53 protein-coding genes, 1 pseudogene and 1 riboswitch (2 of these 55 only partly in view) are annotated in these 57151 nt (G+C 72.8%); of the genes and pseudogenes, 47 read left to right on the top strand and 7 right to left on the bottom strand.

All coding sequences use genetic code 11. The features are described from left to right. The 15 genes from rpsD to nusB all read left to right on the top strand — a co-directional run. On the top strand, positions 1-36 hold the 3' end of the coding sequence (gene rpsD, locus ACZ6X9_RS17895; RefSeq protein WP_004942368.1) for a 30S ribosomal protein S4. It extends 579 nt beyond the left edge of the window; the window shows 36 of its 615 coding nt (coding positions 580-615); its start codon lies beyond the left edge, outside the window; its stop codon occupies positions 34-36. Between the two features lie 231 nt (positions 37-267). Next, the gene (locus tag ACZ6X9_RS17900) at positions 268-714 is read left to right on the top strand and encodes a DUF948 domain-containing protein (protein WP_469778938.1); all 447 of its coding nucleotides are present in this window, start codon (positions 268-270) and stop codon (positions 712-714) included. A gap of 7 nt (positions 715-721) precedes the next feature. Then, on the top strand, positions 722-1054 hold the full coding sequence (locus ACZ6X9_RS17905) for a DUF6167 family protein (protein WP_185946177.1): 333 nt from the start codon (positions 722-724) through the stop codon (positions 1052-1054). After that, positions 1054-3723: an alanine--tRNA ligase gene (gene alaS / locus ACZ6X9_RS17910; RefSeq protein WP_469778939.1), complete on the top strand. Its 2670-nt coding sequence runs from the start codon at positions 1054-1056 to the stop codon at positions 3721-3723. Before ACZ6X9_RS17905 ends, alaS begins: the two co-directional genes overlap by 1 nt. Before the next feature lie 2 nt (positions 3724-3725). Beyond that, on the top strand, positions 3726-4190 hold the full coding sequence (gene ruvX / locus ACZ6X9_RS17915; RefSeq protein ID WP_436780554.1) for a Holliday junction resolvase RuvX: 465 nt from the start codon (positions 3726-3728) through the stop codon (positions 4188-4190). A 123-nt stretch (positions 4191-4313) separates the two neighbouring features. Beyond that, positions 4314-6254 (top strand): endolytic transglycosylase MltG, encoded by a 1941-nt coding sequence (mltG, locus tag ACZ6X9_RS17920; protein WP_469778940.1) that lies wholly within the window; start codon positions 4314-4316, stop codon positions 6252-6254. Beyond that, complete coding sequence (locus ACZ6X9_RS17925; protein ID WP_469778941.1) at positions 6251-7078, top strand: shikimate dehydrogenase; 828 nt, start codon at positions 6251-6253, stop codon at positions 7076-7078. Before mltG ends, ACZ6X9_RS17925 begins: the two co-directional genes overlap by 4 nt. 145 nt (positions 7079-7223) lie before the next feature. Next, positions 7224-8408 carry a chorismate synthase gene (aroC, locus tag ACZ6X9_RS17930; RefSeq protein ID WP_469778942.1) on the top strand — a complete coding sequence of 395 codons (1185 nt, stop codon included), beginning with the start codon at positions 7224-7226 and terminating at the stop codon, positions 8406-8408. After that, positions 8405-8950 carry a shikimate kinase gene (locus ACZ6X9_RS17935; RefSeq protein ID WP_469778943.1) on the top strand — a complete coding sequence of 182 codons (546 nt, stop codon included), beginning with the start codon at positions 8405-8407 and terminating at the stop codon, positions 8948-8950. The genes aroC and ACZ6X9_RS17935 overlap by 4 nt, the downstream gene beginning before the upstream one ends. Before the next feature lie 7 nt (positions 8951-8957). Then, entirely contained in the window at positions 8958-10049 is a 1092-nt protein-coding gene (gene aroB / locus ACZ6X9_RS17940; protein ID WP_469778944.1) for a 3-dehydroquinate synthase, read from the top strand. A 5-nt stretch (positions 10050-10054) separates the two neighbouring features. After that, positions 10055-10501, top strand: a complete 447-nt coding sequence (aroQ, locus tag ACZ6X9_RS17945) for a type II 3-dehydroquinate dehydratase (RefSeq protein WP_469779182.1) — start codon at positions 10055-10057, stop codon at positions 10499-10501. Between the two features lie 171 nt (positions 10502-10672). Next, positions 10673-11395 carry an AAA family ATPase gene (locus ACZ6X9_RS17950; protein WP_469779183.1) on the top strand — a complete coding sequence of 241 codons (723 nt, stop codon included), beginning with the start codon at positions 10673-10675 and terminating at the stop codon, positions 11393-11395. Between the two features lie 74 nt (positions 11396-11469). Next, positions 11470-12576 (top strand): M24 family metallopeptidase, encoded by a 1107-nt coding sequence (locus tag ACZ6X9_RS17955; protein ID WP_469778945.1) that lies wholly within the window; start codon positions 11470-11472, stop codon positions 12574-12576. 48 nt (positions 12577-12624) lie between these two features. Next, entirely contained in the window at positions 12625-13191 is a 567-nt protein-coding gene (gene efp / locus ACZ6X9_RS17960) for an elongation factor P (RefSeq protein ID WP_469778946.1), read from the top strand. 2 nt (positions 13192-13193) lie between these two features. Beyond that, a complete protein-coding gene (nusB, locus tag ACZ6X9_RS17965) occupies positions 13194-13622 on the top strand; it encodes a transcription antitermination factor NusB (RefSeq protein WP_185946187.1) in 429 nt (142 codons plus the stop codon). Positions 13623-13719: 97 nt separating this feature from the next. On the opposite strand, the gene bldD is transcribed toward nusB, so the two are convergent. Further along, positions 13720-14220 (bottom strand): transcriptional regulator BldD, encoded by a 501-nt coding sequence (gene bldD / locus ACZ6X9_RS17970; protein ID WP_004948690.1) that lies wholly within the window; start codon positions 14218-14220, stop codon positions 13720-13722. 222 nt (positions 14221-14442) lie between these two features. Here bldD and pyrR point away from each other — a divergent pair, with 222 nt between their 5' ends. From pyrR to ACZ6X9_RS18040, 14 genes are all read left to right on the top strand, one after another. Continuing rightward, positions 14443-15024, top strand: coding sequence for a bifunctional pyr operon transcriptional regulator/uracil phosphoribosyltransferase PyrR (pyrR, locus tag ACZ6X9_RS17975; protein WP_469778947.1), 582 nt, complete (start codon positions 14443-14445; stop codon positions 15022-15024). Positions 15025-15113: 89 nt separating this feature from the next. Next, complete coding sequence (locus ACZ6X9_RS17980) at positions 15114-16148, top strand: aspartate carbamoyltransferase catalytic subunit (protein WP_469778948.1); 1035 nt, start codon at positions 15114-15116, stop codon at positions 16146-16148. Next, positions 16148-17440, top strand: coding sequence for a dihydroorotase (locus ACZ6X9_RS17985; protein WP_398269467.1), 1293 nt, complete (start codon positions 16148-16150; stop codon positions 17438-17440). The genes ACZ6X9_RS17980 and ACZ6X9_RS17985 overlap by 1 nt, the downstream gene beginning before the upstream one ends. Before the next feature lies 1 nt (position 17441). Further along, positions 17442-18029, top strand: a complete 588-nt coding sequence (locus tag ACZ6X9_RS17990; RefSeq protein ID WP_469778949.1) for a PH-like domain-containing protein — start codon at positions 17442-17444, stop codon at positions 18027-18029. Next, the gene (carA, locus tag ACZ6X9_RS17995; protein ID WP_469778950.1) at positions 18026-19183 is read left to right on the top strand and encodes a glutamine-hydrolyzing carbamoyl-phosphate synthase small subunit; all 1158 of its coding nucleotides are present in this window, start codon (positions 18026-18028) and stop codon (positions 19181-19183) included. Before ACZ6X9_RS17990 ends, carA begins: the two co-directional genes overlap by 4 nt. Beyond that, positions 19176-22487 carry a carbamoyl-phosphate synthase large subunit gene (carB, locus tag ACZ6X9_RS18000; RefSeq protein WP_469778951.1) on the top strand — a complete coding sequence of 1104 codons (3312 nt, stop codon included), beginning with the start codon at positions 19176-19178 and terminating at the stop codon, positions 22485-22487. The genes carA and carB overlap by 8 nt, the downstream gene beginning before the upstream one ends. 79 nt (positions 22488-22566) lie before the next feature. Further along, entirely contained in the window at positions 22567-23682 is a 1116-nt protein-coding gene (locus ACZ6X9_RS18005; RefSeq protein ID WP_469778952.1) for a quinone-dependent dihydroorotate dehydrogenase, read from the top strand. A gap of 5 nt (positions 23683-23687) precedes the next feature. Further along, positions 23688-24536, top strand: coding sequence for an orotidine-5'-phosphate decarboxylase (gene pyrF, locus ACZ6X9_RS18010; RefSeq protein WP_469779184.1), 849 nt, complete (start codon positions 23688-23690; stop codon positions 24534-24536). Positions 24537-24773: 237 nt separating this feature from the next. After that, positions 24774-25097, top strand: coding sequence for an integration host factor, actinobacterial type (locus ACZ6X9_RS18015; protein ID WP_223771230.1), 324 nt, complete (start codon positions 24774-24776; stop codon positions 25095-25097). A 38-nt stretch (positions 25098-25135) separates the two neighbouring features. After that, a complete protein-coding gene (gene gmk / locus ACZ6X9_RS18020) occupies positions 25136-25726 on the top strand; it encodes a guanylate kinase (RefSeq protein WP_469778953.1) in 591 nt (196 codons plus the stop codon). 87 nt (positions 25727-25813) lie between these two features. Further along, complete coding sequence (rpoZ, locus tag ACZ6X9_RS18025) at positions 25814-26086, top strand: DNA-directed RNA polymerase subunit omega (protein ID WP_004948662.1); 273 nt, start codon at positions 25814-25816, stop codon at positions 26084-26086. A 114-nt stretch (positions 26087-26200) separates the two neighbouring features. After that, positions 26201-27403 carry a bifunctional phosphopantothenoylcysteine decarboxylase/phosphopantothenate--cysteine ligase CoaBC gene (gene coaBC / locus ACZ6X9_RS18030; RefSeq protein WP_469778954.1) on the top strand — a complete coding sequence of 401 codons (1203 nt, stop codon included), beginning with the start codon at positions 26201-26203 and terminating at the stop codon, positions 27401-27403. A 216-nt stretch (positions 27404-27619) separates the two neighbouring features. Continuing rightward, positions 27620-28828, top strand: a complete 1209-nt coding sequence (metK, locus tag ACZ6X9_RS18035) for a methionine adenosyltransferase (RefSeq protein WP_469778955.1) — start codon at positions 27620-27622, stop codon at positions 28826-28828. A 240-nt stretch (positions 28829-29068) separates the two neighbouring features. Beyond that, positions 29069-31213 (top strand): primosomal protein N', encoded by a 2145-nt coding sequence (locus ACZ6X9_RS18040; RefSeq protein WP_469778956.1) that lies wholly within the window; start codon positions 29069-29071, stop codon positions 31211-31213. Positions 31214-31327: 114 nt separating this feature from the next. Here the strand turns inward: ACZ6X9_RS18040 and ACZ6X9_RS18045 are convergent, their stop codons facing one another. After that, positions 31328-31843 carry a hypothetical protein gene (locus ACZ6X9_RS18045; RefSeq protein WP_436781573.1) on the bottom strand — a complete coding sequence of 172 codons (516 nt, stop codon included), beginning with the start codon at positions 31841-31843 and terminating at the stop codon, positions 31328-31330. A gap of 284 nt (positions 31844-32127) precedes the next feature. Here ACZ6X9_RS18045 and fmt point away from each other — a divergent pair, with 284 nt between their 5' ends. The 7 genes from fmt to ACZ6X9_RS18080 all read left to right on the top strand — a co-directional run bounded on the left by fmt (position 32128) and on the right by ACZ6X9_RS18080 (position 41444). After that, a complete protein-coding gene (fmt, locus tag ACZ6X9_RS18050; protein WP_469778957.1) occupies positions 32128-33072 on the top strand; it encodes a methionyl-tRNA formyltransferase in 945 nt (314 codons plus the stop codon). 40 nt (positions 33073-33112) lie between these two features. Then, complete coding sequence (locus ACZ6X9_RS18055) at positions 33113-34555, top strand: RsmB/NOP family class I SAM-dependent RNA methyltransferase (protein ID WP_469778958.1); 1443 nt, start codon at positions 33113-33115, stop codon at positions 34553-34555. A gap of 808 nt (positions 34556-35363) precedes the next feature. Continuing rightward, positions 35364-36050, top strand: a complete 687-nt coding sequence (gene rpe, locus ACZ6X9_RS18060) for a ribulose-phosphate 3-epimerase (RefSeq protein WP_469778959.1) — start codon at positions 35364-35366, stop codon at positions 36048-36050. 149 nt (positions 36051-36199) lie between these two features. Then, positions 36200-37186, top strand: coding sequence for a sugar-binding transcriptional regulator (locus ACZ6X9_RS18065; protein ID WP_469778960.1), 987 nt, complete (start codon positions 36200-36202; stop codon positions 37184-37186). A gap of 349 nt (positions 37187-37535) precedes the next feature. Next, the gene (locus ACZ6X9_RS18070) at positions 37536-38978 is read left to right on the top strand and encodes a GuaB1 family IMP dehydrogenase-related protein (protein ID WP_469778961.1); all 1443 of its coding nucleotides are present in this window, start codon (positions 37536-37538) and stop codon (positions 38976-38978) included. A 355-nt stretch (positions 38979-39333) separates the two neighbouring features. Beyond that, entirely contained in the window at positions 39334-40899 is a 1566-nt protein-coding gene (locus ACZ6X9_RS18075; RefSeq protein WP_469778962.1) for an amino acid permease, read from the top strand. 89 nt (positions 40900-40988) lie between these two features. After that, a complete protein-coding gene (locus ACZ6X9_RS18080; RefSeq protein ID WP_199893994.1) occupies positions 40989-41444 on the top strand; it encodes an Lrp/AsnC family transcriptional regulator in 456 nt (151 codons plus the stop codon). A 172-nt stretch (positions 41445-41616) separates the two neighbouring features. Here the strand turns inward: ACZ6X9_RS18080 and ACZ6X9_RS18085 are convergent, their stop codons facing one another. Both ACZ6X9_RS18085 and ACZ6X9_RS18090 read right to left on the bottom strand, forming a co-directional pair. After that, complete coding sequence (locus ACZ6X9_RS18085) at positions 41617-42456, bottom strand: alpha/beta fold hydrolase (RefSeq protein ID WP_469778963.1); 840 nt, start codon at positions 42454-42456, stop codon at positions 41617-41619. A gap of 51 nt (positions 42457-42507) precedes the next feature. After that, positions 42508-42993 carry a DUF2269 family protein gene (locus ACZ6X9_RS18090; protein ID WP_469778964.1) on the bottom strand — a complete coding sequence of 162 codons (486 nt, stop codon included), beginning with the start codon at positions 42991-42993 and terminating at the stop codon, positions 42508-42510. Positions 42994-43162: 169 nt separating this feature from the next. Here ACZ6X9_RS18090 and ACZ6X9_RS18095 point away from each other — a divergent pair, with 169 nt between their 5' ends. The 3 genes from ACZ6X9_RS18095 to ACZ6X9_RS18105 all read left to right on the top strand — a co-directional run bounded on the left by ACZ6X9_RS18095 (position 43163) and on the right by ACZ6X9_RS18105 (position 46881). Further along, positions 43163-43732, top strand: coding sequence for a MarR family winged helix-turn-helix transcriptional regulator (locus ACZ6X9_RS18095; protein WP_469778965.1), 570 nt, complete (start codon positions 43163-43165; stop codon positions 43730-43732). Between the two features lie 584 nt (positions 43733-44316). Continuing rightward, a complete protein-coding gene (locus ACZ6X9_RS18100; RefSeq protein WP_469778966.1) occupies positions 44317-45117 on the top strand; it encodes a carbon-nitrogen hydrolase family protein in 801 nt (266 codons plus the stop codon). Between the two features lie 54 nt (positions 45118-45171). Continuing rightward, the gene (locus ACZ6X9_RS18105; protein WP_469778967.1) at positions 45172-46881 is read left to right on the top strand and encodes a flavin monoamine oxidase family protein; all 1710 of its coding nucleotides are present in this window, start codon (positions 45172-45174) and stop codon (positions 46879-46881) included. A 175-nt stretch (positions 46882-47056) separates the two neighbouring features. Here the strand turns inward: ACZ6X9_RS18105 and ACZ6X9_RS18110 are convergent. Further along, positions 47057-47713 (bottom strand): annotated as a pseudogene (locus ACZ6X9_RS18110) (DUF5995 family protein); the annotation flags it as partial. A gap of 189 nt (positions 47714-47902) precedes the next feature. After that, the gene (locus ACZ6X9_RS18115) at positions 47903-49357 is read right to left on the bottom strand and encodes a uracil-xanthine permease family protein (RefSeq protein WP_469778968.1); all 1455 of its coding nucleotides are present in this window, start codon (positions 49355-49357) and stop codon (positions 47903-47905) included. Positions 49358-49601: 244 nt separating this feature from the next. Here ACZ6X9_RS18115 and ACZ6X9_RS18120 point away from each other — a divergent pair, with 244 nt between their 5' ends. Continuing rightward, positions 49602-50300 (top strand): hypothetical protein, encoded by a 699-nt coding sequence (locus ACZ6X9_RS18120; RefSeq protein ID WP_469778969.1) that lies wholly within the window; start codon positions 49602-49604, stop codon positions 50298-50300. A 319-nt stretch (positions 50301-50619) separates the two neighbouring features. On the opposite strand, the gene ACZ6X9_RS18125 is transcribed toward ACZ6X9_RS18120, so the two are convergent. Further along, positions 50620-51864: an MFS transporter gene (locus ACZ6X9_RS18125; RefSeq protein ID WP_469779185.1), complete on the bottom strand. Its 1245-nt coding sequence runs from the start codon at positions 51862-51864 to the stop codon at positions 50620-50622. Positions 51865-52053: 189 nt separating this feature from the next. After that, positions 52054-52184, top strand: a riboswitch (FMN riboswitch). 156 nt (positions 52185-52340) lie between these two features. Between ACZ6X9_RS18125 and ribD the strand changes: the two genes are divergently transcribed. The 7 genes in view from ribD to hisG are tightly spaced (at most 49 nt apart) and all read left to right on the top strand, a layout consistent with a single transcriptional unit that may run on beyond the window. Beyond that, positions 52341-53453, top strand: coding sequence for a bifunctional diaminohydroxyphosphoribosylaminopyrimidine deaminase/5-amino-6-(5-phosphoribosylamino)uracil reductase RibD (ribD, locus tag ACZ6X9_RS18130; protein ID WP_469778970.1), 1113 nt, complete (start codon positions 52341-52343; stop codon positions 53451-53453). 3 nt (positions 53454-53456) lie between these two features. After that, positions 53457-54128, top strand: coding sequence for a riboflavin synthase (locus ACZ6X9_RS18135; RefSeq protein ID WP_469778971.1), 672 nt, complete (start codon positions 53457-53459; stop codon positions 54126-54128). After that, on the top strand, positions 54125-54790 hold the full coding sequence (locus ACZ6X9_RS18140) for a nicotinamide mononucleotide transporter family protein (protein ID WP_469778972.1): 666 nt from the start codon (positions 54125-54127) through the stop codon (positions 54788-54790). The genes ACZ6X9_RS18135 and ACZ6X9_RS18140 overlap by 4 nt, the downstream gene beginning before the upstream one ends. 47 nt (positions 54791-54837) lie before the next feature. Next, positions 54838-56112, top strand: a complete 1275-nt coding sequence (locus ACZ6X9_RS18145; protein WP_469778973.1) for a bifunctional 3,4-dihydroxy-2-butanone-4-phosphate synthase/GTP cyclohydrolase II — start codon at positions 54838-54840, stop codon at positions 56110-56112. A gap of 46 nt (positions 56113-56158) precedes the next feature. Further along, on the top strand, positions 56159-56644 hold the full coding sequence (gene ribH / locus ACZ6X9_RS18150) for a 6,7-dimethyl-8-ribityllumazine synthase (protein ID WP_469778974.1): 486 nt from the start codon (positions 56159-56161) through the stop codon (positions 56642-56644). A 34-nt stretch (positions 56645-56678) separates the two neighbouring features. After that, on the top strand, positions 56679-56948 hold the full coding sequence (locus ACZ6X9_RS18155; RefSeq protein WP_004952249.1) for a phosphoribosyl-ATP diphosphatase: 270 nt from the start codon (positions 56679-56681) through the stop codon (positions 56946-56948). Between the two features lie 49 nt (positions 56949-56997). Then, a protein-coding gene (gene hisG / locus ACZ6X9_RS18160) for an ATP phosphoribosyltransferase (protein ID WP_469778975.1) crosses the window boundary here: on the top strand, positions 56998-57151 show its 5' end (the start). 695 nt of this gene lie beyond the right edge of the window; 154 of the gene's 849 nt are visible here — the first part of the coding sequence; it begins with the start codon at positions 56998-57000; its stop codon lies beyond the right edge, outside the window.

The raw sequence follows: 57151 nt of genomic DNA on the forward strand, positions 1-57151 counted from the left end.
GACGAGCAGCTCGTCGTCGAGTACTACGCCCGCTGATCCGGCCGTAGGACCCGTAAGACCTGTAGGACTCTCCTGCACGCCCGGCCCGCCGTACCTCCGCCCCTGTGGCGGCGGGCGGCGGGCCGCCGCGTTTTCCGGCCCCGGCGAGGCCCCCGCGGACCCGCGGTCGCCGGGCCGAAACGGAGTACGGGCCGCCTCCCACGGCGCGATAAGGTCGGTACCCGACGTTTCTATGTGTGACCAGCGACGACAGCAGGGAGCGGTGCAGTGTCCGGTGGAGAGGTGGCCGGCATCCTCGTGGCCGTCTTCTGGGCGATCCTGGTGTCCTTCATCGCCCTCGTCCTGGTACGGCTCGCGCAGACGCTGAAGGCGGCCACCAAACTGGTCGCCGACGTCACCGAGCAGGCCGTGCCGCTGCTGGCCGACGCCTCGGCGACCGTCCGGTCCGCCCACACCCAGCTCGCCCGCGTCGACTCGATCGCCGCGGACGTCCAGGAGGTCACGGCCAACGCCTCCGCGCTGTCCTCCACCGTCTCCTCCGCCTTCGGCGGACCGCTGGTGAAGGTCGCCGCCTTCGGCTACGGGGTGCGGCGCGCCATCGGGCGCAAGGGCGCCCCCGCCGAACCCGAGCGCGCCGTGTTCACCGGCCGGAGCGTCGGGAAGAAGCTGCCGTCCGCCCGGCGCGGCGGCCGTCGTACCCGTGGGAAGGGCTGATCCGGAAATGTTCCGCCGTGCTTTTTGGTTCACCACCGGGGTGGCCGCCGGAGTGTGGGCCACCACCAAGGTGAACCGCACCCTGGACAAGCTCACCCCCGAGAGCCTCGCGCTCCAGGCGGCCGACCGCGCCGTGCTCGCGGGCCGCCGCGTCAAGCACTTCGCCCTCGACGTGCGCGACGGCATGGCGCACCGCGAGGCGGCACTCAAGGACGCGCTCGGCCTCACCGCCGGACCCGAGCCGGAGGAGGCGCGGGCGCTGCCCGCCGGACGCCCGCACCTCGTCGTCGTCGAACCCACCCACCCCCACCACTCGCTGACCCGGAAAGAGGACCACTGATGGAGTCCGCTGAAATCCGCCGCCGCTGGCTGCGCTTCTTCGAAGAGCGTGGGCACACCGTCGTGCCGTCGGCGTCGCTCATCGCGGACGACCCGACGCTGCTCCTCGTGCCCGCGGGCATGGTGCCCTTCAAGCCCTACTTCCTGGGTGAGGTCAAGCCGCCCTTCGCCCGTGCCACCAGCGTGCAGAAGTGCGTCCGCACGCCGGACATCGAGGAGGTCGGCAAGACCACCCGGCACGGCACGTTCTTCCAGATGTGCGGCAACTTCTCCTTCGGCGACTACTTCAAGGAAGGCGCCATCAAGTACGCCTGGGAGCTGCTGACGGCTTCCGTGGCGGACGGCGGCTTCGGCCTGGAGCCCGAGAAGCTCTGGATCACCGTCTACGAGGAGGACGACGAGGCGGAGCGCATCTGGCGCGACGTCGTCGGCGTGCCCGCCGAGCGGATCCAGCGGCTGGGCAAGGGCCCCAACTTCTGGTCCATGGGCGTCCCCGGACCCTGCGGTCCCTGCTCCGAGATCAACTACGACCGCGGCCCCGAGTTCGGCGTCGAGGGCGGCCCGGCCGTCAACGACGAGCGGTACGTGGAGATCTGGAACCTGGTCTTCATGCAGTACGAGCGGGGTGCCGGCGACGGCAAGGAGGACTTCCCGATCCTCGGCGACCTCCCCGCCCAGAACATCGACACCGGCCTCGGTCTCGAGCGCCTCGCGATGATCCTGCAGGGCGTCCGGAACATGTACGAGACCGACACCCTGCGCGTCGTCATCGACAAGGCCACCGAGCTCACCGGCGTCGCCTACGGCAAGGCCGACGGCTCCGACGTCTCGCTGCGCGTGGTCGCCGACCACATGCGCACCTCCGTGATGCTCATCGGCGACGGCGTCACCCCCGGCAACGAGGGCCGCGGCTACGTCCTGCGCCGCATCATGCGCCGCGCCATCCGCAACATGCGGATGCTGGGCGCCACCGGCCCGGTCGTCGCCGACCTGCTCGACGTGATCATCAACACGATGGGGCAGCAGTACCCGGAGCTCATCGAGGACCGCAAGCGCATCGAGACGGTCGCGCTCGCCGAGGAGGCCGCCTTCCTCAAGGCCCTCAAGGGCGGCACCAACATCCTCGACACCGCCGTGACCGAGACCAAGGCCGCAGGCGGCACGGTCCTCTCCGGCGACAAGGCGTTCCTGCTCCACGACACCTGGGGCTTCCCGATCGACCTCACCCTGGAGATGGCCGCCGAGCAGGGCCTCTCCGTGGACGAGGACGGCTTCCGCCGCCTGATGAAGGAGCAGCGGGAGCGCGCCAAGGCCGACGCCAAGGCCAAGAAGACCGGTCACGCCGACCTGTCCGCCTACCGCGAGGTCGCCGACACCGCCGGCGCCACCGACTTCACCGGCTACACCCTCACCGAGAACGAGGCCACCGTCGTCGGCCTGCTCGTCGACGGCGTGCCGTCGCCGGCCGCCTCCGAGGGCGACGAGGTCGAGATCGTCCTCGACCGTACGCCGTTCTACGCCGAGGGCGGCGGCCAGCTTGCCGACCAGGGGCGTATCAAGCTCGACAACGGTGCCGTGGTCGAGGTCCGCGACGTGCAGAAGCCCGTCCCGGGGGTCAACGTCCACAAGGGCGTCGTCCAGGTCGGCGAGGTGACGGTCGGCGCCTCGGCGTACGCCGTCATCGACGTCAAGCGCCGGCGGGCCATCGCCCGCGCCCACAGCGCCACCCACCTCACCCACCAGGCGCTGCGCGACGCGCTCGGCCCGACGGCCGCCCAGGCCGGTTCGGAGAACTCGCCGGGCCGCTTCCGCTTCGACTTCGGCTCCCCGACCGCCGTGCCCGGCACCGTCCTCACCGACGTCGAGCAGCGGATCAACGAGGTCCTCTCCCATGAACTCGACGTCCACGCCGAGGTCATGAGCCTGGAGGAGGCCAAGAAGTCCGGCGCCATCGCCGAGTTCGGCGAGAAGTACGGCGAGCGGGTACGCGTCGTGACCATCGGCGACTTCTCCAAGGAGCTGTGCGGCGGTACGCATGTCGCCAACACCGCCCAGCTCGGCTTGGTGAAGCTGCTCGGCGAGTCCTCGATCGGCTCCGGCGTGCGCCGTGTCGAGGCCCTGGTCGGCGCCGACGCGTACGACTTCCTGGCCAGGGAGCACACGGTCGTCGCCCAGCTCACCGAGCTGGTCAAGGGTCGTCCCGAGGAGCTCCCGGAGAAGATCTCGGGCATGCTCGCCAAGCTCCGGGAGGCCGAGAAGGAGATCGAGCGCTACCGCGCCGAGAAGGTCCTCCAGGCCGCCGCCGGGCTGGCCCAGGGCGCCAAGGACGTCCACGGTGTCGCCCTGGTCACCGGTGCGGTGCCGGACGGCACCGGCGCCGACGACCTGCGCAAGCTGGTCCTCGACGTCCGCGGCCGGATCACCGGCGGCCGCCCGGCCGTCGTCGCGCTGTTCACCGTGGCCAACGGCCGCCCGCTGACCGTCATCGCCACCAACGAGGCCGCCCGCGAGCGCGGTCTCAAGGCCGGCGACCTGGTCCGCACGGCCGCCAAGACGCTGGGCGGCGGCGGTGGCGGCAAGCCGGACGTCGCCCAGGGCGGCGGCCAGAACCCGGAGGCCGTGGCCGACGCCATCGCCGCCGTGGAGCGCCTCGTGGCGGAGGCGGCCTGACCGTGCGACGTGGCAGACGCATCGCCGTCGACGTCGGGGACGCCCGGATCGGGGTCGCCTCGTGCGACCCCGACGGGATCCTCGCCACACCGGTCGAGACCGTCCCCGGACGTGACATCCCGCAGGCCCACAAGCGGCTCGCGGCGATCGTCGCGGAGTACGAGCCCATCGAGGTCGTCGTCGGCCTGCCCCGCTCCCTCAAGGGGGGAGAGGGGCCGGCCGCGGCCAAGGTGCGCACGTTCGCCAAGGAGATGGCCCGGCGCGTCGCGCCGGTGCCCGTCCGGCTGGTGGACGAGCGGATGACCACGGTCACCGCGGCCCAGGGGCTGCGCGCGTCCGGGGTCAACAGCAAGAAGGGCCGGTCCGTCGTGGACCAGGCGGCAGCCGTGATCATCCTGCAGAACGCACTGGAGACCGAACGGACGTCGGGGCGCCCTCCGGGCGAACCCGTCGAAGTGGTCATCTGATCGCGATACGGTAACCTTCCGCGCGACATGGCAGCTAGTTCGAACGCCATCCCTACAGGACCAGACGATCGGACCCGCGCCCTCCCAGGCGCCCGGCTGCCGCTGTGCGGCTCTAGGGGATAGATGACTGAGTACGGCCGGGGTTCCGGCTCCCAACCGTGGAATCCCGGCGACCCCCACCACGGGGACCCGGGGTACGAGGGTCAGCAGCATCCGCCGGAGCGACAGCAGCCGCACTACGGTCAGCAGCAGTACCCGGACCAGCAGTTTCCCGAACAGCAGCAGTACGGCTGGGAGCAGCCGGGGCAGGGCGGTGGGGGCCACTACGGTGACCCCCACTCGCAGGCCGGGCAGCAGAACCACGGCTCGTACGGCCAGGCGGGCGGCGGTTACGCCGGCGGTTCCGACGGCGCGGGCGCCTACTACGGGACGGGGGGCGGTTACCCGGGCCAGGACGGGCAGTCCTACGACACCGGGCAGCACCCCCACGTACAGCAGCAGACGTACGACACCGGTCAGCACCCGCAGCCGGGCGGTCATCAGGGATACGACACCGGGCAGCACCACCAGCCGTCCTACGACACGGGTCAGCACCCGCATCAGGCGTATGACACCGGGCAGCACCCTCAGCAGACGTACGACACGGGTCAGCACCCGCGGCAGTCCTACGACACGGGTCAGCACCCGCATCCGTCGTACGACACCGGGCAGCACCCGCAGCAGGCGTACGACACCGGGCAGCACCCGCGGCCGGGCGAGCAGCGGGTGCCGCGGCAGGCGCCCGCCAAGGAGCCGCACGAGGAGTGGTCGGAGGAGCCTTCCGGCGAGCACTCCCCGCTCTCCGAGTCCGCCGCCGCCCCGGCCCCCCGGTCGTCGCCGGCCATAGACCTGCTGCCGGGCGGCGTCACGGACGCCGACGAGGACGACGAGAACGCCGACGACGGGCCGCGGCGCGGCCGGCGCGGTGGAGCGGGCGGCAAGGGCAAGAAGCAGCCCAAGCGCCGCAGCGGCACGGCCTGCCTGGTCGTCGCGGTGGTGCTGGTCGGTGCCGTGGGCGGCCTCGGCTACCTCGGCTACGACTACTGGGAGACCAACTACGGCCCCGCCCCCGACTACGACGGCGAGGGCACCGGCTCCGTCCAGGTGGAGATCCCCAAGGGCGCCGGCCTCACCCAGATGGGTGACCTTCTTCAGAAGAGCGGCGTGGTCAAGAGCGCCCGGGCGTTCACCGAGGCGGCGGGCACCAAGCTCATCCAGCCCGGTACGTACACCCTGCACAAGGAGATGTCGGCCGAGTCCGCCGTCACGATGATGACGGACACCAAGAACCTGCTGACCATCCGCGAGGGCATCCGGGCCGCCGAGGTCTACACCTCCATCGACAAGAAGCTGGAGCTCAAGCCGGGCACCACCAAGGAGGTCGCCAAGGCGCAGGCGAAGAACCTCGGGCTGCCCGACTGGGCGAACGGCGACCCGGACGTCAAGGACCCGCTGGAGGGCTTCCTCTTCCCCTCGCAGTACAACGCGGGCAAGGGCACGAAGCCGGAGGAGATCCTCCGGCAGATGGTCAAGCGCGCGCGGGCCAACTACGAGCAGCAGGACCTCGAGGGCAAGGCCAAGGAGCTGGGCCTGAAGTCCCCGCTCCAGGTGATCACCGTGGCCAGCCTCGTCCAGGTCGAGGGCAAGTACAAGCACGACTTCGACAAGATCGCGCGGGTCGTCTACAACCGGCTCAAGCCGGACAACAAGGAGACGTACGGCCTCCTGGACTTCGACTCCACGGTCAACTACGCCAAGAGCCAGTCCACCCTGGACACCGGCTCCGTCAACGACCTGCGCAAGTTCAAGGACCCGTACAACACCTACAGCATCAAGGGGCTGCCGCCCGGGCCCATCAGCAACCCCGGCATGGACGCCCTGAAGTCGGCGCTCGAACCCGCGTCCGGCCCCTGGTACTACTTCGTGTCGATCAACGAGGACAAGACGCTGTTCGCGGTGACCAACGCGGAGCACAACAGGAACCGGGAGCAGTACCGGCAGGAACACGGGAAGACCGGCCGATGACCCCACGCCACCGCGCGGCCGTGCTCGGCTCGCCCATCGCCCACTCGCTCTCCCCGGTCCTGCACCGGGCGGCCTACGCCGAGCTGGGCCTGGGGGAGTGGACGTACGACCGGTTCGAGATCGACGAGGCCGCGCTCCCCGGCTTCGTGGCCGGGCTCGGCCCCGAGTGGGCCGGGCTCTCACTGACCATGCCGCTCAAACGCGCGATCATCCCGCTGCTGGACGAGGTCAGCGCCACCGCACGGTCCGTCGAGGCCGTCAACACGGTGGTGTTCACCGCGGACGGACGGCGGGTCGGCGACAACACCGACATCCCCGGCCTGGTCGCCGCCCTGCGGGAACGCGGCGTGGAGAAGGCCGCCTCGGCGGCCGTGCTGGGGGCCGGGGCCACCGCCTCCTCGGCGCTCGCCGCGCTCGCCGCGATGGGGACCGGCGAGGTCACCGCGTACGTCCGCAGCGCCGAGCGCGCCGCCGAGATGCGGCAGTGGGGCGAGCGCCTCGGGGTGCCCGTCCGCACGGCCGACTGGTCGCGCGCCGCCGAGGCGTTCGAGGCCCCGCTGGTCGTCGCGACCACCCCGGCGGGGGCCACGGACGCGCTCGCGGCCGCCGCCCCCGGCCGGCCCGGCACCCTCTTCGACGTGCTCTACGAGCCTTGGCCGACCCCGTTGGCGGCGGCCTGGGCCGCGCGCGGCGGGACCGTCCTGGGCGGCCTCGACCTCCTCGTCCACCAGGCGGTCCTCCAGGTCGAGCGGATGACGGGCGTCGCGCCGGCACCGCTCGCGGCCATGCGGGCCGCCGGGGAAGCGGCCCTCGCCGCGCGCTGACCGTCCCGGGAACGGGCGGAAAACGTCCGGCACCCGGACCGGCGCCGGGATACCGTCCCGGCCATGGGAGGATCGGGGGCGGCGGGCCGTACCACCGGTCGGTCGCGCCGCCGCACGATCCGAGGCGCGAGCAAGAGGAGTTCCGTTGAGCAGGTTGCGCTGGCTGACGGCCGGGGAGTCGCATGGTCCGGCCCTGGTGGCGACGCTGGAGGGGCTGCCCGCGGGCGTCCCGGTCACCACGGAGATGGTGGCGGACCACCTGGCCCGGCGGCGCCTCGGCTATGGACGCGGCGCGCGCATGAAGTTCGAACGGGACGAGGTCACCTTCCTCGGCGGCGTACGCCACGGGCTCTCCCTCGGCTCCCCGGTCGCCGTCATGGTCGGCAACACCGAGTGGCCCAAGTGGGAGCAGGTGATGGCGGCCGACCCGGTGGACCCGGAGGAGCTCGCCTCGCTCGCCCGCAACGCCCCGCTGACCCGGCCGCGCCCCGGCCACGCGGACCTCGCCGGCATGCAGAAGTACGGCTTCGACGAGGCCCGGCCGATCCTGGAGCGCGCCTCCGCCCGGGAGACCGCCGCCCGTGTCGCCCTCGGCGCCGTCGCCCGCTCCTTCCTCAAGGAGGCGGCCGGCATCGAGATCGTCTCGCACGTCGTCGAACTGGCCGCAGCCAAGGCCCCGTACGGGGTGTACCCGAAGCCGTCGGACGTGGAGCGGCTGGACGCCGACCCGGTGCGCTGCCTCGACGCCGACGCGAGCGCGGCGATGATCGCCGAGATCGACCAGGCGCACAAGGACGGCGACACCCTCGGCGGCGTCGTCGAGGTCCTCGCCTACGGTGTGCCCGTCGGCCTCGGCTCGCACGTGCACTGGGACCGCCGGCTGGACGCCCGGCTGGCCGCCGCCCTCATGGGCATCCAGGCGATCAAGGGCGTCGAGCTGGGCGACGGCTTCGACCTGGCGCGGGTGCCGGGGTCGAAGGCGCACGACGAGATCGTCGCGACCGATGAGGGCGTCCGTCGCGCCACGGGCCGCTCCGGCGGCACCGAGGGCGGCCTGACCACCGGCGAACTCCTGCGCGTCCGCGCCGCGATGAAGCCCATCGCGACCGTGCCCCGCGCGCTCGCCACCATCGACGTCACCACCGGCGAGGCCGCCAAGGCCCACCACCAGCGCTCCGACGTGTGCGCCGTCCCGGCGGCCGGCATCGTCGCCGAGGCGATGGTGGCGCTCGTGCTGGCGGACGCGGTGGTGGAGAAGTTCGGTGGTGACAGCGTCACCGAGACCCGCCGCAACGTGCGGGGCTACCTCGACAACCTGGCGATCAAGTGACCGGGACCAGTCGGCCGGCCGTCGTCCTGGTCGGCCCGCCCGGAGCCGGGAAGTCGACCATCGGCGCACTGCTCGCCGAGCGGCTCGGCACCGGCTTCCGGGACACCGACGCCGACATCGAGCGCACCGCGGGCAAGCCCATCCCGGAGATCTTCCTGGACGAGGGCGAGCCGCACTTCCGCGAGCTGGAGCGGCAGGCCGTGCGCACCGCCGTGGCGGAGCACCCCGGGGTGCTCTCGCTCGGCGGCGGCGCCGTCATGGACCCGGACACCCGGGAGCTGCTCAAGGGGCTGCCCGTCGTCTTCCTGGACGTCGAACTCGCCGACGCCGTACGGCGCGTGGGGCTGGACGCCCCGCGTCCGCTGCTGGCCGTCAACCCGCGCAAGCGGTGGCGGGAGCTGATGGAGGCTCGCCGCCCGCTCTACACCGAGGTCGCGCGGGCCGTCGTCGCGACCGGAGGCCGGAGCCCGGCCGAGGTCACCGACGCGGTGCTCGACAGCCTGCGGCCGCCCGGAGCCCCCACCCACGACACCTCGCAGTGAGGAACGCATGACCGACGCACCCACCCGTATCCAGGTCGCCGGCACCGCCGGCACCGCGCCGTACGAGGTCCTCATCGGCCATCGGCTGCTGGGCGAACTGCCCGCGCTCATCGGGACCGGTGCCCGGCGCGTGGCCGTGCTGCACCCGGAGGCGCTGGCCGAGACCGGTGAGGTCCTCCGCGCCGACCTGGCCGACCAGGGCCACGAGGCCATCGCCATCCAGGTCCCGAACGCCGAGGAGGCCAAGACCGCCGAGGTCGCCGCCTACTGCTGGAAGGCGCTCGGGCAGTCCGGCTTCACCCGCACCGACGTCATCGTCGGCGTCGGCGGCGGCGCCACCACCGACCTCGCCGGTTTCGTCGCCGCCACCTGGCTGCGCGGCGTCCGCTGGATCGCGGTGCCCACCACCGTGCTGGCCATGGTCGACGCCGCCGTCGGCGGCAAGACCGGCATCAACACGGCCGAGGGCAAGAACCTCGTCGGCGCCTTCCACCCGCCGGCCGGAGTCCTCTGTGACCTGTCCGCGCTGGAGTCGCTGCCGGTGCACGACTACGTCAGCGGGCTCGCCGAGGTCATCAAGGCCGGCTTCATCGCCGACCCCACGATCCTCGACCTCATCGAGAGCGATCCCCAGGCCGCCCGCACCCCGTCCGGCCCGCACACCGCCGAGCTGATCGAGCGCGCGATCCGGGTCAAGGCCGACGTCGTCTCCCAGGACCTCAAGGAGTCCGGCCTCCGCGAGATCCTCAACTACGGCCACACCCTCGCCCACGCCATCGAGAAGAACGAGCGGTACAACTGGCGGCACGGCGCGGCCGTCGCGGTCGGCATGGTCTTCGCCGCCGAGCTCGGCCGGATCGCCGGCCGGCTGGACGACGCGACGGCCGACCGGCACCGCGCGGTGCTCGAATCCGTGGGGCTCCCGGTCACCTACCGGGGCGACCAGTGGCCCAAGCTGCTGGAGACCATGAAGGTCGACAAGAAGACGCGGGGCGACCGGCTGCGCTTCATCGTGCTCGACGGGCTGGCGAAGCCGGTGGTGCTGGAGGCTCCCGATCCGGCGATGCTGCTGGCCGCACACGCTGAGATCGCGGCGTGAGCGGCGTGAGCGGCGCTCAGCGGGTCCTCGTGCTCAACGGGCCGAACCTCGGGCGGCTCGGCTCCCGTGAGCCCGACGTCTACGGGTCCACCTCCTACGCCGGGCTCGTGGAGGAGTGCACCAAGCTCGGTGCCGAGCTCGGCTTCGACGTCGCCGTCCGCGAGACCAACGACGAGGGCGAGCTGGTCCGCTGGCTGCACGAGGCGGCGGACGGGCGCGTGCCCGTCGTCATCAACCCCGGCGCGTTCACGCACTACTCGTACGCCATGCGGGACGCTGCCTCTCAGCGGACCGCTCCGCTGATCGAGGTGCACATCTCCAATCCGCACGCGCGGGAGGAGTTTCGGCACACATCCGTGATTTCGGCTGTCGCGTCCGGGACGATCGCCGGGTTCGGCATCGGGTCGTACCGGCTGGCGTTGCGGGCGCTCGCGGAGGAACTCCGGGGCTGAGCGGAGCGTCTGGGTTGAGGGGGTAGGGTGCCCCGGTCCCTCCCTTTCACCGTTTCTTGCGGGGGCAAGCCCCCGCACCCCCGAAACCGCGCTCCGCGCGGTTGTCCTCAAACGCCGGACGGGCTGATATTCAGCCCGTCCGGCGTTTGAGGACGAGCGGCGGAGCCGCGAATTAGGGGGTCTGGGGCGCAGCCCCCAGGAATCGGCGAAGGGGCGGGACCGGGGCACCACCCCCGACCACACGACCCACCGCACGAGACGGAGTGCCACCGGATGCAGTACCCAGTGGGACAGCCGCTACCGCCCACCCACCCTCCGATGCCCTTGGACCCCGCCACCGCCCCCGTCGCGGTCCTGCTGATCGGTCCGGCCGGAGCGGGGAAGACCACGGCGGCGCGGCACTGGGCCGACACCCGCCGGGCGCCCACGGCGCACATCAGCCTGGACGACGTCCGGGAGTGGGTGCGGGCCGGTTTCGCCGACCCGCAGGCCGGGTGGAACGAGCGGTCCGAGGCGCAGTACCGGCTGGCCCGCCGCACCTGCGGCTTCGCCGCACGGAACTTCCTCGCCAACGGCATCTCCTGCATCCTCGACGACGCGGTCTTCCCCGACCGGCCCGCCGTCGGCCTGGGCGGCTGGAAGCGGCATGTAGGGCCGGGCCTGCTGCCCGTGGTCCTGCTGCCGGGGCTCGACGTCGTCCTGGAGCGGAACGCCGAGCGCCGGGGGAACCGGCGCCTGGGGGACGAGGAGGTGGCGCGCATCCACGGCCGGATGGCCGGCTGGTACGGCTCCGGGCTGCCGATCATCGACAACTCGCAGCAGGACGTCGCCGCCACCGCCCGGCTCATCGACGAGGCCGTCGCCCGCTCTCTCGTCGCCCCGCCCGCCTGGTAGGCGCGGCGGCCCGCGGCACCCCGGTCGGACGCGCCGGAGCGGCCGGTTCCGGTGGCCGAACGTACGCTCGCAGCATGTCCGACGTGTACGCCGCGCGCCGTTCCCGGCTGCTGGAGCGGTGCCTGGCGAGCGGGAGCGAGGCCGCGCTGGTGACCGGCGGGGCCAATGTCCGCTATCTCGCGGGCCACGCCCCGGCCGACGCGGCCCTGCTCGTCGGGCCCGTCCACGACGTACTGCTCTGCGCCTCCGACCCGTTCGACGCGGCCTCGACCGGCCGGCCGGCCGGCGATCTGCGGGTCTTCGTCCTGCCGAGCACCGAGGCGGACCCGGCCGTCGTGGGGGCGGAGCGGGCCGCCGCGGCCGGGGCCGGCTCGCTGGCGGTCGAGGAGCACCACCTGACCGTACGGCGCCACCGTGCCCTGGGGGCCGTCGCGCCGGGACTGCGGCTGGACGACCTCGGGCCGGCCGTGGAGCAGCAGCGGCTGGTGAAGGACGAGGAGGAGATCTCCTGCCTGCGGATCGCCGCCGAGATCGCCGACCAGGCGCTGGGGGAGCTGCTGGAGTCCATCCTGGTCGGCCGGACCGAGCGGCACCTCGCCCTGGAGCTGGAGCGCCGCCTGGTGGACCACGGCGCGTCCGGTCCCGCCTTCCCCACCTCGGTGGGGACCGGGCCGGACTCCGGGCTGGCCGGGCACGTACCCTCGGACCGGCGGGTGGAGGAGGGCGACTTCCTCTCCGTCTGCCTGGGCGCCGACTACCGCGGCTACCACAGCGAGATCGCCCGCACCTTCGTCATCGGCACCTCTCCGGCGGACTGGCAGATCGAGCTCTACGAGCAGGTGTTCGCGGCCCAGCGGGCCGGGCGGGAGGCGCTGCTGCCCGGGACGCCGTACCGTGACGTCGACCGCGCGGCGCGGCGCGTGCTGGAGGCCGCGGGCCACGGCGACCGGGTCGGACCGCGCATCGGTCACGGGGTCGGACTCGAAAACGGCGAGGACCCTCGGCTGGCGCCCGCGGCCATGGGTAAACTGGACGCTTGCGTGCCGGTCACCGTAGATCCGGGGGTTCACCTCCCGGGGCGGGGCGGCGTCCGGATCGATGACACGCTCGTCGTCCGCCCCGAGGCGGACGGCGGTCCCGAGCTACTCACCATCACGACCAAGGAGCTGCTCGCGCTGTAGCGCGTGCCTCTTCGGGGTCGCAGCTTCAGTCCAGGAGATTCCGCAACCGTGGCTTCCACGAACGACCTCAAGAACGGCATGGTGCTCAAGCTCGAAGGCGGCCAGCTCTGGTCCGTCGTCGAGTTCCAGCACGTCAAGCCCGGCAAGGGCCCCGCCTTCGTCCGCACGAAGCTCAAGAACGTGCTCTCCGGCAAGGTGGTGGACAAGACCTTCAACGCCGGCGTGAAGGTCGAGACGGCCAACGTCGACAAGCGCGGTATGCAGTTCTCGTACATGGACGGCGACTACTTCGTCTTCATGGACATGGACACGTACGACCAACTGCACATCGACCGCAAGACCGTCGGTGACGCCGCCAACTTCCTGATCGAGGGCTTCGAGGCCGTCGTCGCGCAGAACGAGGGCTCGGTCCTCTACGTCGAGCTGCCGGCCGCCGTCGAGCTCACCATCAAGCACACCGACCCGGGCGTCCAGGGCGACCGCTCCACCGGCGGCACCAAGCCCGCCGAGCTGGAGACCGGCTACGAGATCCAGGTCCCGCTCTTCATCACCACGGGTGAGAAGATCAAGGTCGACACGCGCACCGGCGATTACCTCGGCCGGGTGAACAGCTAACCGTGGCCGCCCGCAGCAACTCCCGGAAGCGCGCCTTCCAGATCCTCTTCGAGGCCGACCAGCGAGAGGCGTCCGTGCTGGACGTCCTCGCCGACTGGATCCGGCACTCGCGCTCGGACGACCGGCAGCCGCCCGTCAACGAGTACACGATGCAGTTGGTCGAGGGCTACGCCGAGCACGTCGCCCGGATCGACGAGCTGATCGAGACCTACGCGGTCGACTGGGACCTGGACCGGATGCCGGCCGCCGACCGGAACATCGTCCGGCTCGGGGCCTATGAGCTCATCTGGGAGGACGGGACCCCCGACGCGGTGGCGATCGACGAGGCGGTGCAGCTCGCCAAGGAGTTCTCCACCGACGAGTCGCCGGCCTTCATCAACGGCCTGCTGGGCCGGTTCAAGGAGCTCAAGCCGGGCATCCGCCGGGCCTGACGCGCCACGACCGAGACACGAACCGCCAGGGGCGGGGAACCGAGAAGGTTCCCCGCCCCTGGCGGTTTTCGTGCGATGTCGCCGGGCCGGCCGAAAACTACGCGTCCTCGTGCTGCACGGCGCGGCGCGCGTCCGCGTCGAGCACGCCCCAACTGATGAGCTGCTCGGTGAGCACCGAAGGCGACTGGTCGTAGATCACGGCGAGGGTGCGCAGGTCGTCCTGGCGGATCGACAGCACCTTGCCGTTGTAGTCGCCGCGCTGGCTCTGGATGGTCGCCGCGTAACGCTGAAGCGGGCCCGCCTTCTCGGCCGGGACGTGGGCGAGGCGCTCCAGGTCCAGGACCAGCTTCGGCGGGGGCTCGGCAGCCCCGCCCGGCGTGGTGCCGGGCAGCAGCTCCTGCACGGGCACGCCGTAGAAGTCGGCCAGCTCGGCAAGGCGCTGCACGGTCACGGCACGGTCGCCGCGCTCGTACGAGCCGACCACCACGGCCTTCCAGCGGCCCTGGGACTTCTCCTCGACACCATGGAGAGAGAGACCCTGCTGGGTGCGGATGGCGCGGAGCTTGGCCCCGAGCTGTTTGGCGTATTCGCTGGACATAAAGCTCCCCGGACGCGGTATCAATGTGCGGCTCTGCCGCGTGGCTGGTAACTCACTGTGAGGTTACGCAGCGTAATCTGGCTTCGTCAAGCCGAATGGTCCACTGCTTCGGCCGTCGGGGGCCGCGGCCGGAGCACCCCCGGGCGGCTGCTACTGTGGACCAAGCAATTCCGACGTCCTTTAATGTCCGTCCCGTGAGGCGGAGAAGGAGGTCCGTTTCTTATGGACACCACCGCATCCGCGGCGGGTCCCGCGCGTCCTGTGCTCGAAGCACCGGACATCGCCCGGGTCCTCACCCGCATCGCCCACGAGATCGTCGAACGCGCCAAGGGCGCCGACGATGTCGTCCTGCTCGGCATCCCCACCCGAGGGGTCTACCTCGCCCACCGCCTCGCCGCGAAGCTGGCCGAGATCACCGGCACCACCATGCCCGTGGGCTCCCTCGACATCACCATGTACCGCGACGACCTGCGGCTCCGCCCGGCCCGGGCGCTGGCCCGCACGGAGATCCCCGGCGACGGCATCGACGGCCGTCTCGTGGTCCTCGTCGACGACGTGCTCTTCTCCGGCCGCACCATCCGCGCCGCCCTCGACGCCCTGAACGACATCGGGCGCCCCCGCGCGGTCCAGCTCGCCGTCCTGGTCGACCGCGGCCACCGCGAGCTGCCGATCCGTGCCGACTACGTCGGCAAGAACCTCCCCACGTCGCTGCGCGAGACGGTCAAGGTCCAGCTCACCGAGGAGGACGGGCGCGACAGCGTGCTCCTCGGCGTGCGCACCGAAGCCCCGGCCGACGGCCGCTAGCAGCCTCCCCGCACGGGTCCGCATCCCCGGACCCGCGACGCCGCACGCCCGGCCGTCCTCACGCACACCCTCAACCACGGAGCATCCGGATGCTGCACCTCTCCGGGGGGAGCCCCCGTACCCGCGGCCACCTGGTCTCGGCCGCCGACCTCGGCCGCGACGACGCCGTCCTGATCCTCGACACCGCCGAGGAGATGGCCCGCGTCGCGGACCGGCCGATCAAGAAGCTGCCGACCCTGCGCGGCCGGACCGTCGTCAACCTCTTCTTCGAGGACTCGACGCGGACCCGCATCTCCTTCGAGGCCGCCGCCAAGCGGCTGTCCGCCGACGTCATCAACTTCTCCGCCAAGGGCTCCTCGGTCTCCAAGGGCGAGTCCCTGAAGGACACCGCGCTCACCCTGGAGGCGATGGGCGCCGACGCCGTCGTCATCCGCCACCACGACTCCGGCGCCCCGCACCGGCTGGCCACCTCCGGCTGGATCAACGGCTCGGTCGTCAACGCCGGCGACGGCACCCACGAGCACCCCACCCAGGCGCTGCTGGACGCCTTCACCCTGCGCCGCCGCCTGGTCGGCCCCGACGCCGGGATCGGCAAGGACCTGGCCGGCCGCCGGATCACCATCGTCGGCGACATCCTGCACAGCCGCGTCGCCCGGTCCAACGTCCACCTGCTCACCGCGCTGGGCGCGGAGGTCACTCTCGTCGCACCGCCCACCCTGGTGCCCATCGGCGTCGAGCACTGGCCCTGCGAGGTCTCCTACGACCTGGACGCGGTGCTCCCCAAGTCCGACGCCGTGATGATGCTGCGCGTCCAGCGCGAGCGGATGAACGCCGCGTTCTTCCCCACCGAGCGCGAGTACGCGCGCCGCTACGGCCTCGACGGCCAGCGGATGGCGAGGATGCCCGAGGACGCGATCGTCATGCACCCCGGCCCGATGAACCGCGGCATGGAGATCACCGCCGAGGTCGCCGACTCCCGCCGCTGCACGGCCGTGGAGCAGGTCACCAACGGCGTCTCCATCCGGATGGCCGTCCTCTACCTGCTGCTCGGCGGCTCGGAGTCCGCCGTCGGCTCGGAGCCCGCCGTCACGAACACGAACACCCGCACCGAGGAGAACAAGTAATGCCCCAGATCCTTATCCGCGGTGCCAAGGTGCTCGGCGGCCCCGCCCAGGACGTCCTGATCGACGGCGAGACCATCGCCCGGGTCGGCAACGGCATCGAGGCCGACGGTGCGACCGTGATCGAGGCGGACGGCAAGGTCCTGCTCCCCGGCCTGGTCGACCTCCACACCCACCTCCGCGAGCCCGGCCGCGAGGACTCCGAGACCGTGCTCACCGGCACCCGCGCCGCGGCCACGGGCGGCTACACCGCCGTGCACGCCATGGCCAACACCTTCCCGGTCGCCGACACCGCCGGCGTCGTCGAGCAGGTCTGGCGGCTCGGCAAGGAGTCCGGCTACTGCGACGTACAGCCCGTCGGCGCCGTCACCGTCGGCCTGGAGGGCAAGAAGCTCGCCGAGCTCGGCGCCATGCACGACTCCGCCGCCGGCGTCCGGGTCTTCTCCGACGACGGCAAGTGCGTGGACGACGCCGTGATCATGCGGCGCGCCCTGGAGTACGTGAAGGCGTTCGACGGCGTCGTCGCCCAGCACGCCCAGGAGCCGCGGCTCACCGAGGGCGCCCAGATGAACGAGGGCGTGGTCTCCGCCGAGCTGGGCCTGGGCGGCTGGCCGGCCGTCGCCGAGGAGTCGATCATCGCCCGCGACGTGCTGCTCGCCGCGCACGTCGGCTCCCGGCTGCACGTCTGCCACCTCTCGACGGCCGGCTCGGTGGAGATCGTCCGCTGGGCCAAGTCCAAGGGCTGGAACGTCACCGCCGAGGTCACCCCGCACCATCTGCTCCTCACCGACGAGCTCGTCCGCTCGTACAACCCCGTCTACAAGGTGAACCCGCCGCTGCGCACCGAGGCCGACGTGATGGCCCTGCGCGAGGCGCTCGCCGACGGGACGATCGACTGCGTGGCCACCGACCACGCCCCGCACCCGCACGAGGACAAGGACTGCGAGTGGGGCGCCGCGGCCATGGGCATGGTGGGCCTGGAGACCGCCCTCTCGGTCGTCCAGCACACCATGGTCGAGACCGGCCTGCTGGACTGGGCGGGCGTCGCCGACCGGATGTCCTTCACCCCGGCCCGCATCGGCCGCCTCGCCGGACACGGCCGTCCGGTGGCCGCCGGTGAGCCCGCCAACCTCACCCTGGTCGATTCCGCTTACCGTGGTGTCGTGGACCCCGCGGGCTTCGCCTCCCGCAGCCGCAACACCCCCTACGAGGGCCGCGAGCTGCCGGGACGCGTCACCCACACCTTCCTGCGGGGCCGGGCGACGGTCGCCGACGGGAAGCTGACGGGAATCTGACGTGACACCTTTGATCACCAACCTCGCGATCTCCGACCTCGCGGACGAGCAGAAGTCGCAGGCCGTCACCGACTGGGCGGCGCGCGCCGGCTGGGTCGTGGGGCTGCTGCTCTTCATCGCGCTCCTCTACTGGCTGATGCGCGAGGGCTGGAAGTGGCGCGGCACGCTCCAGGGCGACCTGCCCCCGCTGCCCGCCGTCCCGGAGGAGCCGGGCCCGGCCCGGCTCACCCTCAGCGGCCGCTACCACGGCTCCACCACCGCCGGCCAGTGGCTGGACCGCATCGTCGCCGGGGGCCTCGGCACCCGCAGCCGCGCCGAGCTCTCCCTCACCGAGGAGGGCGTGAGCGTGCTGCGCCCCGGCGCCACCGACTTCCTGATCCCCGCCGACGCCGTACGCGGCGCCCGCCTCGACAAGGGCATCGCCGGCAAGGTCCTCACCGAGGGCGGCCTGCTGGTGATCACCTGGCAGCACGGCGACCGGCTGATCGACTCCGGCTTCCGGGCCGATCGTGTGGCGGAGCACCCGGCCTGGGTCGAGGAGCTCACCACCTCGCAGAACCTGAACAGCACGACGGAAGGCGCACGATGACGACCTCGCACCCGGGGAACCCCTCGCAGCGGAAGGGGGCGCTTCCCGCCGTACTGGTCCTGGAGGACGGCCGCGTCTTCCGCGGCCGGGCCTACGGCGCCGTGGGCACCACCTTCGGCGAGGCCGTGTTCTCCACCGGCATGACCGGCTACCAGGAGACCCTCACGGACCCCTCGTACCACCGCCAGGTGGTCGTGATGACCGCCCCGCACGTCGGCAACACCGGCGTCAACGACGAGGACCCCGAGTCGTCCCGCATCTGGGTGGCCGGCTACGTGGTCCGCGACCCCGCCCGCACCCCGTCGAACTGGCGCTCGCGCCGCTCCCTCGACGAGGAGCTGGAGCGCCAGGGCGTCGTCGGGATCAGCGGCATCGACACCCGCGCCCTCACCCGCCACCTGCGCGAGCGCGGTGCCATGCGGGTCGGCATCTTCTCCGGCGCCACCCTGCCGGACGACGCCGCCATGCTGGAGCAGGTGCGGCAGGCCCCCGAGATGGCGGGCGCGGACCTGTCCGCCGAGGTCGCCACCAAGGAGACCTACGTCGTCCCGGCCGTCGGCGAGCGGAAGTACACCGTCGCCGCGATCGACCTGGGCATCAAGGGCATGACCCCGCACCGGATGGCCGAGCGCGGCATAGAGGTCCACGTCCTGCCCGCCACGGCGACCGTCGAGGACGTCTACGCGGTGAACCCGGACGGCGTGTTCTTCTCCAACGGCCCGGGCGACCCGTCCACCGCCGACCACCCGGTCGCGGTGATGCGGGAGGTGCTGGAGCGGAAGACCCCGCTCTTCGGCATCTGCTTCGGCAACCAGATCCTCGGCCGCGCGCTGGGCTTCGGCACCTACAAGCTGAAGTACGGCCACCGCGGCATCAACCAGCCCGTGCAGGACCGGACGACCGGCAAGGTCGAGGTCACCGCGCACAACCACGGCTTCGCCGTCGACGCCCCGCTCGACGGGCCCGCCGACACCCCCTACGGCCGGGTCGAGGTCTCCCACGTCTGCCTCAACGACGACGTGGTCGAGGGGCTCCGGCTGCTCGACCGGCCGGCCTTCAGCGTCCAGTACCACCCCGAAGCCGCAGCGGGCCCGCACGACGCGGCCTACCTGTTCGACCGCTTCGTTGCTCTGATGGAGGGCCAGCGTGCCTAAGCGCACCGACATCCAGTCCGTTCTGGTCATCGGCTCCGGCCCGATCGTCATCGGTCAGGCGGCCGAGTTCGACTACTCCGGCACCCAGGCGTGCCGGGTCCTCAAGGCCGAGGGCCTGCGGGTCATCCTGGTCAACTCCAACCCGGCCACGATCATGACCGACCCGGAGATCGCCGACGCCACCTACGTCGAGCCGATCACCCCCGAGTTCGTCGAGCGGATCATCGCCAAGGAGCGCCCCGACGCCCTGCTGCCCACCCTGGGCGGCCAGACCGCGCTCAACACCGCGATCTCGCTGCACGAGGCGGGCACGCTGGAGAAGTACGACGTCGAGCTGATCGGCGCCAACGTGGAGGCGATCCACAAGGGCGAGGACCGCGAGCAGTTCAAGGCCGTCGTCGAGGCCGTGCACGCCCGCATCGGGCACGGCGAGTCCGCCCGCTCGGTCATCTGCCACACGATGGACGAGGTGATCGCCGGCGTCGAGACGCTCGGCGGCTACCCGGTCGTCGTCCGCCCCTCCTTCACCATGGGCGGCGCCGGCTCCGGCTTCGCCCACGACGAGGAGGAGCTGCGCCGCATCGCCGGCCAGGGCCTCACGCTCTCCCCGACCACCGAGGTGCTCCTGGAGGAGTCCATCCTCGGCTGGAAGGAGTACGAGCTGGAGCTGATGCGCGACCGCAACGACAACGTCGTGGTCGTCTGCTCCATCGAGAACTTCGACCCGATGGGCGTGCACACCGGCGACTCGATCACCGTCGCCCCGGCGATGACCCTCACCGACCGCGAGTACCAGGTGCTGCGCGACATCGGCATCGAGGTCATCCGCGAGGTCGGCGTGGACACCGGCGGCTGCAACATCCAGTTCGCGGTCAACCCCGAGGACGGCCGGGTCATCGTCATCGAGATGAACCCGCGCGTCTCCCGCTCCTCCGCGCTCGCCTCCAAGGCCACCGGCTTCCCGATCGCGAAGATCGCGGCCCGGCTCGCCGTCGGCTACACGCTGGACGAGATCCCCAACGACATCACCGAGCAGACCCCGGCCTCCTTCGAGCCGACGCTCGACTACGTCGTGGTCAAGGCCCCGCGCTTCGCCTTCGAGAAGTTCCCGGCCGCCGACGCCACCCTCACCACCACCATGAAGTCGGTGGGCGAGGCCATGGCCATCGGCCGGAACTTCACCGAGGCGCTGCAGAAGGCGCTGCGCTCGCTGGAGAAGAAGGGCTCGCAGTTCGACTTCGTCTCGGAGCCCGGCGACAAGACCGAGCTGCTGGCGAAGGCGGCCGTCCCGACGGACGGGCGGATCAACACCGTCATGGCCGCCATCCGGGCCGGCGCCACGCAGGCCGAGGTCTTCGCGGCCACCCGGATCGACCCCTGGTTCGTGGACCAGCTCTTCCTGCTGCACGAGGTCGCCCAGGAGCTGGCCGAGGCCGAGACGCTGGAGCCGGAGCTGCTCTTCGAGGCCAAGCGGCACGGCTTCTCCGACGTCCAGATCGCGGCGATCCGCGGGACCGACGAGAAGGTGGTCCGCGAGGTCCGGCACTCGCTGGGCGTGCGCCCGGTGTACAAGACGGTGGACACCTGCGCCGCCGAGTTCGCGGCCCGGACCCCGTACTTCTACTCCTCGTACGACGAGGAGAGCGAGGTCGCGCCGCGCGAGAAGCCCGCGGTGATCATCCTGGGCTCCGGCCCGAACCGCATCGGCCAGGGCATCGAGTTCGACTACTCCTGCGTCCACGCCTCGTTCGCGCTCAGCGACGCCGGCTACGAGACCGTGATGGTCAACTGCAACCCCGAGACGGTCTCCACCGACTACGACACCTCCGACCGGCTCTACTTCGAGCCGCTCACCCTGGAGGACGTGCTGGAGATCGTGCACGCCGAGCAGCAGGCGGGCCCGGTCGCGGGTGTGATCGTGCAGTTGGGCGGGCAGACCCCGCTGGGCCTGGCGCAGGCGCTCAAGGACAACGGCGTGCCGATCGTCGGCACCTCGCCCGAGGCCATCGACCTGGCCGAGGAGCGCGGCGCCTTCGGCCGCGTCCTCACCGAGGCCGGGCTGCCGGCGCCCAAGTACGGCACGGCCTTCTCCTTCGAGGAGGCCAAGGCCATCGCCGCCGAGATCGGCTACCCGGTGATGGTCCGGCCGTCCTACGTGCTCGGCGGGCGCGGCATGGAGATCGTCTACGACGAGCCCTCGCTGGCCGGCTACCTGGAGCGGCACGCGGGCCTGATCTCCGAGCACCCGGTCCTCATCGACCGCTTCCTGGACGACGCCATAGAGATCGACGTGGACGCGCTCTACGACGGCCACGAGCTCTACCTCGGCGGCGTCATGGAGCACATCGAGGAGGCCGGCATCCACTCCGGCGACTCGGCCTGCGCGCTGCCCCCGATCACCCTGGGCGGCTTCGACATCAAGCGGCTGCGGACCTCGACGGAGGCGATCGCCAAGGGCGTGGGCGTCCGCGGTCTGATCAACATCCAGTTCGCGATGGCCGGGGACATCCTCTACGTCCTGGAGGCCAACCCGCGCGCCTCCCGGACCGTCCCCTTCACCTCGAAGGCGACCGCGGTGCCGCTGGCCAAGGCCGCCGCGCGGATCTCGCTGGGCGCCACCGTCGCCGAGCTGCGCGCCGAGGGGATGCTCCCGGCGCACGGCGACGGCGGCACGCTGCCGCTGGACGCGCCGATCTCCGTCAAGGAGGCCGTGATGCCGTGGACGCGGTTCCGCGACACCTCCGGCCGGGGCGTGGACACCGTCCTCGGCCCGGAGATGCGGTCCACGGGCGAGGTCATGGGCATCGACGACGTCTTCGGCACGGCGTACGCCAAGTCGCAGGCGGGGGCCTACGGCGCGCTGCCGACCGGGGGCCGGGCGTTCGTGTCGGTCGCCAACCGGGACAAGCGCTCGATGATCTTCCCGGCCCGGGAGCTGGTCGCCCACGGCTTCGAGCTGCTGGCCACCTCGGGCACCGCCGAGGTGCTGCGGCGGAACGGCATCCGGGCGACCGTCGTCCGCAAGCTGAGCGAGGGCGAGGGCCCGAACGGCGAGAAGACGATCGTCCAGCTCATCCACGACGGCAAGGTCGACCTGATCGTCAACACCCCCTACGGCACCGGGGGGCGGCTCGACGGCTACGAGATCCGTACCGCCGCCGTCTCCCGCGGGGTGCCCTGCCTGACCACGGTCCAGGCGCTGGCCGCCGCCGTCCAGGGCATCGAGGCGCTGTCCCGCGGCACCGTGGGCGTGCGCTCGCTCCAGGAACACGCGAGCCGGCTGACCGCCGCCCGCGAGGCGTAGGACGCGGAGGGGGACACCGGGAGGTGTCCCCCTCTTCGTGAGCCCTTCCTCCCTTTCCCCGCTGCCCAGAAGGCCCGAAATGTACCGATTCTTCTTCCGGCTGGCCTTCCGCCGGATGGACCCCGAGCAGGCCCACCACCTGGCCTTCGGCTGGATCCGCGCCATCGCCCGGATCCCCGTCCTGCGCACCTTCGTCGCCGCCGTCCTCGCCCCCCGCCACCAGGAGCTGCGCACCGAGGCCCTGGGCCTGCGGATGCACGGCCCCTTCGGCCTCGCCGCCGGCTTCGACAAGAACGCCGCCGCCATCGACGGCATGGCCATGCTCGGCTTCGACCATGTCGAGATCGGCACCGTCACCGCCCAGCCGCAGCCCGGCAACCCCAAGAAGCGGCTGTTCCGCCTGGTTGCCGACCGCGCGCTGATCAACCGCATGGGCTTCAACAACGACGGGTCCGCGGCCGTCGCCCGCCGGCTGGCCGAGCGGAACCCGGTTTTCCGCACCACTGTCGGCGTCAACATCGGCAAGACGAAGATCGTCCCCGAGGCGGAGGCCGTCGCCGACTACGTCACCTCCACCGAGCGGCTGGCCGCCCACGCCGACTACCTGGTCGTCAACGTCTCCTCGCCCAACACCCCGGGACTCCGGAACCTCCAGGCCACCGAGGCGCTGCGCCCGCTGCTCACCGCCGTCCGCGAGGCCGCCGACCGCACGGTCACCGACCGGCGCGTCCCGCTGCTGGTGAAGATCGCCCCTGACCTCGCCGACGAGGACGTCGACGCCGTCGCCGACCTCGCCGTCGAACTCGGCCTCGACGGCATCATCGCCACCAACACCACCATCGCCCGCGAGGGTCTCGGGCTGCGCACCCCGCAGCGCACGGTCGAGGCCATCGGCGCGGGCGGCCTGTCGGGCGCCCCCCTCAAGGAGCGCTCGCTGGAGGTCCTGCGCCGGCTGTACGCCCGCGTCGGCGACCGCATCACCCTCGTGGGCGTGGGCGGCGTCGAGACCGCCGACGACGTCTGGGAGCGCATCCTGGCCGGCGCCACCCTGGTCCAGGGCTACAGCGCCTTCATCTACGAGGGCCCCTTCTGGTGCCGCGCCCTCCACCGCGGCCTCGCCGAGAAGCTGGCCGCCAGCCCCTACGCCACCCTCGCCGACGCGGTCGGCGCCGAACACCGGAAGGTGTCCGCGTGACTCCCGTGCCCCCCCTGGAGCCCTTCGGTGCCCGCCTGCGCCGTGCCATGGACGAGCGCGGCCCGCTCTGCGTCGGCATCGACCCGCACGCCGCCCTGCTCTCCGCCTGGGGTCTCGGCGACGACATCACGGGCCTGGAGCGGTTCGCCCGCACCACCGTGGAGGCGCTCGCCGACCGGGTGGCCGTCCTCAAGCCCCAGTCCGCCTTCTTCGAGCGCTTCGGCTCGCGCGGCATCGCCGTCCTGGAACGGGCCGTCGCCGACGCCCGCGCGGCAGGCGCCCTGGTGCTGATGGACGCCAAGCGCGGCGACATCGGCTCCACCATGGCCGCCTACGCCGAGACCTACCTCGACCCGGCCGCACCGCTGTTCTCCGACGCGGTCACCGTCAGCCCGTACCTCGGCTACGGCGCGCTGCGCCCCGCCCTGGACCTGGCCCGGGCGACCGGCACCGGCGTCTTCGTCCTCGCCCTCACCTCCAACCCGGAGGGCGCCGAGGTCCAGCACGCGCTCCGGGCGGACGGGCGCAGCGTCGCCGCGACGATGCTGGACCACCTGCGGGCGGAGAACGCCGATGCCGCCCCCATGGGCTCCTTCGGCGCGGTCGTCGGGGCCACGCTCGCCGGCTCGAACGCCGGACGGGCTCCGGCCATCAACGGACCGCTGCTCGCCCCCGGCATCGGCGCCCAGGGCGCCACCGCCGCGGATCTGCCGAAGGTCTTCGGCGCGGCGGTCCGGGACGTCGTCCCCAATGTGAGCCGGGGTGTCCTCCGGCACGGACCCGACGTCGGTGCCCTGCGGGAGAGCGCGGCGCGGTTCGCGGACGAGGTGCGGGAGGCCGTCGCCGCCGGCTGATCCGGACCGGCGACCGGCGCGCTGTCGGGAAAACAGCGGCCGCTATGTCCGAAAAAGTCCTGGTCGAGCGAGGCTGACCAGGACTTTTCCGCTGTTCTCGCTGACTGGAGCGGGATCGGCCGCTAGTCTCCGACAAGAGCGAACGTGCAAGCGCGTTGCTCGTTGCTCCCCAGGTGTGGGCCGACTAGGTTCTCACCGGTCCTTATCCGACAGTTCGACATCCGAGGTGACGTAGGCGTGGCTCTTCCGCCCCTTACCCCTGAACAGCGCGCAGCCGCGCTCGAAAAGGCCGCCGCGGCTCGCCGGGAGCGCGCCGAGGTCAAGAATCGGCTCAAGCACTCCGGCGCCTCGCTGCACGAGGTCATCAAGCAAGGCCAGGAGAACGACGTCATCGGCAAGATGAAGGTCAGTGCCCTCCTGGAGAGTCTCCCCGGCGTGGGCAAGGTCCGCGCCAAGCAGATCATGGAGCGGCTCGGGATCTCCGAGAGCCGCCGTGTCCGCGGGCTCGGTACGAACCAGATCGCGGCTCTTGAGCGGGAGTTCGGCAGCACCGCGGCCTGACGTTACCGGGCACTCCCGGGAACCGGGATAATCGCTGCATGAGTACTGCAGTCTCCCGGGGGACGACCCCCGTTTCCCCGGCCAGACGTCCGCGGCTGACCGTGCTCTCCGGCCCCTCCGGGGTCGGCAAGAGCACGGTCGTCGCCCACATGCGCAAGGCCCACCCCGAGGTGTGGCTCTCGGTCTCCTGCACCACCCGCAAGCCGCGCCCCGGCGAGCGGGAGGGTGTCCAGTACTTCTTCGTGGACGACACGGAGTTCGACAAGCTCGTCGCCAACGGGGAGCTGCTGGAGTGGGCCGAGTTCGCCGGCAACCGGTACGGCACGCCGCGCCAGGCGGTCCTTGACCGGCTGGAGGCGGGTGAGCCGGTGCTGCTGGAGATCGACCTGCAGGGCGCCCGGCAGGTCCGCGCGTCGATGGAGGACGCCCAACTGGTCTTCCTCGCGCCGCCGAGCTGGGACGAGCTGGTCCGCCGGCTCACCGGCCGGGGGACCGAGTCGCCCGAGGTCATCGAGCGCCGGCTGGCCGCGGCCCGTACGGAGCTCGCGGCGGAGTCGGAGTTCGACACCACCCTGGTCAACACCTCCGTCGAGGACGTCGCGCGGGAGCTGCTAGCCTTGCTCCGATGAGCAGGGGTACACCCCGTACCTCCCGTACACCCGGTACGCCCCATTCGCGCATCACGACTTTCTTCACCCCCCTTCGGAAGGCAGAGAGTGTCCTCTTCCATCACCGCGCCCGAGGGCATCATCAACCCGCCGATTGATGAGCTGCTCGAAGCGACCGACTCGAAGTACAGCCTGGTGATCTACGCCGCCAAGCGCGCCCGCCAGATCAACGCGTACTACTCGCAGCTCGGCGAGGGCCTGCTGGAGTACGTCGGTCCGCTGGTGGACACCCACGTTCACGAGAAGCCGCTCTCCATCGCGCTCCGCGAGATCAACGCGGGTCTGCTCACCTCCGAGGCCATCGAGGCCCCGGCGCAGTAAGCGACTCCCGCGCGGTAACGCGACGAGATACGTTCACCAAGGGCCCGGCAGCACCACTGCCGGGCCCTTGGTGTGTCATGGAAACCTGCAACGAGAGCCGGGGAGAGGCGAGCGATGGACAAGCCCAAGGTCGTGCTGGGGGTCAGCGGCGGGATCGCCGCCTACAAGGCGTGTGAGCTGCTGCGCCGGTTCACCGAGTCGGGCCACGACGTACGCGTCGTCCCGACGGCCTCCGCGCTGCACTTCGTCGGCGAGGCCACCTGGTCGGCGCTGTCCGGGCACTCGGCCGGCACCGAGGTGTGGGAGAGCGTGCACGAGGTGCCGCACGTGCGGATCGGGCAGCAGGCCGACCTCGTCGTGGTCGCCCCCTGCACCGCCGACATGCTGGCCAAGGCCGCCCACGGGCTGGCCGACGACCTGCTGACCAACACCCTCCTCACGGCCCGCTGCCCGGTGGTCTTCGCGCCCGCCATGCACACCGAGATGTGGGAGAACCCGGCCACCCAGGAGAACGTGGCCACCCTCCGCCGCCGGGGCGCCGTCGTCATCGAGCCCGCCGTCGGCCGGCTGACCGGCGTGGACACCGGCAAGGGCCGGTTCCCCGACCCGGCCGAGATCTTCGAGATCTGCCGCCGGGTACTGGCCCGGGGCGCGGGCGAACGGGACCTGGCCGGCCGGCACGTGGTGATCAGCGCCGGCGGCACCCGCGAACCGCTGGACCCGGTGCGCTACCTCGGCAACCGCTCCTCCGGCCGGCAGGGCTACGCCCTGGCCCGGACCGCCGTGGCGCGCGGTGCCCGGGTGACGCTGGTGGCGGCCAACAGCGAGCTGCCCGACCCGGCCGGTGCGGACGTGGTGCGCGTGGGTACCGCGGTGCAGTTGCGGGAGGCGGTGCTCAAGGCCGCGGCCGACGCGGACGCCGTGGTGATGGCCGCCGCGGTCGCCGACTTCCGGCCCGCCCACTACGCCCCCGGCAAGATCAAGAAGCGGGACGGCGAGGAGCCGGCCCCCGTCGAGCTGGTCCGCAACCCGGACGTCCTCGCCGAGCTGTCGGCGGACCGGGCCCGTCCCGGGCAGGTCGTCGTGGGCTTCGCGGCCGAGACGGACGACGTCCTGGCCAACGGGCGGGCCAAGCTCGCGCGCAAGGGGTGCGACCTGCTGGTGGTCAACGAGGTGGGGGAGGGGCGGACCTTCGGCTCCCCGGAGAACGAGGCCGTGGTGCTGGCCGCGGATGGTGGCGAGACCCCGGTTCCGCACGGTCCCAAGGAGGACCTGGCCGACGTGGTCTGGGATCTGGTCGCCGGCCGCCTGGCGTGAGAGCGGGCGGCGGCGGAGGCGGTCTGGTGCGGTCCGTCCGGATGTGCATACGGCGAACAAAGTGACGAGCGTCACTGGGTGAGCAGGTAGTGATGCCGGACAGGAGGTCCCCCGGGAGCGAAGGCCGGATAAACTGACACCGGCCCGTGCCGAGCGCAGCTCTCGTCCGGAGCCGTCAATGATCAGCCAGCAGCCGCTGCAACCCCAGGGAGCGATGTGTCCCGCCGCCTGTTCACCTCGGAATCAGTGACCGAGGGTCACCCCGACAAGATCGCTGACCAGATCAGCGACACCATTCTCGACGCCCTCCTCAAGGAGGACCCGACCTCCCGGGTCGCCGTCGAGACCCTGATCACCACCGGTCTGGTGCACGTCGCCGGAGAGGTGACCACGAAGGCGTACGCGCCGATCGCCACGCTGGTCCGCAACAAGATCCTGGAGATCGGCTACGACTCGTCCAAGAAGGGCTTCGACGGCGCGTCCTGCGGCGTCTCGGTCTCGATCGGATCGCAGTCCCCGGACATCGCGCAGGGTGTCGACGCCGCGTACGAGGCGCGGGTCGAGGGCGATGAGGACGAGCTCGACAAGCAGGGCGCGGGCGACCAGGGCCTGATGTTCGGCTACGCCTGCGACGAGACGCCCGAGCTCATGCCCCTCCCGATCAACCTGGCGCACCGGCTGTCGCGCCGCCTGACGGAGGTCCGCAAGAACGGGACCATCCCCTACCTGCGCCCCGACGGCAAGACCCAGGTCACCATCGAGTACGACGGCAACAAGGCGGTCCGGCTGGACACCGTCGTCGTCTCCTCGCAGCACGCGTCCGACATCGACCTGGACTCGCTGCTCGCCCCCGACATCCGCGAGTACGTCGTGGAGCACGTCCTCAAGGAGCTCGTCGAGGACGGCATCAAGCTGGACACCGAGGGCTACCGGCTGCTCGTGAACCCCACCGGCCGCTTCGAGATCGGCGGCCCGATGGGCGACGCCGGCCTCACCGGCCGCAAGATCATCATCGACACCTACGGCGGCATGGCCCGCCACGGTGGCGGCGCCTTCTCCGGCAAGGACCCGTCCAAGGTCGACCGCTCGGCCGCGTACGCGATGCGCTGGGTCGCGAAGAACGTGGTCGCCGCCGGGCTGGCCGCCCGCTGCGAGGTGCAGGTCGCCTACGCGATCGGCAAGGCGGAGCCGGTCGGTCTGTTCGTCGAGACCTTCGGCACGGCCACGGTCGACACGGACAAGATCGAGCACGCCATCGCCGAGGTGTTCGACCTGCGGCCGGCCGCGATCATCCGCGACCTGGATCTGCTGCGGCCGATCTACGCGCAGACCGCGGCCTATGGCCACTTCGGCCGTGAGCACGAGGACTTCACGTGGGAGCGGACGGACCGGGTGGAGGCGCTGCGGAAGGCTGCGGGGCTCTGACCTTTTGACGTACGGCCCCGGGGCGGGAAACCGCTCCGGGGCCGTACGTGTTCGGTGCCCCGGTCCCGCCCCTTCGCCGTTTCCCGGGGCTGCGCCCCAGACAGCCCGTCCGGCGTTTGAGGACAACCGCGGGGAGCGCGGTTTCAGGGGGTCTGGGGGCCGGCCACCAGGAAACGGAGAAAGGGCGGGGCCGGGGCACACCCACCCCCGCTGTCCGACCCCTCTGCTAAGACTGAAGCTGTGAGCAGCGAGAACGGGCACCCCGAAACAGACCCCCCGCAGGGGGAGCAGCTCGCGCTGATCCGCGAAAGCGTGCGCAAGGCGAAGAAGCCGCGGGCCAAGCCGCGCACCTGGCGGGGGGCCGCGCTGGCGAAGGAGCTGCCGGTCGCGAAGGTGCTGGTCGACAAGGGGCCGGTGCACCTGGACAAGTTGTGGGACTACGCCGTGCCCGCCGAGCTGGACGCGGACGCCCGCCCGGGCGCCCGGGTGCGGGTGCGCTTCGGCGCGGGCACGCGCAACGTGCGGGACGGGCGCCGCGAGGGCGGCGGCCTGCTGGACGGGTTCATCGTGGACCGGGTGCCGGAGTCCGACTACCGGGGGCCGCTCGCCGCCATCGCCCAGGTGCTCTCGCCCGAACCCGTCCTCGGCCCACGGCTGTTCGCGCTCTGCCGGTCCGTCGCCGACCGGTACGCGGGCTCGCTCGCCGACGTCCTCCAGTTGGCCGTGCCGCCCCGGCACGCCCGGATCGAGGGGGAGCCGTCCGGGCCGCTGCTGCCCCCGCCGGCCGCACCGGACCCCGGCGGCTGGGCCCGTTACCCGACCGGTGCCGGCTATCTGGAGGCCGTGGCCCGGGGCGAGAGCCCGCGCGCGGTGTGGACGGCGCTCCCCGGACCGCACTGGGCCGACGAGCTGGCCCGGGCCGCCGCCGCCGCGCTCGCCTCGCGGCGCGGAGCGCTGGTCGTCGTGCCCGACGGGCGTGCCGCGGCCCGGGTCGACGCCGCGCTCACCGCACTGCTCGGGCCCGGCCGGCACGTCCTGCTGACCGCCGACACCGGCCCCGAGGAGCGCTACCGGCGCTGGCTCGCGGTCAACCGCGGCGCGGTACGGGCCGTCGTCGGCACCCGCGCCGCCATGTTCGCGCCCGTCCACGACCTGGGGTTCGTCGCGATCTGGGACGACGCCGACTCCAGCCACTCCGAGCAGCACGCGCCGCAGCCGCACGCCCGCGAGGTGCTGCTGTTGCGCGCGGCCCAGGAGAAGGCGGCGTTCCTGCTCGGTGCCTTCGGGTGCAGTGTCGAGGCGGCGCAACTGGTCCGCACCGGCTGGGCGCTGCCGCTGGCCGCCGACCGGGCGCAGGTCCGGGCCGCCGCGCCGCTGGTCCGCACGGTCGGCGACGGCGACCTCGCCCGGGACGAGGCCGCCCGCGCCGCCCGGCTGCCCTCGTTGGCCTGGCAGGTGGCCCGGGAGGGGCTGAGGAACGGCCCGGTGCTGGTCCAGGTACCGCGCCGGGGCTACGTCCCCCGGCTCGCCTGCGAGCGCTGCCGCGAGCCCGCGCGGTGCGGGCGCTGCGCCGGCCCCCTGGAGGCACGGGGAGCCGACGGCGCGCTGCACTGTGGCTGGTGCGGGGTGGAGGCGGTGAACTGGCACTGCCCCGAGTGCGCCGGATCCCGGCTGCGCGCCCAGATCGTGGGAGCGCGCCGGACGGCCGAGGAGCTCGGCCGGGCCTTCCCCGCCGTCCCGGTCCGCACCTCGGGCCGCGACCACGTACTGGACACCGTTCCCGGCGCTCCCGCCCTGGTCGTGGCCACGCCCGGTGCCGAGCCGGTCGCCGAGGGCGGTTACGCCGCGGCCCTGCTGCTCGACGGCTGGGCGCTGCTCGGCCTGCCCGACCTGCGGGCGGGGGAGGAGGCCCTGCGCCGCTGGCTGGCCGCGTCCGCGCTGGTGCGGGGGCAGGCGGCGGGGGGCACGGTCGTCGTCGTGGCCGAGCCGACGCTGCGGCCGGTGCAGGCGCTGGTCCGCTGGGATCCGGCGGGCCACGCCGTTCGGGAGCTCGCCGAACGGGCGGAGCTGGGCTTTCCGCCGGTCTCCCGGATGGCCGCGGTCAGCGGTCCGCCGGAGGCCGTCGCGGAGTTCCTGGCGGCGGCGGAGCTGCCGGAGGGCGCCGACGTACTCGGGCCCGTCCCGGTCGCGCCGACGGCCGAGGGACGGCCGCGCCGCCCCGGGGACCCGCCGCCGGGAGAGCACTGGGAACGGGCCCTGGTCCGCGTCCGCCCCGGTCAGGGCGCCGCGCTGGCCGCCGCACTGCGAACCGCCCAGGCGGTCCGGCTCGCCCGCCGCGACGGCGAGCCGGTGCGGCTGCGGATGGATCCGCCGGACATCGGCTGAGCGGGTCGGGGCGGGGCGCGGGCGGCGGTCCGGCCCGTACGCGTTCGGCAGTGCCGGGCCGCTGCCGGTGGCCCGGGGCCGCCCTTCCGCACCGTTCCCCGCGCCGGCGGCCCCTCACCCGTTCCGCGGCCCCGGGAAGGCCGGCGGGCGGGGCTCCTCGCGGTGGGAGCCCGCGGGCTGGCCGGGGACCGAGCGGGCCGCCGGGACGACCGGGACCGGCGGGGCGCCGACGGTGGCCGCCTGCTCGGGGGCCGGGGCCGGCTCGGTGGCGGTCTGGCCGTTGGCGCGGCGGGCGCCGTAGCGGCGGTGGACCGCCTGCTTGGTGACGCCCAGCGCCGACCCCACCGCGTCCCACGAGAAGCCGAGTGAGCGGTCGAAGTCCACCGCCGCCGTCACCAGTGTCTCGACGCTGTCGCGCAGCTCCTGCGCCAGCCGGACGGTCGGGGCGGGCGCCCGGCCGTAGACGACGAAGCCCGCCGAGGGGCCCGTGCGGCGTGGACGGTAGACATTGCCCAGTTGAGCGGTCAGGGTACGCAGCGCGTCCACCTGTCGGCGGACCCGCTCGATGTCCCGGACCAGGAGATGCAGGCTGGCTCGTGCCTGGGCGTCATGAGTTGCGTGGTCGGGCATCAACAAGCCTCTCGGACCGGCGGTGAACGGGGTGGATACGGACGAGAGTTGACGAGCGGTGCGCGGCCGGCCGCGGTGGCGGCCGGGCCGGTCGGTCAATCTCTCTTGACCCAACGCGCCAAGGCCGGACGGGTCACGCTATGGGGGCGCACATCCGCCGGAATGGGGCGTGCGGTCGGCCGCACGCCCCTTGCTCAAGCCGTGAGGCCGACAGGGCGGCCCGACCGCGCACGCCCTAGACTGTGCGCCGTTCCGCTCGGCGCGTGAGAGGTAGTTCGCCACCCATGAGGCTCGTCTTCGCCGGTACCCCCGAGGTCGCGATTCCCGCCCTCGACGCCCTGCTCGCCTCGGACCGCCACGAGGTCGTCGCCGTGGTCACCCGGCCCGACGCCCCGGCCGGCCGCGGCCGGCGGATGGTCGCCAGCCCGGTCGCCGAGCGCGCCGAGGAGGCGGGCATCGAGGTCCTCAAGCCGAACCGGCCGCGCGACGAGGACTTCCTCACCCGGCTCCGCGAGATCGCGCCCGACTGCTGCCCGGTCGTCGCCTACGGCGCGCTGCTGCCCAAGGCCGCCCTGGAGATCCCCCGGCACGGGTGGGTGAACCTGCACTTCTCCCTGCTCCCCGCCTGGCGCGGCGCCGCCCCCGTGCAGCACGCGGTCATGGCCGGTGACGAGGTCACCGGCGCCTCCACCTTCCTCATCGAGGAGGGCCTCGACTCGGGCCCGGTCTACGGCGTCCTCACCGAGCAGGTCCGCCCCACCGACACCAGTGGTGATCTGCTGACCCGGCTGGCGCTGGCCGGCGGCGGGCTGCTCGCCGCGACCATGGACGGCATCGAGGACGGCACCCTGGAGGCCGTCCCGCAGCCCGCCGAAGGCGTCTCCCTCGCCCCCAAGATCAGCGTCGAGGACGCCCGGATCGACTGGACCGCCCCCGCCCTGCGCTGCGACCGCGTCGTCCGCGGCTGCGCCCCCGCCCCCGGCGCCTGGACGGTGTTCCGCGGCGAGCGGCTGAAGGTCATGTCCCTGGCGCTCGCGCCGGAGCGCACGGACCTCGCGCCCGGGGAGATCGCCGCCGGGAAGAAGAGCGTCCACGTCGGCACCGGCTCGCACGCCGTCGAGCTCCAGTGGGTGCGGCCGCAGGGCAAGAAGCCCATGCAGGCCGCCGACTGGGCCCGCGGCGTCCGCATCACCGCAGGCGAGAAGCTCGGGGACGGCCCGGCCGCGTAGGCTGGAGCCCTTCGTCACCCCCAGCTCCGGAGCACCTTTCGTGAACGATCAGCAGCCGCCTCGTCGGAAGAACGGCCGTCCTGCGAAGCCGCACCGCCGGCCCAAGAAGGACCCGGTCCGGATCCTCGCCTTCGAGGCGCTGCGGGCCGTCGACGAGCGCGACGCCTACGCGAACCTGGTGCTCCCGCCGCTGCTCCGCAAGGCCCGGGAGAAGCACGAGGACTTCGACGCCCGGGACGCCGCCCTCGCCACCGAGCTCGTCTACGGCACCCTGCGCCGCCAGGGGACGTACGACGCGATCATCGCCGCCTGCGTCGACCGCCCGCTGCGCGAGGTGGACCCGCCGGTGCTCGACGTGCTGAGCCTCGGCGTCCACCAGCTCCTCGGCACCCGCATCCCGCCGCACGCGGCCGTCTCGGCCACCGTCGAACTCGCCCGCGTGGTCTGCGGCGACGGCCGGGCGAAGTTCGTCAACGCCGTCCTCCGCAAGGTCACCGCCCACGACCTCGACGGCTGGCTGGAGCGGGTCGCCCCGCCCTACGAGGACGACCCCGAGGAACACCTCGCCGTCGTCCACGCGCACCCGCGCTGGATCGTCTCCGCCCTGTGGGACGCGCTCGGCGGCAGCCGCGCCGGCATCGAGGACCTGCTCGACGCCGACAACGAGCGGCCCGACGTCACCCTCGTCGCCCGGCCCGGCCGGTCCTCCGCCGCCGAGCTGCTGACGGCGCTCGGCGAGGACCGCGCCCTCCCCGGCCGTTGGTCGCCGCACGCCGTCCGGCTGGTCGAGGGCGGTGAGCCCGGCGCGATCGACGCCGTGCGCGAGGGCCGGGCCGGCGTCCAGGACGAGGGCAGCCAGCTCGTCGCCCTCGCCCTCGCCGCGGCCCCGCTGGACGGGCCCGACCGCCGCTGGCTGGACGGCTGCGCGGGCCCCGGCGGCAAGGCCGCGCTGCTCGCCGCCCTCGCGGCGGAGCGTGGTGCCGCCCTGCTGGCCGCCGAGCGCCAGCCGCACCGCGCCCGGCTGGTCGGCCGCGCGCTGGCCGGCAACCCGGGCCCGTACCAGGTCGTCACCGCCGACGGCACCCGCCCGCCGTGGCGCGAGGGCACCTTCGACCGCGTCCTCGTCGACGTCCCCTGCACCGGCCTGGGCGCCCTGCGCCGCCGCCCCGAGGCCCGCTGGCGCCGCCGCGCGGAGGACGTGGCCGGCTTCGGGCCGCTCCAGCGCGACCTGCTCCACGAGGCCCTGCGGTCCGTGCGCACCGGCGGCGTCGTCGGCTACGCGACCTGCTCCCCGCACCCGGCGGAGACCCGTGCCGTGGTCCAGGACGTCCTGAAGCGCGACGGCGTCGAGGCCGAGTGGATCGACGCCCGCCCCCTGCTGCCCGGCGTCCCGGCGCTCGGCGAGGGGCCGGACGTCCAATTGTGGCCGCACCTGCACGGCACGGACGCGATGTACCTGGCGCTGCTGCGGCGCACAGGCTGAGGGACGGGGTCCGGGAGACCGCGCGGGCCCGAAGCCTCTCCGCACGACCGGGCGCCCGGCGCGGCGCGGCTGTTCTGGGCGGTGCTTTCCGGGGCCGCGTCCGCGTGCCGGTGACGGGGAGCGGCCGGTCCGCGTGGTGTCCCCGGGGGTGCCTTATATGCCGGCGAGCGGGCCCGGCGCGGCCGTTCTGGGCGGCGCTTTCCGGGGCCGCGTCCGCGTGCCGGTGACGGGGGGTGGTCGGTCCGCGTGGTGTCCCCGGGAGGTGCCTCATGTGCCGGCGAGGGCCCGGCCCGGCCGTTCTGGGCGGCGCTCTCCGGGCCGCGTCCGCGTACCGGAGGCGGGATGCGGCCGGTCAGCGCGATGTTCCCGGGCGGTCGCGTCCGCGTTCCGGCGAGCGGCCCGGCGCGGCCGTCCTGCGTGACGCTCCCCGGCGGCTGCGCCGCAGGCCGACGGCCGGACCCGGCTCCGCCCGTCCGCACGACGCTCCCCGGGCCGCGATGGCGCCCGCATGCCGTCGGTGGGGCCCGGCCCCGCCGGTCCTGGCGATGTTTCCCGGGCGGTTCCGGCCGGCTGCCGGCGGCGGTATCCGGCGCGGGGCCGGGTGGAGGACCGGTCTGTGGCGGGGCCCGGCCCGCCGGGCACCGGACCCGGGGCGGGTGCCCGCCTGCTCGGCCGGCGGTCCGCAGGGGGTGCCGTCGGCGGGAGCGGCGCCGGCCGGCGGGTGCGTGCCGTGGGAACCGGCCGCCGCCCGTCCGAGAGGGCGACCCTCGCCGTCCGGGCGGCGCCCTCCGCATGGCAGTCTTGGGGCATGACCGTCCAGATCAACCCCAGCATCCTCAGCGCGGACTTCGCCCGCCTGGCCGACGAGGCGCAGGCCGTCAAGGGCGCCGACTGGCTCCACGTCGACGTGATGGACAACCACTTCGTCCCCAACCTCACCCTCGGGGTGCCGGTCGTCGAGTCGCTGAGCCGGGCCACCGGCACGCCGCTGGACTGCCACCTGATGATCGAGGACCCGGACCGCTGGGCCCCGCAGTACGTGGAGGCGGGCGCCGGGTCGGTCACCTTTCATGTGGAGGCCGCCGCCGCCCCCGTCCGGCTGGCGCGGGAGATCCGGGCCAAGGGGGCGCGGGCGTCGATGGCGCTCAAGCCCGCGACGCCCATCGAGCCGTACGAGGACCTGCTCCCCGAACTCGACATGCTGCTGATCATGACCGTGGAGCCGGGCTTCGGCGGGCAGAAGTTCCTGGACATCATGCTGCCCAAGATCCGCCGCACCCGGGAACTGATCTCCCGGCACGGCCTGGAGCTCTGGCTCCAGGTGGACGGCGGCGTCTCGGCCGAGACCATCGAGCGGTGCGCCGAGGCGGGCGCCGACGTGTTCGTCGCGGGTTCGGCTGTTTACGGTACCGATGACCCGGCGGCCGCCGTACGCTCACTGCGTGAGCTCGCGGAGACGGCCACCTCGGCCGCGCCTTGGGCCTGCGGCCACTGAGCCACCGGGTCCGGGGGCCTTCCGGGGCTGCGGCCGGTACCGGGCGAAGATCGGGACCGCCGTTTTCTGACAGGATGTGACGGTCGAGTCCACAAGGTGAACGCAGCAGTGAGGAGAACGCGGTGTCGACGGGCCGTTCAGTGACGCCGATGGGGCCCGCCGAACTCGTGCAGGCGGCGGCCATGGCCCGCCGTTTCTATCTGGAGGGCAAGTCCAAGATCCAGATCGCCGAGGAGTTCGGCGTGAGCCGCTTCAAGGTGGCCCGGGTGCTGGAGACGGCGCTCGAACGCGATCTGGTGCGCATCGAGATCCGGGTGCCCGCCGAGCTGGACGCGGAGCGCTCCGACGCGCTGCGGGCCCGCTACGGCCTGCGGCACGCCGTCGTCGTCGAGTCCCCGGCGGACGCGGCCGAGGACGCGCCCGACCCGGAGAACCTGGGCGAGGTGGCCGCCGGGCTGCTCGGCGAGCTGGTGAACGAGGGCGACGTCCTCGGCCTCGCCTGGGGCCGCTCCACCATCCACATGGCGGCGGCCCTGCACCGGTTGCCGCCCTGCACCGTCGTCCAGCTCACCGGCGTCTACGACGCGGGCACCGCCGAGCGCGGCTCCGTCGAGGCGGTCCGCCGGGCGGCCCAGGTCTCCGGCGGCGAGGCCCACCCGATCTACGCCCCGATGCTGCTCCCCGATCCGGCCACCGCCGCCGCGCTGCGCGGCCAGACGGGGATCGCCCGGGCCTTCGACTACTTCGACAAGGTGACCGTCGCCGCGGTCTCCATCGGCTCCTGGGAGCCGGGCATCTCCACCGTCTACGACATGCTGTCGGACGAGGAGCGCACCCACTACGCGTCGCTGGGCGCCGCCGCCGAGATGTCGGCGCACCTCTTCGACGCCGAGGGCCGCCGGATCGGGCGTGACCTGGGCGAGCGCTGCATCACGGTGGAGGCGGACCGGCTCCGGCGCATCCCCGAGGTCGTGGCCATCGCGGGCGGCGCGCGCAAGGCGGCGGCGATCGGCGCCGTGCTGCGGTCGGGCCTGGTCACCAGCCTGGTGACGGACACGGCCGCGGCGGAGTACCTGCTGACGGAGTCGGCTCCCGGCCCGCGCCCGGCGCTGGAGCGGGCCGACCCGGACGTCTGAGCCGTCGTCCGGCCGGTGTCGTTCCCGGCGCCCGGCCGGCGTCCCCGGCCTCGCCCTCCTCCGGCCCCGAGGGGCGGTGGGCGATGTCCTGGTGCGCCCTGACCGCCACCGTGCGGGGACCGGCCCGCGGGCCCTCCGGACGGGCCGCGGGCGGGCTTGGCCGAAGCCACAGGGGCCGCCGTGGCCGACTGGCCGAATCCACAGGAATGCCGCGAAATCTCACAGTCATTGGCCAACAGCCCACGACATCGTGGATGATGGGTCCAGGAACCTCAGCCCGATCCGGCGCTGGTTCGAGCTGACTCCCCACCCGCTTCGTAGTTCTATTTCTGCAGGTGAGAGAGCCAGTATGCGTTTCCTCAACGATCTGAAGCCGCCGTACGACCTGACGTACGACGACGTCTTCATGGTGCCGAGCCGGTCCGCGGTCGGTTCCCGTCAGGGCGTGGACCTGTCCGCGCCGGACGGCACGGGCACCACCATCCCGCTCGTGGTCGCCAACATGACCGCCATCGCGGGCCGCCGCATGGCGGAGACCGTCGCCCGCCGCGGCGGCCTCGTGGTCATCCCCCAGGACATCCCGATCGAGGTCGTCACCGACGTCATCACCTGGGTCAAGAGCCGGCACCACGTGCTGGACACCCCCATCGTCCTCGCCCCCACCCAGACCGTCGCCGACGCGCTGTCCCTGCTGCCCAAGCGGGCGCACGGTGCCGGCGTCGTCGTGGACGCGGACCACCGGCCCGTCGGCGTCGTCACCGAGCACGACCTGACCGGCGTGGACCGCTTCACCCAGTTGTCCGAGGTCATGTCCAAGGAGCTGCTGCTCCTGGACGCCGACATCGACCCGCGCGAGGCGTTCAACCAGCTCGACGCGGCCCACCGCAAGCTGGCCCCCGCCGTCGACAAGGACGGCAAGCTGGCGGGCATCCTCACCCGCAAGGGCGCCCTGCGCGCGACCCTCTACACCCCGGCCACCGACGCCGACGGCAAGCTGCGCATCGCGGCCGCCGTGGGCATCAACGGCGATGTGGCGGGCAAGGCCAAGGCGCTGCTGGACGCCGGCGCGGACACCATCGTGGTGGACACCGCGCACGGCCACCAGGAGTCGATGATCGCCGCGATCAAGGCCGTCCGGGCGCTGGACCCGCGGGTCCCGATCGTCGCGGGCAACATCGTCGCGGCCGAGGGCGTGCGCGACCTCATCGAGGCCGGCGCGGACATCATCAAGGTCGGTGTGGGCCCCGGCGCCATGTGCACCACCCGCATGATGACCGGCGTGGGCCGGCCGCAGTTCTCCGCGGTGCTGGAGTGCGCCGCCGAGGCGAAGAAGTTCGGCAAGCACGTCTGGGCCGACGGTGGCGTCCGCCACCCGCGTGACGTGGCGATGGCGCTGGCCGCCGGTGCCTCCAACGTCATGATCGGTTCCTGGTTCGCGGGCACCTACGAGTCCCCGGGCGACCTCCAGCAGTCCGCCGACGGCCGGCTGTACAAGGAGAGCTTCGGCATGGCCTCGGCCCGTGCCGTGCGCAACCGCACCTCGGAGGAGTCCGCCTACGACCGCGCCCGCAAGGGTCTGTTCGAAGAGGGCATCTCCACCTCGCGGATGTTCCTCGACCCGGCCCGCCCGGGTGTCGAGGACCTGATCGACTCGATCATCGCGGGCGTCCGCTCGTCCTGCACCTACGCGGGCGCGGGCAACCTCGCGGAGTTCCACGAGCGGGCCGTCGTCGGCGTCCAGAGCGCCGCCGGTTACGCGGAGGGCAAGCCGCTGCACGCGAGCTGGCAGTAGTCGTCACAGCAGCCCGAAAAAGGGGCGCGGCCGATTCGGCCGCGCCCCTTTTCGTCGTTTTCCGCCGGACCGGAGCCCGCTGTGGTTGACGCCTACATGTACCGATTCGTAAGGTGACATGCAACGAACGTCCATTCTTGGCATGCAGACGCAACGATCGTACGGGCATGCGCAAGAATGGTGCATTACGAGCCTGGGCCCTCACCTCGTAGGGTTCCGCGCAGTACGTGGAGTGGCGGGTACCGCTTGCTCGCGGTCCCCCTCCTTTCTCGGTCGTCCCCCTGCCGACGCAACCGACGGGTGGCCGCTTGCGGTACCGGTGGCTCCACCGGCAGCGATGAACGGAGCGACCCCCGTGCTGGACCAAGACACAGCGCCCCCCGCCGCCGGCAACGGCAAGCGCCCCCCGCAGCCGCCCGCCGGGACCGGTTCCCGGCTCATGCGACGCAAGCCGGTCGAGCGACTCGTCGCCGAGGCCGGTCAGGGCGAGGGCGGTACGCTGCGCCGCTCGCTCGGCATGTGGCAGTTGACCATGATCAGCATCGGCGCCACCCTCGGCACCGGCATCTTCGTGGTGCTCGGCACCGCGGTCCCGGACGCCGGCCCCGCCGTCGTCCTGTCGTTCGTCCTCGCGGGCCTCACCGCGCTCTTCTCCGCGCTCTCCTACGCGGAGCTGGCCGGCACCATCCCGGTCTCCGGCTCCTCGTACTCGTACTCCTACGCCACGCTCGGTGAGATCGTCGCCTGGATCTGCGGCTGGTGCCTGATCCTGGAGTACGGCGTCTCCGTCGCGGCCGTGGCCGTCGGCTGGGGGCAGTACCTCAACGAGCTGCTGGACGGCACCATCGGCGTGACCATCCCGGCGTCCCTGGCCAACCCGCCCGGTGACGGCGGCATCTTCAACGTGCCCGCCCTGCTCGTCGTGCTCCTCTGCATGGCGTTCCTGCTCGGCGGCGCCAAGGAGAGCGCCCGCGCCAACGCCATCATGGTCGGCGTGAAGATCGTCGCCCTGCTGCTGTTCTGCGCCGTGGCCTTCACCGGCATCAAGGCCGGCAACTACTCGCCGTTCATGCCGCTGGGCCTGGCGGGCGTCAGCAACGCCGGCGCCAGCCTGTTCTTCTCCTACATCGGCTTCGACGCCGCCTCCACCGCCGGTGAGGAGGCCAAGGACCCGAAGAAGGACCTGCCCAAGGCGATCATGCTGTCGCTGCTGATCGTCACGGCCCTCTACGTCCTGGTCGCCGCGATCGCCGTGGGCGCCCTGCCCTGGAAGCAGTTCGAGGGCTCCGAGGCCGCGCTCGCCGGCATCATGGAGGACGTCACCGGCCAGAGCTTCTGGGCCGTGCTGCTCGCCGCCGGCGCTGTCATCGCCATCGCCAGTGTGGTGCTGACCGTCCTCTACGGCCAGACCCGCATCCTTTTCACCATGGCCCGTGACGGCCTGGTGCCCAAGGCGTTCGCCAAGGTCAGCCCGAACAAGGGCGTGCCGGTGGCCAACACGATCATCACCTGCGCCTTCTGCGGCATCCTCGCCGCGGCCGTGCCGCTGGCCGAGCTCGCCGACGCCACCAGCATCGGCACCCTCTTCGCCTTCGCCCTGGTCAACGTGGCCGTCATCGTCCTGGCCGTGAAGCGGCCGGACATGAAGCGCACCTTCAGCGTCCCGCTGTCCGGGGTCTGCGTCCCGCTCTTCGGCGGGCTGCGCCTGCGGCTCGGCATGATCTTCCCGGTGATCGGCTTCGCGCTCTGCCTCTACATGATGACCCGGCTCTCCGTGATCACCTGGGAGGTCTTCGGGGTCTGGATGGCCGTCGGGTTCCTCATCTACTTCGCGTACGGCATGCGGCACTCCCGCCTCAACGGCGGAACGGGCGACGGCCCGGCCGGGGCGGACGCGGTCGAGGCGCCCGCGAAGGGCTAGTACCGCCGTCGCGAGTCGGGGCGAACGCCGGATACGTGATCTACTGCTGGAGGAAGAGCAGGATCCCGTAGAAAAGTGATTCACCCGCAGTGCGACTCAACGAGCTCGACGAACGTATCGTGCACGCCCTGGCCGAGGACGCCCGGCGTTCCTACGCCGACATCGGCGCCGAGGTCGGCCTGTCCGCGCCCGCGGTGAAGCGGCGCGTGGACAGGCTGCGTGCCGAGGGGGCCATCACCGGGTTCACCGTCCGGGTGGACCCGGGGGCCCTCGGCTGGGAGACCGAGGGCTTCATCGAGCTCTACTGCCGCCGCAACACCTCGCCCGAGGCGATCCACCGCGGCCTCTCCCGCTACCCCGAGGTGGCGTCCGCCTCCACCGTCACCGGTGAGGCCGACGCCATCGTGCAGATCTTCGCCTCCGACATGCGGCACTTCGAACGGGTGCTGGAACGCATCGCCGGCGAACCGTTCGTCGAACGGACCAAGTCGGTGCTGGTGCTGTCGCCGCTGCTGCGCCGCTTCACCTCCGGGGCACCGTCCTGACGTCCGCCTCCGCGGGCGGTTCCGGTGCTCCTGCCGGGCCGGACCGCTTGTTCGCCCGTGCGGGGGACGACGCGGCCGACGTGTCGCCCCAGCGGGCCATTCCCGGCACACGGGCATCACGCGTTGCCCTCGCGGGAGCGTTTTTCGGCCATGCGATCCTCTCGCCCCCGGGTCAGGAAGCCGACGTCGCGCGCGCGAACCCGTGCAGGATCGTCGTGAGCTGGGCAGGGGCGTCCTCCTGGACCAGATGGCCGGCGCCGGGGATCGGTTCGAAGGAGGCGCCGGGTATCGCGGCGGCCAGCTCGCGGCCCTTCTCCACCGGGATCCACGCGTCGTCGGTGCCCCAGCAGACGGTGACCGGGAAGGCGATCTCGCCGTAGCGGCCCTGGATCTCGTCGGTGTGACGCTGGTCGGCCTGGGCGATCTGCCGGTAGAACGCGGGCCGGCCCGCCTCGCCGAGCCAGGGCTCGACGAGCCGCTCCAGGACGGCGGGGTGCAGGCCGGGACCGCCGGTCGTGCCGATGTACTCGCGGACGAGCGCGGCGTGCAGGGTGTCCGGCAACTGCTCGAAGACGTGGGAGTGCGCGCCGACCAGCCGGAAGAACGGCGATCCCCAGGGGGCCAGCGCCACCGGGTCGACGAGGGCGAGGGCGCGGTAGTGGGCGCCGTGCAGCAGGTGGCCGCGCAGCGCGACGGCGCCGCCGAAGTCGTGCGCCACGACCAGGGGTTCGGCCAGTCCCCACTGGGCCAGGAGCTCCGTGAACACCCGGGCCTGGGCGGCCAGGGAGACGTCCTGTCCCGCGGCCTTCTCCGACTGCCCGTAACCGGGCATGTCCCAGACGTACACCCGGTGATCCCGGGCGAGGGACCGGGCCACCGCGCGCCAGACGTAGGACGAGAACGGGGTGCCGTGCAGCAGGACGACCGGCGGCCGGCCGTCCGCGCCGAAACGGTCCCAGCGGACTTCGCCGGTGGGCCCGGCGAAGGTCCGCGTCAACTGCCATTCCCGCATGGGGATTCCTCTCGGTCGGGATGCGAACGCGAGGAATCGATCTTGCCGGGATCAGGCCCCGGTCGTCGAGCCGGGCCGGACGATCATCAGGACGGTCACGATCGCCCAGGTCAGGGCGAACAGACCGGTGATCATCGACAGCCGGGGCAGGCCCGCGGCGAGCTTGGGGGCCGCCTCGGGCGCGGCGTCCTGGAGGTCGAGCGCGTCGATGATCGCGTCCTGGCTGAACACCGCGACCGCCAGCAGCACCGCCGCCACCGCCGTCAGTGCCATCGAGACGACCAGCCAGGTGTCGCCCAGGACGCCCATCCGCTGGGCCGTCGCCATGCCGAAGGCGGGAACGGTCACCGAGATCGCCGAGTAGACCCGGGTGATGCGGTGGAGGATCCGCAGGGCGGAGGTGCCCTTCTCGGTGCGGTCGCCGTCCGGGGCCAGGGCCTGCCGCGCGAAGCGGGGGAAGAGGCTGGCGGCCACGGTCGCCGGACCTATGAGCAGGATCGCTGCCAGCACATGCAGGCTGAGCAGGAGTTTCGTCATGGCTTTCCGCTCCCATCGCGGTCGGGCGGGCAGAACCGGGCCGGCCGAGGGTTTCAGTCTGGCTTAAACATCGTGAGACGCTAGCATCCCTGGGCGGCGTGGCCGGAAGTGGCCCCGGGGTGAGGGCCGGCGGGTAGTGCGGACGTGATGCGGGCGAGAGGTGATGGTGATGGCCGGGGGCGAGCGGACCGAGGCGTTCCGCGCGGAGCCCGGGACCGCCCCGGACGGGCCGGCGGCGGCGGAGGAGACCCGGCTCGCCGTCGAAGCGGCCCGGCCCGGCGGGCGACCGCCCGCGGGCGGCCCTCCGGCGGGCATGCCGCTGCCGTTGATGCTCATCGGGCTGGGCCGGTTCGTCGAGGACGCGGCCCATCGCGTGCTGTCCGCCCGGGACGGCTATTCGTTGCGCATGATGGGCGCCCTCGGCCACCTCGCCCGTGAGCCCGGCCTCTCCTACAGCGAACTGGCACGGCGCGCCGGTGTGACGGCGCAGAGCATGCAGGCCACGGTCCTCCGGCTGGAGGAGGCCGGTGCCGTCGCGCGCACGACGCCCGCCGGCCGGGGGCGGAAGGCGGTGCTCCAGGTCACCGACCAGGGGCGGCGGATGCTCGACGCCATGCGGCAGGTCCTGGCCGGGCTGGAGGACCCGCTGACGGCGGGGCTGTCCGCGGAGGAGCGGGCGGTGCTGGCTCGGGTGCTGGGACGTGTGATGGGCAACGCCGCGGCGGCGTCCGGCCGCTGACGATCCGCGGCGACCGCTGACGGTGTCCGGTGGGCGCTGACGATGTCCGGCCAGTGGTGAGGGTCACCAGTGAACGGTGGCGGTCGTCGGCGGGCGGTGGGGGAGGGGCCCCGAGAATCCGGGACCGGCGAAGGACGGAGGCGGGAGGCCCCATCCGGCCGGTGCCCTGTCCGTTGCCCGGCCGTGCGGCAGTACGCGTTCGGGGAGCTGCCAGGGAGTGCGGCCAGGGCACCGGCCGGGTGGAGGCGGGAGGCCCCACCCGGCCGACGCTCTTGCCACTGCGCGGCTGCTGCCCGGCCGCTGTCCGGCTGCCGCGCGGCCGTGCGCCAGTACGCGTCCGGGGGTGCGGCCAGGGTGCGCGGAGGTCCGGTCCACCCCTCGACCTCGGAGGCCGCGCAACGAATCGCCGCCCACTCCCGAAAAGGCGCAACGAATCGCTCGGCAGGACGCAACATCCGTAGCTTGTCGCCCAGAGACGCCGGGCCGTACCGTCAAGGCGTTTAACGGAATCCTGACCGGAATCCCGTCGAAAGTTCATCGAAACGCCTTCATCCCGCATTTCCGCGCACCCCCGAAGAGGACACATGAAGCCGCTGCGTATCGCGCTGTTCCAAGGGCCCTGTGGCGTTCCGTCCTCGACGGACGCCGCCCTCGGCGCGCTGGACGCCGCGGTCCGCCGCGCGGCGGAGTCCGGCGCCCGGCTGCTGCTCACCAACGAGCTGTACCTGACCGGCTACGCGCTCGGCGACCTGGTCCCCGACCGCGCCGAACCCGCCGACGGGCCCGGCGCCGAGGCCGTGGCCGCGATCGCCGCCCGGCACGGGGTGGCCATCGGCTACGGCTACCCGGAGCGGGACGGCGCCGCCGTCTACAACGCGCTCCAGCTCATGGGCCCGCAGGGCACCCCGCTGGCCCACTACCGCAAGACCCACCTCTTCGGCGCGTACGAGACGACGTACTTCACGCCCGGTGCGGAGGCGGTGGTGCAGGCCGAGCTCGACGGTGTCCGGCTGGGACTGCTGATCTGCTACGACGTCGAGTTCCCCGAGCCCGTGCGGGCGCACGCCCTGGCCGGCACCGAGCTGCTGCTCGCACCGACCGCGCTGATGCGGCCCTACGAGATCGTGCCCCAGACGATCGTCCCGGCCCGCGCCTGGGAGAGCCAGCTCTACATCGCCTACGTCAACCGGTGCGGTACGGAAGGCGAGTTCGCCTTCGCCGGGCTGTCCTGCCTCGCCGCTCCGGACGGGACCGTACGCGCCCGGGCCGGCGCCGACGAGGACCTGCTCGTCGCCGAGGCCGACCCCGCCCTGCTCCACCGGTCGCGCGCCGAGAACACCTACCTGGCCGACCGCAGGCCGGAGCTCTACACGCGGCTCGTCTGAGCCCGCCTCCTCACTTCACTGTCACACCCCCTTGCACGCAGGAGAGTTCAGCCGATGACGTCCACGGTGCCCACCGCCGTCCACGACGAGCAGGTCCAGCAGAACGAGCCGCCGATCACCATGTTCGGCCCGGACTTTCCCTTCGCCTACGACGACTACCTGGCCCACCCGGCCGGTCTGGGCCAGATACCGGCCACCGAGCACGGTGCCGAGGTCGCGGTCATCGGCGGCGGGCTCTCCGGCATCGTGGCGGCGTACGAGCTGATGAAGATGGGCCTCAAGCCCGTCGTCTACGAGGCGGACCAAATCGGCGGCCGGCTCCGCACGGTCGGCTTCGACGGCTGCGCCGAGGGCGCGGACGCGGGCCTGACCGCCGAGATGGGCGCCATGCGCTTCCCTCCCTCCTCCACCGCCTTCCAGCACTACGTCGACCTGGTGGGCCTGGAGACCAAGCCGTTCCCCAACCCGCTGGCGCCGTGCACCCCCTCCACCGTCGTGGACCTCAAGGGCGAGAGCCACTACGCGGAGACCATCGACGACCTGCCGCAGGTCTACCGTGACGTCGCCCAGGCCTGGGCCGCCTGCCTGGAGGAGGGCGCGGACTTCTCCGACATGAACCGCGCCATGCGCGAGCGCGACGTGCCCCGCATCCGGGAGATCTGGGCCAAGCTCGTCGAGAAGCTCGACAACCAGACCTTCTACGGCTTCCTCTGCGAGTCGGAGGCCTTCAAGTCCTTCCGCCACCGGGAGATCTTCGGCCAGGTCGGCTTCGGCACCGGCGGCTGGGACACCGACTTCCCCAACTCCATCCTGGAGATCCTGCGCGTCGTCTACACCGAGGCGGACGACCACCACCGCGGCATCGTCGGCGGCAGCCAGCAGCTTCCGCTGCGGCTCTGGGAGCGCGAGCCGGCGAAGCTCGTCCACTGGCCGCACGGCACCTCGCTGTCCTCCCTGCACGACGGCGCGCCCCGCCCGGCCGTGACCCGCCTGCACCGCACGGCAGGCAACCGGATCACGGTCACCGACGCCGGCGGCGACATCCGCACCTACCGCGCGGCCATCTTCACCGCCCAGTCCTGGATGCTGCTGTCGAAGATCGAGTGTGACGACGCGCTCCTCCCGATCGACCACTGGACCGCGGTCGAGCGCACCCACTACATGGAGTCCTCCAAGCTGTTCGTGCCGGTGGACCGGCCGTTCTGGCTGGACAAGGACGCGTCGGGCCGGGACGTCATGTCGATGACGCTCACCGACCGCATGACGCGCGGTACGTACCTCCTGGACGACGGCCCGGACAAGCCCGCCGTGATCTGCCTCTCCTACACCTGGTGCGACGACAGTCTGAAGTGGCTGCCGCTCTCCGCCAACGAGCGCCTGGAGGTCATGCTCAAGTCGCTCGGCGAGATCTATCCCGGCGTCGACATCCGCAAGCACATCATCGGCAACCCGGTGACGGTCTCCTGGGAGAACGAGCCCTACTTCATGGGCGCGTTCAAGGCCAACCTCCCCGGCCACTACCGCTACCAGCGCCGGCTGTTCACCCACTTCATGCAGGACCGCCTCCCCGAGGACAAGCGCGGCATCTTCCTCGCGGGCGACGACATCTCCTGGACGGCCGGCTGGGCCGAGGGTGCCGTGCAGACCGCGCTGAACGCCGTCTGGGGTGTGATGCGCCAGTTCGGCGGGGCCACCGACCCGACCAACCCGGGCCCGGGCGACGTCTACGACGAGATCGCGCCCGTCGAGCTGCCCGAGGACTGACCCGGCGGGCCGGAGGAGCGGTCCGGGCCGGGCAGCCGGCTCACCCCCTCCGCCCGTCCCGGAAGCGCTCCGCCGCCGCCCGCCCGGCGAGCGGGGCGCTTCCGTCCCCCCGGACGTCCCCGCGGTCGCCGCCCCGGACGTCCTCCCGCCCGTCGTCCCGGCCGGCTCCGCACCCCAGCGGGGTCAGCAGGCAACGCCCCACCAGCCCCACGCTCGCGTCCACGCGCTCGGCGAACTCCACCGCCACCTCCGGTCTTTCGCGGAGTGCCCACAGGGCCCGGAACGCCGCCCAGGCGGCACCGCGCGCGGCCTCCAGGGTCCACGACCCGAGCAGATGGGTGAGCGGATCGGCCACGTCCAGCAGGTCGGGGCCCGGCATCAGGGCCTCCCGGACCCGTTCCTCCAGGGAGACCAGCACCTCGCCGACGCGGTGGAAGTCCCCCTCCAGGTCCCGCGGCTCGGCGCCGAGTCCGTGGCAGGTGTCGGCGAGGGCGAGCGGCAGGTCATGGCCGATGTGGGCGTTGATGCCCGCCAGCGCGAACTGCACCGGCCGGACGGCGGGGTGGCCGCGGAGCTGGAACAGCGGACGCCAGCAGGCCGGCGGTCTTCGGCCGGCCGCCGCCTCGTCGACCGCGTCCAGGTAGCGGCTCGCGAACAGCACGTCCAGCGTCGTGGTGGCGAGGCGGTCGTGGAACCCGCCGTCCGGCACCCGCCGCGCCACCTCCTCGGTGACCGTCAGATACACCCCGTTGAAGACCGCCACCCCGTCCTCCGGCGGCAACTCGGCGGCCAGCGCCCGCATCCGGGCGACGACCCGCTCGATGCCGGTCATGGGTGCCGAGGCCGGCAGGTGTGCCGTGGCCCGAAGGGGTGCCGTGGCGGGTGGGGGTACCGGGGTCCGTGCGCGCGTCGTCTCCATGCACACAGAGTGACATGCGGATACGGAGAGTAGGGGTTCTGGCCTTGAAGTTAACCGGAACGGGTGACGCAGTGTGATGGCGCCCCGGAACGCGGCCGAGCGTCAGGCCCGAGGGCGCCCGGGCGTCGGCCCGTCGCCGTTCCCCTCGCCGGACGGGCCCCGGCCGCCCCCCGCGCCTTCGGCCGCGAGGGCGTCGTACCCGCTCGTCCCCTCGTCCAGCAGCGGTTCCTGGCCCTTGAGGTGGGCCGGGGCGAGGAAGCGCAGGGCGTGGTAGCCGGTGAGGACCACGATCGTGCCCAGGGCGATGCCGTTCAGCTCGAAGTTGGCGCTGATCTTGAGGCTGACGCCGCCGACGCCGATGATCACGCCGGCCGCGATCGGCACCAGATTCAGCGGATTGCGCAGGTCCACCTTGTTGTGCACCCAGATCTGCGCGCCCAGCAGGCCGATCATGCCGTAGAGGATGACGGTGATGCCGCCCAGCACGCCCCCGGGGACGGCCGCGACGACCGCGCCGAACTTCGGGCAGACGCCGAAGAGGAGCGCGAAGCAGGCCGCCGCCCAGTACGCGGCGGTCGAGTAGACGCGGGTCGCCGCCATGACGCCGATGTTCTCGGAGTAGGTGGTGTTGGCCGGGCCGCCGACCGCCGTGGACAGCATCGTCGCCGCGCCGTCGGCCGAGATGGCGGTGCCCAACTGGTCGTCCACCGGGTCGCCGGTCATCTCGCCCACGGCCTTGACGTGCCCCGCGTTCTCCGCGATGAGGGCGATGACCACCGGCAGCGCCACCAGCGCCGCCGACCAGCCGAACGACGGACCGTGCAGGGTCGGCAGGCCGATCCAGTCCGCCTTGCCGACGCCCGACAGGTCGAGTCGCCAGTGGTCGACGGCCTGGGGGCCGCCGTTGACGGAGTGGATCTTTCCGAGGATCCGGTCGAGCGCCCAGGAGAGGGCGTAGCCGAAGAGCAGGCCCAGGAAGATCGCCACGCGTGACCAGAAGCCGCGCAGGCAGACCACGGCCAGCCCGGTGAAGAGCATGGTGAGCAGGGCCGTCCACTGGTCCTGCGGCCAGTAGGTGCTCGCGGTCACCGGGGCCAGGTTGAAGCCGATCAGCATCACCACCGCGCCGGTCACCACGGGCGGCATCGCCGCGTGGATGATCCGGGCGCCGAACCGGCGTACCGCCAGACCGCTCAGGAACAGGGCCGCGCCCACCACAAAGATCGCGCCGGTGACGGCCGCGCTGTCGCCGCCCTGGGCGCGGATGACGGCCGCCACGCCGACGAACGAGAGGCTGCACCCCAGGTAGCTGGGGATCCTGCCGCGCGTGGCGAGCAGGAAGAGGATCGTGGCGACACCCGACATCATGATCGCCAGGTTGGGGTCCAGGCCCATGAGCACCGGACTGACGAAGGACGCCCCGAACATCGCCACCACGTGCTGGGCGCCGAGCCCCGCGGTGCGCGGCCAGGAGAGCCGTTCGTCCGGCGCGACCACGGCCCCCGGGGCGGGGGTGCGCCCGTCACCGTGCAGGGTCCAGCGCACGCCGAGGCCCATGAAAGCTCCCACTGTGGTTGTTCGAGGTGATCCGCACCATGTTAAGCGCGGGTCAGGAGTGATCCGTGCGGAGAACGGCGGGCGGCGGGCCGCTCGCTGACGCTCGGTGGACGGTGCCCGGACGCTGCTGCGATCGGCGCAATTAACACCTCGTAAGGCTGTATGCCCGGGACGCTCGGCAGCTCCCCGGTCGAGGCGAGGTATGCGTGGGTTGTCCGATTTCCTGCCAAACCAGGAGACATACATGCGTAAGCTCGTCGGCCGCTCAGCGGCCGCCGCGGTCCTCGCCGCGGGCGTCATCGTTCCGGCCGCCGGGGTGGCCGTCGCCGCGCCGCAGTCCTCGTCCACGCCGAAGGTGGCGAGCTGGGACGACGACCACGGCCGTGACCACGGCCGGGACCGTGACCGCGACCGGGGCCGCGACAAGCACCGCGACCGTGACCGCGGTCGGGACCGTGACCGCGACTGCGACCGGGGCCGTCACCACCGTGACCGTGACCGTGACCGCGACTGCGACCACGGCCGCTGGCGGGACCGGGACTGCGACCACGGCCGCTGGGGCCGTCACCACGACGACGACTGTGACCGCGGCCGCCACGGCGGTTGGGGCAACGGTTGGGGCAACATCAACATCTGGGGCGGCTGGGGCGACTGGGGCCGTGGCCACCACAAGAGCTGGGGCGGCTGGGACCGTGACTGCGACCGCGGTGGCTGGGGCCACAACGGTGGCTGGGGTCACGGTGGCGGCTGGGGCCACGAGGGTGGCTGGGGTCACCACAGTGGCTGGGGCCACGAAGGCTGGGGCCGCGGCGACGACTGCGACAACGGCTGGAAGCACCGCCGCCACGACCGTGACTGCGACAATGACGGCTGGGGTCACAAGGGCGGTCACGGCGGCAAGTACGTCCGCAACACCGTCAACATCCTGGGCATCAGCCTCTGAGGCCATCTGAGGCCATCTGAGGCCATCTGAGCCGACGTTCACCCTCTGAGGTCCCCTTCCACCGCGGGCCGTGCGACCGGAAACCCCGGTCGTGCGGCCCGCGGAGGCGTTCCCCCCTGGGGGTGTCAGACGGATCTCCGTGGCGTCACGACGCCCGGCCCGCGCTCTCGCCGCACCGGCCGGAAGCCCACGTACGCCCGGTACGAGAGCTTCCGGCCGGCACTCTCCCAGCCTTCGGCCTGGAGACCCCCAGAGCACACACCGGACGCCGCTCCTTCCCCACGGAGCTCCGTCGGACACCCGCTAGGCGGACGACCGTTCAGGCGCCCTCCGTCGCGGTGGCCCGCGCGGCGCCCCCGGCCCCCGGCCGCAGCGCCCCCGCCGTCACCGACAACAGCGCGGCCAGCACCGTCACCAGCCCGAACGAGACCGTCAGCGAGGTGGCGTCGGCGAGCTGTCCGATGGCCGACGGGGCGACCAGGCCGGACGTGTAGGTGATCGTCGCCACCCCCGCGATGGCCTGGCTCGGCCTCGGCCCGCTGCGCGCCGCCGCCGCGAAGGCGAGCGGCACGACCACCGCGATGCCCAGCCCCACCAGCGCGAAGCCCGCGACAGCCGGCGCCGCCGACGGCGCGGTGACCACCAGCGCCCCGCCGCACCCCGCCAGCACCCCGCCCGCCCGGACCGTGTGCACCGGCCCGAACCGGCGCACCGCCGCGTCCCCGGCGAACCGGGCCGCCGCCATCGCGCACGAGAACGCCGTGGTGCAGGCCGCCGCCAGACCCGCCCCCGAGCCGACGACGTCCCGCAGATAGACCGCCGACCACTCCAGGCTCGCCCCCTCGGCGAACACCGCGCAGAACCCCACGGCTCCGATGACCAGGGCCGACCTCGGCGGCAGCGTGAACCTCGGCGGCGCGTGCTCCGCCGCCCGGGGACGTATGTCCAGCACCTGACCGCACACCACGACGCCCAGCAGCGTCAGCGCGCCGGCCGCCGCGCCGAGGTGCCACCGCGCGTCCGTTCCCGCGTGCGCCGCCACCGTGCCCGCCGCCGAGCCGGCCAGTGCCCCCGCGCTCCACATCCCGTGCAGCCCGGACATGATCGAGCGGCCCAGCCGTTCCTCGGTCTCCACGCCCAGCGCGTTCATGGCGACGTCCGCCGTCCCGGACGCCGCGCCGTACACAGCGAGCGCCGCGCAGAGCGCCGGCAGGGTGGGGGAGAGGGCGGGGAGGGCGAGGGAGGCGCACCACAGGGCCAGCAGTCCGCGCAGCGCGGTCCGGGTCCCGAAGCGGTGGGCGACCCGGCCCGCCAGGGGCATGGCCAGCGCCGCCCCGATCGCCGGGAAGGCCAGCGCCAGGCCCAACTCGCCCGCGTCCAGCTCCAGGTGGTCCCTGATCCAGGGGACGCGGGTGGCGAAGTTCCCGGTGACCGCGCCGTGCACGGCGAACACGGCCGCGATGGCCGGCCGGGCCCGGCGCGGTGGTGGTCCGCCGGTGCCGCCCCTGGCGCCCGTCCTCGGGTCACCGGTCCCGTCCGTGCGGTTCCCGCCCTGGACCTCCATGCCGCGGACCCCCAGTCCCGTCGCTGTCACCGGCCCCCCGGGCACCGTACGCGGGCCCGCGCGTGACCTGCCACACGCTCTGTCAAGTCCCGTGGACACCGCGCGGCGGCTCGGCGTACGCTCGGAGCGTCGGAGCCGGAGGTCTCATGGGACCGCGGCTCGGACACCCGTACAGAAAAGATCATTACGCAGCGCACTCCGGGGTCGGTGAAATTCCGAACCGGCGGTTACAGTCCGCGACCCGACCGCAGCCGGCGGCCGGTTGACCAGGTGAAATTCCTGGACCGACGGTTAAAGTCCGGATGGGAGGCAGTGCGCGGCGGGCAGGCACCGGCAGCAGAGCCGTGGCCGTGCGACCGTCACCCCTCGGGGACGTGCCGCACGGGGTACGCGGCGTTCCCGGCGCCGTCGTCCCCGCTTTCCGTCGTTCTCACGACAGCCCCGGAGTCCACGCCCGAAGAGGCAGGAGGACCCCGGTGGCCACCGCGACCGAAGCAGACGCGATGCGACGCGCCATCGCGCTCGCCGCGCGCGCCCTCGGTTCCACGAGCCCCAACCCCGTCGTCGGCTGCGTCCTCCTCGACGCCGCAGGACGCGTCGCGGGTGAGGGCTGGCACCGGCGCGCCGGAGCGGCCCACGCCGAGGTGGAGGCGCTGCGCGCCGCCGCCGCGGCCGGCCGTGAGGTCCGGGGCGGCACCGCCGTCGTCACGCTCGAACCCTGCAACCACACCGGACGCACCGGCCCCTGCGCCCAGGCGCTGATCGCCGCCGGCGTCGCCCGGGTCGTCTACGCCGTCGCCGACCCGAACCCGACGGCCACCGGCGGCGCGGCCACCCTCGCGGCGGCCGGCGTGGACACCGAGGGCGGCCTGCTCGCCGACGAGGCGGCGGCCGGCAACGCCGCCTGGCTCACCGCCGTCCTGCGCGGCCGGCCCTTCGTGCTCTGGAAGTACGCCGCCACCCTGGACGGCCGCAGCGCCGCCGCCGACGGCACCAGCCGCTGGATCACCTCGGCCGGTTCCCGCGCCGACGTCCACCGGCTGCGCGCCGAGGCCGACGCCGTCGTCGTCGGCTCCGGCACCCTGCGCGCCGACGACCCGCACCTCGCCGTCCGCGACCGGCCCGACGGGCGTGCCGTCACCCAGCCGCTGCGCGTTGTCGTCGACACCCACGCCACGGTCCGCCCCGGCGCCCGGGTCCTGGACGACGCCGCGCCCACCCTGATCGCCGTCGGCAAGGACGCCGACACCGGGCACCTGCCCGGGGTGGACGTCGCCCGACTGCCCGCCGACGGCACCGGGATCGACATCCCCGCCCTGCTCGCCGAGCTCTACGGCCGCGGCGTGCGCTCCGTCCTGCTGGAGGGCGGCCCCCGGCTCGCCGGTGCCTTCCTGGCCGCCGGCGCCGTGGACCGCGTCGTCGCCTACCTCGCCCCGGCCCTCCTCGGCGCCGGACCCGCCGCCCTCGGGGACGCCGGCATCGGCACCATCGACCGGGCCCTGCGCCTGGACGTGACCGACGTCGCCCGGATCGGCCCCGACCTGCGGGTCACCGCCGCCCCCCTCGCCACCGCCCCAGAGGAGAACTGAGAAGTGTTCACCGGAATCGTCGAAGAACTGGGCGAGGTCGTCGCCGTGGAACGCCAGGGCGACTCGGCCCGGTTCCGGCTGCGCGGCCCGCTCGTCACCGAGGACGCCGGGCACGGCGACTCGATCGCGGTCAACGGCGTCTGCCTGACGGTCGTCACCACGGCGGACGGCGAGTTCACCGCCGACGTCATGGCGGAGACCCTCGACCGCTCCAGCCTGGGCGCCCTCGACGCCGGGGCGCGCGTCAACCTCGAACGCCCGATGAAGCTCGGCGGACGGCTCGGCGGCCACCTGGTCCAGGGGCACGTGGACGGCACCGGAACGATCACCGAGCGGACGCCCGGCGAGCACTGGGAGACCGTACGCGTCTCGCTCCCCGCCCACCTCGCCCGGTACGTCGTCGACAAGGGCTCCGTCACCGTGGACGGCGTCAGCCTCACCGTGGTCGAGGCCGGGGACGACTGGTTCACCGTCAGCCTCATCCCCACCACGCTGGAGATGACCACCCTCGGCATCAAGAAGGCCGGCGATCCGGTCAACCTGGAGGTCGACGTGCTCGCGAAGTACACCGAGCGGCTGCTCGGTCATGTTCCGGCCACCGAGCGGCTGCTCGGTCATGTCCCGGCCACCGAGCGGCTGCTGGGCGACCGGATCGCCAAGGGGGGCCGGGCATGAGCGCCTTCTCCTGGCTCGGCGGCGAGGTGTTCGCCGCCTTCGGCCAGCACGTCATCTGGTCCGACCTGCTCGGCAACACGGCGGGGCTGATCGCCCTGGCGCTGGGCTGGAAGCGGTCCATATGGACTTGGCCCGTCCAGTTCCTCGCCGGCCTGATCCTCGTCACCGCCTACGCCACCGCGCACCTCGGCGGCGGCGTGGGCAAGCAGCTCCTCGTCATCGGCGTCTCGCTGTGGGGCTGGCGGCAGTGGCACCTCGGGCGGCGTGACACGCAGGACGGCCTCGCCGTGCGCTTCGCCACCGGGCGCGAGCGGGCCGTGCTGCTCGCCGGTACCGCCGCGGGCACGCTCGCCGTCGGCGGGCTGTTCACCGCCGTGCCCGAGCTGTCCTGGAACCCCTGGCCGGACGCCTACATCTTCGTCGGCACGCTCGCCGCGATGGTCGCCCAGGCGCGCGGGCTCGTCGAGTTCTGGTTCGCCTGGCTGCTGGTCGACTTCGTGGGCGTGCCCCTCGCGTTCTCCAGTGGACTGGCCTTCGCCGGCGTCGTCTACGTCGTCTACCTCGGCCTCGTCCTGTGGGGCATGCGCGACTGGTGGCTGCGGTCCCGCGCCGCCGCCCGCCGCGCCCCGGCCGCCGAACCGGTCCTCACCCGGGCCGCCTGACCGCCGACCGCCCCCGCCGCCCGCCCACGACCCCCACGGAGAGACCCATGACCGCCCCGCACGCGGCCCCCACGGCCCCCGGCCTCGACCCCGTCGAGCGCGCCATCGCCGACATCGCGGCCGGCCGGCCCGTCGTGGTGGTGGACGACGAGAGCCGGGAGAACGAGGGAGACCTCGTCGTCGCCGCCGAACTCGTCACCGCCGAGACCGTCGCCTTCATGATGAGCGAGTGCCGCGGCCTGATCTGCGTGCCGATGGAGGACGAGGACGTCGACCGCCTCGAACTCCCGCAGATGGTCGAGAAGAACACCGAGACCATGCGCACCGCCTTCACCGTCAGCGTGGACGCGGGCGCCGCGCACGGCGTCGGCACCGGCATCTCGGCCGCCGACCGGGCCACCACCATCCGGCTGCTGGCCTCCCCCGAGAGCCGCCCCGGCGACTTCGTCCGGCCGGGCCACGTCTTTCCGCTGCGCGCGCGGCCGGGTGGCGTCCTCGCCCGCCCCGGCCACACCGAGGCCGGCTGCGACCTGGCCCGGCTGGCCGGGCTGCGGCCCGCCGCCGCCATCGTGGAGATCGCCGGGGAGGACGGCCGGATGCTGCGGCTGCCCGAACTGATCCCGTTCGCCCGGAAGCACGGCCTGGCGGTCATCTCCATCGAGGACCTGATCGCCTACCTGAAGTCCCCCGAACCCACCGTCAAGCGGGAGGCCGTCACACGGCTGCCCACCGCCTTCGGCGAGTTCCGGGCGTACGGCTACCGCTCCGTGCGCGACGGCGTGGAGCACATCGCCCTCGTCTCCGGCGACCTCGGCGACGGCGAGGACGTCCTGGTCAGGGTCCACTCCGAGTGCCTCACCGGTGACGTCTTCGGCTCTCTGCGCTGCGACTGCGGCCCCCAGCTCGAGGCGTCCCTTGAACGGGTGGCCACCGAGGGCCGCGGCGTCGTCGTCTACCTGCGGGGCCACGAGGGGCGCGGCATCGGACTGCTCTCCAAGCTGCGGGCCTACGAGCTCCAGGAGGCCGGCCACGACACGCTCGACGCCAACCTCGAGCTCGGCCTCCCCGCCGACGCCCGCGACTACGCGGCCGGCGCGCAGATGCTCACCGACCTGGGCGTCCGCTCCATCAGGCTGATGACCAACAACCCCGACAAGACCATCGCCCTGGAACAACACGGCATCAAGATCTCCGGCCGGGAGCCGATGCCGGTGGCGGCGGGCGAGCACAATCTCCGGTACCTGCGCACCAAGCGGGACCGCATGGGGCACGACCTGCCCTGGCTGGACGACCACCAGGTCTCCCCCTGCGACAACCAGTAGCACCATCCATCCGAACACCGGCGACAGCGATCCATCGAGGAGTGACGTGAGCGGCAAGGGCGCCCCCCAGTTGAGTGTGAAGAACTGCCGAGACCTGCGAGTGGCCGTGATCGCCGCCCAGTGGCACGAGAAGGTCATGGACGGCCTGGTCGACGGCGCCCTGCGCGCCCTGCACGACCTCGGCATCGACGAGCCGACGCTGCTGCGCGTCCCCGGGAGCTGGGAGCTGCCCGTCGCCGCCAAGGTGCTCGCCGGTCGCGGCTACGACGCGATCGTCGCCCTCGGCGTCGTCATCCGCGGCGGTACGCCCCACTTCGACTACGTGTGCCAGGGCGTCACCCAGGGCCTCACCCAGGTCTCCACCGACACCGGCGTCCCGGTCGGCTTCGGCGTCCTCACCTGTGACACCGACGAACAGGCCCTCGACCGCGCCGGGCTGGAGGGCTCGACCGAGGACAAGGGCCACGAGGCGGTCACCGCGGCCGTCGCCACGGCGGTCACCCTGCGCTCGGTCGCCGAGCCCTGGCACTGAGCCCCGGGACGGACCCCGTAGGGTAGGGACCACCATGGACAGGAAGACGTTCGAGGAGCTCTTCGCCGAGCTCCAGCAGAAGGCCGCCGGCGATCCCGCCACCTCCCGCACCGCGGAACTGGTGGGCAAGGGCGTCCATGCCATCGGCAAGAAGGTCGTCGAAGAGGCGGCCGAGGTGTGGATGGCCGCCGAGTACGAGGGCGCCGAGGCGACCGCCGAGGAGATCTCCCAGCTCCTCTACCACCTCCAGGTGATGATGGTCGCCCGCGGCATCTCGCTCGACGACGTGTACGCCCACCTCTGATCCGTACCCCTGCTTCCCCTCACATCCCCTGCACGAAGGAACCGCCCTCATGCTGCGCATCGCCGTCCCCAACAAGGGTTCTCTCTCCGAGCCTGCGTCGGAGATGCTCCATGAGGCCGGTTACCGGCAGCGCAAGGACCGCAGGGAACTCGTCCTCGTCGACGCCGCCAACGAGGTCGAGTTCTTCTTCCTCCGCCCCCGCG

This window comes from Streptomyces sp. NPDC052910 (genome assembly GCF_055585605.1).

Excerpts from the sequence above, each read along its gene's own strand:
- ACZ6X9_RS17905 (WP_185946177.1), top strand. The coding sequence starts at position 722 with ATGTTCCGCCGTGCTTTTTGGTTCACCACCGGGGTGGCCGCCGGAGTG.
- ACZ6X9_RS18120 (WP_469778969.1), top strand. The coding sequence starts at position 49,602 with ATGCGTAAGCTCGTCGGCCGCTCAGCGGCCGCCGCGGTCCTCGCCGCG.
- ACZ6X9_RS18100 (WP_469778966.1), top strand. The coding sequence starts at position 44,317 with ATGAAGCCGCTGCGTATCGCGCTGTTCCAAGGGCCCTGTGGCGTTCCG.
- ACZ6X9_RS17955 (WP_469778945.1), top strand. The coding sequence starts at position 11,470 with ATGTCCGACGTGTACGCCGCGCGCCGTTCCCGGCTGCTGGAGCGGTGC.
- ACZ6X9_RS18005 (WP_469778952.1), top strand. The coding sequence starts at position 22,567 with ATGTACCGATTCTTCTTCCGGCTGGCCTTCCGCCGGATGGACCCCGAG.
- fmt (WP_469778957.1), top strand. The coding sequence starts at position 32,128 with ATGAGGCTCGTCTTCGCCGGTACCCCCGAGGTCGCGATTCCCGCCCTC.
- ACZ6X9_RS18105 (WP_469778967.1), top strand. The coding sequence starts at position 45,172 with ATGACGTCCACGGTGCCCACCGCCGTCCACGACGAGCAGGTCCAGCAG.
- bldD (WP_004948690.1), bottom strand. The coding sequence starts at position 14,220 with ATGTCCAGCGAATACGCCAAACAGCTCGGGGCCAAGCTCCGCGCCATC.
- ACZ6X9_RS18065 (WP_469778960.1), top strand. The coding sequence starts at position 36,200 with ATGGGGCCCGCCGAACTCGTGCAGGCGGCGGCCATGGCCCGCCGTTTC.
- ACZ6X9_RS18095 (WP_469778965.1), top strand. The coding sequence starts at position 43,163 with ATGGCCGGGGGCGAGCGGACCGAGGCGTTCCGCGCGGAGCCCGGGACC.
- carA (WP_469778950.1), top strand. The coding sequence starts at position 18,026 with ATGACGACCTCGCACCCGGGGAACCCCTCGCAGCGGAAGGGGGCGCTT.
- ACZ6X9_RS18115 (WP_469778968.1), bottom strand. The coding sequence starts at position 49,357 with ATGGGCCTCGGCGTGCGCTGGACCCTGCACGGTGACGGGCGCACCCCC.
- ACZ6X9_RS18125 (WP_469779185.1), bottom strand. The coding sequence starts at position 51,864 with ATGGAGGTCCAGGGCGGGAACCGCACGGACGGGACCGGTGACCCGAGG.
- ACZ6X9_RS17985 (WP_398269467.1), top strand. The coding sequence starts at position 16,148 with ATGCCCCAGATCCTTATCCGCGGTGCCAAGGTGCTCGGCGGCCCCGCC.
- ACZ6X9_RS18145 (WP_469778973.1), top strand. The coding sequence starts at position 54,838 with ATGACCGCCCCGCACGCGGCCCCCACGGCCCCCGGCCTCGACCCCGTC.
- ACZ6X9_RS18070 (WP_469778961.1), top strand. The coding sequence starts at position 37,536 with ATGCGTTTCCTCAACGATCTGAAGCCGCCGTACGACCTGACGTACGAC.
- ACZ6X9_RS18155 (WP_004952249.1), top strand. The coding sequence starts at position 56,679 with ATGGACAGGAAGACGTTCGAGGAGCTCTTCGCCGAGCTCCAGCAGAAG.
- mltG (WP_469778940.1), top strand. The coding sequence starts at position 4,314 with ATGACTGAGTACGGCCGGGGTTCCGGCTCCCAACCGTGGAATCCCGGC.
- gmk (WP_469778953.1), top strand. The coding sequence starts at position 25,136 with ATGAGTACTGCAGTCTCCCGGGGGACGACCCCCGTTTCCCCGGCCAGA.
- ACZ6X9_RS18090 (WP_469778964.1), bottom strand. The coding sequence starts at position 42,993 with ATGACGAAACTCCTGCTCAGCCTGCATGTGCTGGCAGCGATCCTGCTC.
- rpe (WP_469778959.1), top strand. The coding sequence starts at position 35,364 with ATGACCGTCCAGATCAACCCCAGCATCCTCAGCGCGGACTTCGCCCGC.
- aroB (WP_469778944.1), top strand. The coding sequence starts at position 8,958 with ATGACCGACGCACCCACCCGTATCCAGGTCGCCGGCACCGCCGGCACC.
- ACZ6X9_RS17980 (WP_469778948.1), top strand. The coding sequence starts at position 15,114 with ATGCTGCACCTCTCCGGGGGGAGCCCCCGTACCCGCGGCCACCTGGTC.
- ACZ6X9_RS18140 (WP_469778972.1), top strand. The coding sequence starts at position 54,125 with ATGAGCGCCTTCTCCTGGCTCGGCGGCGAGGTGTTCGCCGCCTTCGGC.
- pyrR (WP_469778947.1), top strand. The coding sequence starts at position 14,443 with ATGGACACCACCGCATCCGCGGCGGGTCCCGCGCGTCCTGTGCTCGAA.
- ACZ6X9_RS17925 (WP_469778941.1), top strand. The coding sequence starts at position 6,251 with ATGACCCCACGCCACCGCGCGGCCGTGCTCGGCTCGCCCATCGCCCAC.
- ACZ6X9_RS18085 (WP_469778963.1), bottom strand. The coding sequence starts at position 42,456 with ATGCGGGAATGGCAGTTGACGCGGACCTTCGCCGGGCCCACCGGCGAA.
- coaBC (WP_469778954.1), top strand. The coding sequence starts at position 26,201 with ATGGACAAGCCCAAGGTCGTGCTGGGGGTCAGCGGCGGGATCGCCGCC.
- alaS (WP_469778939.1), top strand. The coding sequence starts at position 1,054 with ATGGAGTCCGCTGAAATCCGCCGCCGCTGGCTGCGCTTCTTCGAAGAG.
- ACZ6X9_RS18045 (WP_436781573.1), bottom strand. The coding sequence starts at position 31,843 with ATGCCCGACCACGCAACTCATGACGCCCAGGCACGAGCCAGCCTGCAT.